Source organism: Psychrobacter sp. M13 (assembly GCF_030718935.1).
Classification (GTDB): domain Bacteria; phylum Pseudomonadota; class Gammaproteobacteria; order Pseudomonadales; family Moraxellaceae; genus Psychrobacter; species Psychrobacter immobilis_G.
The window spans coordinates 2997987-3055657 of sequence record NZ_CP132194.1 but is presented as its reverse complement, the minus strand read 5'-3'; the positions used below and the strand labels follow the sequence as shown (position 1 = coordinate 3055657).

The 57671-nt window shown below is 43.9% G+C and carries 39 protein-coding genes (2 of these 39 cut by a window edge); 25 read left to right on the top strand and 14 right to left on the bottom strand.

Going from position 1 to position 57671, the window contains the following annotated elements; translation table 11 throughout:
• The 6 genes from Q9G97_RS12915 to Q9G97_RS12890 all read left to right on the top strand — a co-directional run.
• Nucleotides 1-16520: the 3' portion of a YadA-like family protein gene (locus Q9G97_RS12915; RefSeq protein WP_305899136.1), read on the top strand. Its footprint begins 697 nt before the window's first position; the window shows 16520 of its 17217 coding nt (coding positions 698-17217); its start codon lies off the left edge, out of view; the stop codon is at nucleotides 16518-16520.
• Between the two features lie 91 nt (nucleotides 16521-16611).
• A complete protein-coding gene (locus Q9G97_RS12910) occupies nucleotides 16612-17502 on the top strand; it encodes an OmpA family protein (RefSeq protein WP_305899135.1) in 891 nt (296 codons plus the stop codon).
• A gap of 242 nt (nucleotides 17503-17744) precedes the next feature.
• Nucleotides 17745-18767: a DUF1852 domain-containing protein gene (locus tag Q9G97_RS12905; protein WP_305900342.1), complete on the top strand. Its 1023-nt coding sequence runs from the start codon at nucleotides 17745-17747 to the stop codon at nucleotides 18765-18767.
• 54 nt (nucleotides 18768-18821) lie between these two features.
• On the top strand, nucleotides 18822-19871 hold the full coding sequence (locus Q9G97_RS12900; protein WP_305899134.1) for a methionine synthase: 1050 nt from the start codon (nucleotides 18822-18824) through the stop codon (nucleotides 19869-19871).
• A 44-nt stretch (nucleotides 19872-19915) separates the two neighbouring features.
• Nucleotides 19916-20407 carry a flavin reductase gene (locus Q9G97_RS12895; RefSeq protein WP_305900341.1) on the top strand — a complete coding sequence of 164 codons (492 nt, stop codon included), beginning with the start codon at nucleotides 19916-19918 and terminating at the stop codon, nucleotides 20405-20407.
• A 94-nt stretch (nucleotides 20408-20501) separates the two neighbouring features.
• Nucleotides 20502-21335 (top strand): sulfite exporter TauE/SafE family protein, encoded by an 834-nt coding sequence (locus tag Q9G97_RS12890; RefSeq protein ID WP_305899133.1) that lies wholly within the window; start codon nucleotides 20502-20504, stop codon nucleotides 21333-21335.
• A 55-nt stretch (nucleotides 21336-21390) separates the two neighbouring features.
• Here Q9G97_RS12890 and Q9G97_RS12885 read toward each other — a convergent pair whose 3' ends face one another.
• Nucleotides 21391-22116: a GntR family transcriptional regulator gene (locus tag Q9G97_RS12885; RefSeq protein ID WP_305899132.1), complete on the bottom strand. Its 726-nt coding sequence runs from the start codon at nucleotides 22114-22116 to the stop codon at nucleotides 21391-21393.
• A gap of 343 nt (nucleotides 22117-22459) precedes the next feature.
• Here Q9G97_RS12885 and Q9G97_RS12880 point away from each other — a divergent pair, with 343 nt between their 5' ends.
• From Q9G97_RS12880 to Q9G97_RS12845, 8 genes are all read left to right on the top strand, one after another.
• Nucleotides 22460-23749 carry an SLC13 family permease gene (locus Q9G97_RS12880; RefSeq protein WP_201570552.1) on the top strand — a complete coding sequence of 430 codons (1290 nt, stop codon included), beginning with the start codon at nucleotides 22460-22462 and terminating at the stop codon, nucleotides 23747-23749.
• Nucleotides 23750-24260: 511 nt separating this feature from the next.
• Nucleotides 24261-25280, top strand: coding sequence for a tripartite tricarboxylate transporter substrate binding protein (locus Q9G97_RS12875; RefSeq protein WP_305899131.1), 1020 nt, complete (start codon nucleotides 24261-24263; stop codon nucleotides 25278-25280).
• A gap of 116 nt (nucleotides 25281-25396) precedes the next feature.
• Complete coding sequence (locus Q9G97_RS12870; RefSeq protein WP_305899130.1) at nucleotides 25397-25852, top strand: tripartite tricarboxylate transporter TctB family protein; 456 nt, start codon at nucleotides 25397-25399, stop codon at nucleotides 25850-25852.
• Between the two features lie 5 nt (nucleotides 25853-25857).
• Nucleotides 25858-27363 (top strand): tripartite tricarboxylate transporter permease, encoded by a 1506-nt coding sequence (locus Q9G97_RS12865; RefSeq protein WP_201570549.1) that lies wholly within the window; start codon nucleotides 25858-25860, stop codon nucleotides 27361-27363.
• A 210-nt stretch (nucleotides 27364-27573) separates the two neighbouring features.
• Nucleotides 27574-28350, top strand: a complete 777-nt coding sequence (locus Q9G97_RS12860; RefSeq protein WP_305899129.1) for a sulfite exporter TauE/SafE family protein — start codon at nucleotides 27574-27576, stop codon at nucleotides 28348-28350.
• A 232-nt stretch (nucleotides 28351-28582) separates the two neighbouring features.
• Nucleotides 28583-29110 (top strand): LysR family substrate-binding domain-containing protein, encoded by a 528-nt coding sequence (locus Q9G97_RS12855; RefSeq protein WP_201570548.1) that lies wholly within the window; start codon nucleotides 28583-28585, stop codon nucleotides 29108-29110.
• A gap of 394 nt (nucleotides 29111-29504) precedes the next feature.
• The gene (locus tag Q9G97_RS12850) at nucleotides 29505-30857 is read left to right on the top strand and encodes an 8-oxoguanine deaminase (protein ID WP_305899128.1); all 1353 of its coding nucleotides are present in this window, start codon (nucleotides 29505-29507) and stop codon (nucleotides 30855-30857) included.
• A gap of 343 nt (nucleotides 30858-31200) precedes the next feature.
• Nucleotides 31201-32592 carry a uracil-xanthine permease family protein gene (locus Q9G97_RS12845; protein ID WP_201570545.1) on the top strand — a complete coding sequence of 464 codons (1392 nt, stop codon included), beginning with the start codon at nucleotides 31201-31203 and terminating at the stop codon, nucleotides 32590-32592.
• A gap of 433 nt (nucleotides 32593-33025) precedes the next feature.
• Here Q9G97_RS12845 and truC read toward each other — a convergent pair whose 3' ends face one another.
• On the bottom strand, nucleotides 33026-33793 hold the full coding sequence (gene truC / locus Q9G97_RS12840) for a tRNA pseudouridine(65) synthase TruC (protein WP_305899127.1): 768 nt from the start codon (nucleotides 33791-33793) through the stop codon (nucleotides 33026-33028).
• A 362-nt stretch (nucleotides 33794-34155) separates the two neighbouring features.
• Between truC and Q9G97_RS12835 the strand changes: the two genes are divergently transcribed.
• Complete coding sequence (locus Q9G97_RS12835; protein ID WP_305899126.1) at nucleotides 34156-34785, top strand: tryptophan-rich sensory protein; 630 nt, start codon at nucleotides 34156-34158, stop codon at nucleotides 34783-34785.
• Nucleotides 34786-34888: 103 nt separating this feature from the next.
• Here Q9G97_RS12835 and glmS read toward each other — a convergent pair whose 3' ends face one another.
• From glmS to hisF, 8 genes are all read right to left on the bottom strand, one after another.
• On the bottom strand, nucleotides 34889-36733 hold the full coding sequence (gene glmS, locus Q9G97_RS12830) for a glutamine--fructose-6-phosphate transaminase (isomerizing) (RefSeq protein ID WP_305899125.1): 1845 nt from the start codon (nucleotides 36731-36733) through the stop codon (nucleotides 34889-34891).
• A gap of 421 nt (nucleotides 36734-37154) precedes the next feature.
• Entirely contained in the window at nucleotides 37155-37526 is a 372-nt protein-coding gene (locus Q9G97_RS12825; protein WP_305899124.1) for a hypothetical protein, read from the bottom strand.
• 53 nt (nucleotides 37527-37579) lie between these two features.
• Complete coding sequence (glmU, locus tag Q9G97_RS12820) at nucleotides 37580-38968, bottom strand: bifunctional UDP-N-acetylglucosamine diphosphorylase/glucosamine-1-phosphate N-acetyltransferase GlmU (RefSeq protein ID WP_305899123.1); 1389 nt, start codon at nucleotides 38966-38968, stop codon at nucleotides 37580-37582.
• 159 nt (nucleotides 38969-39127) lie between these two features.
• A complete protein-coding gene (locus Q9G97_RS12815; RefSeq protein WP_305899122.1) occupies nucleotides 39128-39736 on the bottom strand; it encodes a phosphatidylglycerophosphatase A in 609 nt (202 codons plus the stop codon).
• Nucleotides 39737-39739: 3 nt separating this feature from the next.
• Nucleotides 39740-40777, bottom strand: coding sequence for a thiamine-phosphate kinase (gene thiL, locus Q9G97_RS12810; protein ID WP_305899121.1), 1038 nt, complete (start codon nucleotides 40775-40777; stop codon nucleotides 39740-39742).
• Nucleotides 40778-40779: 2 nt separating this feature from the next.
• The gene (gene nusB, locus Q9G97_RS12805; protein WP_305899120.1) at nucleotides 40780-41889 is read right to left on the bottom strand and encodes a transcription antitermination factor NusB; all 1110 of its coding nucleotides are present in this window, start codon (nucleotides 41887-41889) and stop codon (nucleotides 40780-40782) included.
• 198 nt (nucleotides 41890-42087) lie between these two features.
• Nucleotides 42088-42612 carry a 6,7-dimethyl-8-ribityllumazine synthase gene (gene ribE, locus Q9G97_RS12800; RefSeq protein WP_201570527.1) on the bottom strand — a complete coding sequence of 175 codons (525 nt, stop codon included), beginning with the start codon at nucleotides 42610-42612 and terminating at the stop codon, nucleotides 42088-42090.
• Between the two features lie 126 nt (nucleotides 42613-42738).
• Nucleotides 42739-43521 (bottom strand): imidazole glycerol phosphate synthase subunit HisF, encoded by a 783-nt coding sequence (gene hisF / locus Q9G97_RS12795; RefSeq protein WP_305899119.1) that lies wholly within the window; start codon nucleotides 43519-43521, stop codon nucleotides 42739-42741.
• A gap of 252 nt (nucleotides 43522-43773) precedes the next feature.
• Between hisF and Q9G97_RS12790 the strand changes: the two genes are divergently transcribed.
• From Q9G97_RS12790 to Q9G97_RS12770, 5 genes are all read left to right on the top strand, one after another.
• On the top strand, nucleotides 43774-44622 hold the full coding sequence (locus Q9G97_RS12790; protein WP_305899118.1) for a class II glutamine amidotransferase: 849 nt from the start codon (nucleotides 43774-43776) through the stop codon (nucleotides 44620-44622).
• Nucleotides 44623-44857: 235 nt separating this feature from the next.
• Nucleotides 44858-46087: a homoserine kinase gene (locus Q9G97_RS12785; RefSeq protein ID WP_305899117.1), complete on the top strand. Its 1230-nt coding sequence runs from the start codon at nucleotides 44858-44860 to the stop codon at nucleotides 46085-46087.
• A 138-nt stretch (nucleotides 46088-46225) separates the two neighbouring features.
• Complete coding sequence (locus tag Q9G97_RS12780) at nucleotides 46226-46561, top strand: hypothetical protein (RefSeq protein ID WP_305899116.1); 336 nt, start codon at nucleotides 46226-46228, stop codon at nucleotides 46559-46561.
• Complete coding sequence (locus tag Q9G97_RS12775; RefSeq protein ID WP_305899115.1) at nucleotides 46562-47461, top strand: class II glutamine amidotransferase; 900 nt, start codon at nucleotides 46562-46564, stop codon at nucleotides 47459-47461. It begins immediately after the preceding gene.
• A 9-nt stretch (nucleotides 47462-47470) separates the two neighbouring features.
• Nucleotides 47471-49129, top strand: a complete 1659-nt coding sequence (locus tag Q9G97_RS12770) for an RNA-binding domain-containing protein (protein WP_305899114.1) — start codon at nucleotides 47471-47473, stop codon at nucleotides 49127-49129.
• 165 nt (nucleotides 49130-49294) lie between these two features.
• Here Q9G97_RS12770 and Q9G97_RS12765 read toward each other — a convergent pair whose 3' ends face one another.
• Both Q9G97_RS12765 and Q9G97_RS12760 read right to left on the bottom strand, forming a co-directional pair.
• The gene (locus Q9G97_RS12765) at nucleotides 49295-49846 is read right to left on the bottom strand and encodes a YchJ family protein (RefSeq protein WP_305899113.1); all 552 of its coding nucleotides are present in this window, start codon (nucleotides 49844-49846) and stop codon (nucleotides 49295-49297) included.
• Between the two features lie 177 nt (nucleotides 49847-50023).
• Nucleotides 50024-50740, bottom strand: coding sequence for a metal-dependent hydrolase (locus tag Q9G97_RS12760; RefSeq protein WP_305899112.1), 717 nt, complete (start codon nucleotides 50738-50740; stop codon nucleotides 50024-50026).
• Between the two features lie 117 nt (nucleotides 50741-50857).
• On the opposite strand from Q9G97_RS12760, the gene Q9G97_RS12755 reads away from it, so the two are divergent.
• Nucleotides 50858-51874, top strand: a complete 1017-nt coding sequence (locus Q9G97_RS12755; protein WP_305899111.1) for a DUF3025 domain-containing protein — start codon at nucleotides 50858-50860, stop codon at nucleotides 51872-51874.
• A 269-nt stretch (nucleotides 51875-52143) separates the two neighbouring features.
• Entirely contained in the window at nucleotides 52144-54930 is a 2787-nt protein-coding gene (gene acnA, locus Q9G97_RS12750; RefSeq protein WP_305899110.1) for an aconitate hydratase AcnA, read from the top strand.
• A gap of 131 nt (nucleotides 54931-55061) precedes the next feature.
• On the opposite strand, the gene Q9G97_RS12745 is transcribed toward acnA, so the two are convergent.
• Nucleotides 55062-55538: a hypothetical protein gene (locus tag Q9G97_RS12745; protein ID WP_305899109.1), complete on the bottom strand. Its 477-nt coding sequence runs from the start codon at nucleotides 55536-55538 to the stop codon at nucleotides 55062-55064.
• Nucleotides 55539-55574: 36 nt separating this feature from the next.
• Complete coding sequence (locus Q9G97_RS12740; RefSeq protein ID WP_305899108.1) at nucleotides 55575-56228, bottom strand: LysE family translocator; 654 nt, start codon at nucleotides 56226-56228, stop codon at nucleotides 55575-55577.
• A gap of 175 nt (nucleotides 56229-56403) precedes the next feature.
• On the opposite strand from Q9G97_RS12740, the gene Q9G97_RS12735 reads away from it, so the two are divergent.
• From Q9G97_RS12735 to Q9G97_RS12725, 3 genes are all read left to right on the top strand, one after another.
• On the top strand, nucleotides 56404-56703 hold the full coding sequence (locus tag Q9G97_RS12735; protein ID WP_305899107.1) for a hypothetical protein: 300 nt from the start codon (nucleotides 56404-56406) through the stop codon (nucleotides 56701-56703).
• A 106-nt stretch (nucleotides 56704-56809) separates the two neighbouring features.
• A complete protein-coding gene (locus Q9G97_RS12730; RefSeq protein ID WP_305899106.1) occupies nucleotides 56810-57184 on the top strand; it encodes a DUF2809 domain-containing protein in 375 nt (124 codons plus the stop codon).
• A gap of 247 nt (nucleotides 57185-57431) precedes the next feature.
• Nucleotides 57432-57671, top strand: the beginning of a protein-coding gene (locus Q9G97_RS12725) for a DMT family transporter (protein WP_305899105.1). The gene runs 660 nt beyond the window's last position; only the first 240 of its 900 coding nucleotides appear in the window; the start codon lies at nucleotides 57432-57434; its stop codon lies beyond the right edge, outside the window.

The following is a 57671-nucleotide window of genomic DNA, read 5'->3' as shown; positions in this document are numbered from 1 at the left end:
ATCAGGTATCCTTTGGTAGTGCAGGTAATGAACGTCAACTCAAAAACGTCGCCGCAGGTAATATCAATGCGCACAGCACTGATGCTATCAATGGTAGCCAACTATATTCAGTCGCTCATGAACTATCTTCAGCCACTAAAAAGCCAATTACTTTTGCTGGTGATACTGGCAATAATGTTGATCGCAAATTAGGTCAGACCTTAAAGATTGAAGGTGGTGCTACTAATCTAACCGATAATAATATCGGAGTGGTCGCTGACGGTCATGACACCCTAACCATTAAGCTCTCTAAAAAGATTGACCTTACCAAAGACGGTCATCTTAAGATTGGCAACACCGTCGTTAACAATGCGGGTATTAATATTGCAGGTGGCCCTAATCAAAACGTTAACTTGACTAATAATGGTCTAAATAACGGTGGCAACCAAATCACCAATGTGAAGAGTGGTGGTAATGTAGACACTAATGCCGCAAATATCGGCGATATTAAGTCTTTCACTACAGGTCTTGGCAAAACAGTTGTAAAAGGTGGCACCAATGCAAGCGTCGCCACAAAAGTTGACGGTAATGAGACCACTTATACCGTCAATGCTGATGGTACTAAAGTTAGCTCAGCAAATAATGATGCGATTACCGTTACCGCTGGCACTAAAGATGCTAACAACGTCACCGACTATAAAGTTGACTTAGGTCAAAAGACCAAAGACACCTTAACGCAAGTGGGTACTAACACTACCAACATCAAGAACAACACAACTAACATTAGCAATAACACCAACACTATCGCTAAAGGCTTCAACATCAGCGCTGAGGGCAAAAACTCAGACAACGTCAAGCTTGGCGAGACCGTTGACTTCACTAATGACGACAATAATCTAGTTGTCACTAAAACTGCTAATAACACCATCAACTATGATCTTGCTAAAGACATCAGTGTCAATCAAGTCACCATAGGTAATGCGACCAACAACACGGTCTTAACCAGTACGGCTAATGGTTTGAGTGTCGGTGGCGACAAGATTACCAATGTCGCCAACGGTACTAATGATAAAGATGCGGTCAACTTAAGCCAGCTTAATGCTGCTATTATATCGGGCGGCGGATCAGTTAAATACTTCAGTGTAAACTCTACAGGTGGTGGCAACGCAGATAACAAAGGCGCAACGGGTACGAATGCCATTGCTATAGGTAAAGATACCACTGCTGCTGGAACAAACACCGTTGCTATCGGTGGCGGTGCCACAGGTCAAGGTGTCAACAGCGTAGCTATTGGTAATAACTCTGTAGCCTCAGGCCAACAGTCTATCGCTATCGGTGGTGTTCAGGATAATCTAAGTGACTCAGCACCAACAACCTCTAGTGGTAACCAGTCCATTGCTATTGGTGCCAACACTGTCTCAGCAGGTAATTCATCTATAGCAATAGGTGGCGACGATCTAAACGATGCTTCAAGAACAAATACAAATGGTAGCACCGCGGCAAGCGCCCTGAATGGCGGCACTGTAAACGCTCTATTTAAAGAATACTCTGGTGGCAAAGACTTAGTTGATACCAGTAATCTTTATACACCAGCTAAAGCTTCAGGTGCTGGCGCAATTACTATTGGTGTACAGTCTGCAGCGTCAGGTGCTTTGTCTACGGCTTTTGGTACTCGTGCTGAAGCAAGTGGCGACGCCTCATCTGCATTTGGTGTAGCTTCTAAAGCGACCAAAAAGGGCTCAGTTGCATTAGGTGCAGGTTCAACCACCGATGGCGATGCGACCTCTGAGAAGTCAGTTACTATTAATGGCGTTAAATACAATTTTGCGGGCAGTGTCGAAGACGGTGATACTGGCGCTCAAGTTTCTGTAGGCTCCAAGGGTTCTGAGCGTCAAATCAAAAATGTGGCTAGCGGTAAGATTAGCGCAGATAGCACTGATGCCATTAATGGCAGTCAACTCAACGCCACTAATCAATCAATTACCAATGTTTCTGAAACCGTCAACAAAGGTTTCAACATCACAGCTGAAGGTCAGAACAAAGACAACGTCAAGCTTGGTGAGACCGTCGACTTTACTAATGATGACAACAACTTAGTGGTCACTAAAACCGCTAACAACACCATCAACTATGATCTAGCTAAAGACATCAGTGTCAATCAAGTGACCATAGGCAATGCGACCAACAACACGGTCTTAACCAGCACGGCTAATGGCTTAAGTGTTGGTGGTGACAAGATCACTAACGTCGCAAGCGGTGGCAATGTAGACACCAATGCTGCGAATATTGGCGATATTAAATCCTTTACCGCAGGTCTAGGTAAAACTGTAGTAGAGGGCGGCACCAATGCGAGCGTTGCTACAAAAGTTGATGGCAACAAGACCACTTACACCGTCAATGCCGATGGCACCACAGTAAGCTCAGCGGATAATGACGCCCTTACCGTCACCAAAGGCACCAAAGATGCTAACAACGTTACCGACTATCAAGTAGCCTTAGGTCAAGACACCAAAGACAGCTTAGATAAAGCCGATAGCTCACTACAGTCAGTCGTTACCCAAATTGATGGTCAAAACGTCAAGACCTTAACTAAAGATGACAACACTGCTAACTTCGTCACCGGCGACAACATAGACCTAACTGAGGAGGCAGGTGGCGTTAAGATCTCAGTTAAGCAGAATATCAGCTTAGCTAGCGTCACCACAGGCAATAGCGCATTAAATAACGATGGCCTCACCATCACCGGTGGTCCGACCTTTACCACCAGTAAAGTGGACGTTGCTGGCAACAAAATTACCAATGTAGCAGATGGCGACATCAGCAAAGATTCTAAAGACGCTATTAATGGTAGCCAGCTCAATACTACCAACACCAACGTCACCAACAACACCAAAAACATCACCAAAAACGCAGGTGACATCACAACCTTACAAGGTGGCTTCAACCTTGAGAGTAATGGCACTGATACAGGCGCAATCAAAGCGGGCGACACCGTAGACATCGGCACTGCTAATGGTGAAACCAACATCACCGTCAGCAAAACAGGCAACGTCGTTGACTTTGCACTTAATAAAGACCTCACCGTTGACACCGTCACCGCAAACAGCTTTACTGCTGGTGACAGCATCTTAACTAACACAGGCCTCACCTTAGGCGCAGGCAACCCAAGCATCACCACCAGCGGTATTGATGCCGGTAGCAAAGTTATCACCAATGTCGCCACAGGGGTTGCAGGAACTGATGCAGTCAACGTTGATCAGCTAAAAGGCATCACCGCAGGCATAGGTAAAACAGTCGTTGAAGGCGGCACCAATGCAAGCGTTGTCACAGAAGTTGATGGTAATGAAACCACTTACACCGTCAATGCAGATGGCACCACAGTAAGCTCAGCGGATAATGACGCCCTTACTGTCACCAAAGGCACCAAAGATGCTAACAATGATACCGACTACCAAGTCGCTTTAGGTCAAAAGACTAAAGACACCCTAACGCAAGTAGGTACTAACACTACTGATATTGCTAAAGGTTTCAACATCAGTGCTGAAGGTCAGAACAAAGACAACGTCAAGCTTGGCGAGACTGTTGACTTTACTAATGACGATAATAATTTAGTAGTTACTAAAACCGCTGATAACACTATTAACTACGATCTTGCAAATGACATTACTGTAGGTAGCGTCACCGCAAACAGCTTTACTGCTGGCAACAGCATCTTAACTAACACAGGCCTAACCTTAGGCGCAGGCAACCCAAGCATCACCACAAGTGGTATTGATGCCGGTAGCAAAGTTATCACCAATGTCGCCACAGGGGTTGCAGGAACTGATGCAGTCAACGTTGATCAGCTAAAAGGCATCACCGCAGGCATAGGTAAAACAGTCGTTGAAGGCGGCACCAATGCAAGCGTTGTCACAGAAGTTGATGGTAATGAAACCACTTACACCGTCAATGCAGATGGCACCACAGTAAGCTCAGCGGATAATGACGCCCTTACCGTCACCAAAGGCACCAAAGATGCTAACAATGATACCGACTACCAAGTCGCTTTAGGTCAAAAGACCAAAGACAGCTTAGATAAAGCAGACAACTCAGTACAGTATGACAATGCTGACAAAACCAGCGTAACCCTAGGTGGCACAGGTGCCACTGATACCGTTACCTTAACTAATGTAGCAGATGGCGACATCAGCAAAGATTCTAAAGACGCTATTAATGGTAGCCAGCTCAATACTACCAACACCAACGTCACCAACAACACCAAAAACATCACCAAAAACGCAGGTGACATCACAACCTTACAAGGTGGCTTCAACCTTGAGAGTAATGGTGCTGATACAGGTGCAATCAAAGCGGGCGACACCGTAGACATCGGCACTGCTAATGGTGAAACTAACATCACCGTCAGCAAAACAGGCAACGTCGTTGACTTTGCACTGAATAAAGACCTCACCGTTGACACCGTCACCGCAAACAGCTTTACTGCTGGCAACAGCATCTTAACTAACACAGGCCTAACCTTAGGCGCAGGCAACCCAAGCATCACCACAAGTGGTATTGATGCCGGTAGCAAAGTTATCACCAATGTCGCCACAGGGGTTGCAGGAACTGATGCAGTCAACGTTGATCAGCTAAAAGGCATCACCGCAGGCATAGGTAAAACAGTCGTTGAAGGCGGCACCAATGCAAGCGTTGTCACAGAAGTTGATGGTAATGAAACCACTTACACCGTCAATGCAGATGGCACCACAGTAAGCTCAGCGGATAATGACGCCCTTACTGTCACCAAAGGCACTAAAGATGCTAACAACGATACCGACTACCAAGTCGCTTTAGGTCAAAAGACTAAAGACACCCTAACGCAAGTAGGTACTAATACTACTGATATTGCTAAAGGTATTAAGTTTGGTGATGGCAGCACAGCCAATAAATATGAGCTAGGTGACACCATCAATGTTAAAGGTGACGACAACATCACCTCAACGACGACTAAAGACGGCGTGCAACTAGGCTTAGGCAACATTATCACTGTAGGTCAGGCATCACCAAATGGGAATCCTGTTAAGGTTGATGGTACGACAGGTACTATCTCTGGTTTAACTAATACTGATTTTGATCCTACAAAGAATTACACAGGTGGACAAGCGGCTACTCAAGAGCAGTTAGGTGCACTTAATAATAACCTGAACAAAGGAATAGATTTTGCCGGTGATAATACTAACGTAATTATCAATCGCAAATCTGGTGAGAAAATCACTATAAAAGGTGATGCTGTTGATCTAAGTACTCTAACTACTGGTAATGTTGGTGTTATTGCTAATGATGCAAACAACACTTTAACTGTGCAGTTAGCAAAAAATGTTGATCTTACTGAGTCAGGTAATTTGACTATCGGTAATACTGTTTTAGACAAAAATGGTTTGGTCATTGCAGCGCCTTTCGGTCCAAACCAATCGGTTGGCTTAACTAATACTGGTCTGGATAACGGTAATAATAAAATTATCCGAGTAGCAGATGGTGAAATCAGCGCAGATAGCACTGATGCCATCAATGGCAGCCAGTTATTCGACACAAACCAAGCCGTTAACAAAGGCTTCAATATCACAGCTGAAGGTCAGAACAAAGACAACGTCAAGCTTGGTGAGACTGTCGATTTTACTAATGACGATAATAATTTAGTGGTTACTAAAACCGCTGACAACACTATTAACTATGACTTAGCTGATGACATCACCGTTAAAACCGTCACCGCTAACAGCTTTACTGCTGGTAACAGCATCTTAACTAACACAGGCCTCACCTTAGGTGCAGGCAACCCAAGCATCACCACCAGCGGTATTGATGCCGGTAGCAAAGTTATTTCAAATGTAGCCACAGGGGTCGCAGGAACTGACGCGGTCAACGTTGATCAGCTAAAAGGCATTACCGCAGGCATAGGCAACACAGTAGTAGAGGGCGGCACCAATGCGAGCGTTGCTACAAAAGTTGATGGCAACAAGACCACTTACACCGTCAATGCCGATGGCACAAGTGTCAGCTCAGCGGATAATGGTGCGCTTACCGTCACCAAAGGCACCAAAGATGCTAACAACGTTACCGACTACCAAGTAGCCTTAGGCAAAGACACCAAAGACAGCTTAGATAAAGCCGATAGCTCACTACAGTCAGTCGTCACCCAGATCGATGGTCAAAACGTCAAGACCCTAACTAAAGATGACAACACTGCTAACTTCGTCACCGGCGACAACATAGACCTAATCGATGAAGCAGGTGGCGTTAAGATCTCAGTTAAGCAGAATATCAGCTTAGCTAGCGTCACCACAGGCAACAGCGTACTAAACAACGATGGCCTCACCATCACCGGTGGTCCGACCTTTACCACCAGTAAAGTGGACGTTGCTGGCAACAAAATTACCAATGTAGCAGCAGGCACAGACGACACCGATGCGGTGAACGTCGGCCAGTTGAATGACACTAACACGCAAGTTAACAAAGGCTTTAACATCACTGCCAATGGTAGCCAAATTAATGCAGACAACGTCAAGCTTGGCGAGACCGTTGACTTTTCCAACACTGATGGCAATTTAGTTGCAAGCGTTAGTGACAACAAAATCAACTACAACCTAGCTGATGACATCACCGTCAATAGCGTAGATGCCAACCAAGTAAACGTTGGCAATACCTTAATCAACACTAACGGTCTAAGCATTGCTAATGGTCCTAGTATAACCAAAGATGGCATCAACGCTGGCAACAAAGTTATTACTAACGTCGCTGCAGGTATTGATATCAATGATGCTGTTAACGTCGGTCAGTTAAATGACCTTGCCTCAGGAGTAGGCAGCGCAGTAGTAGAGGGCGGCACCAATGCGAGCGTTGCTACAAAAGTTGATGGCAACAAGACCACTTACACCGTCAATGCAGATGGCACAAGTGTCAGCTCAGCGGATAATGACGCCCTTACCGTCACCAAAGGCACCAAAGATGCTAACAACGTTACCGACTATCAAGTAGCCTTAGGCAAAGACACCAAAGACAGCTTAGATAAAGCCGATAGCTCACTACAGTCAGTCGTTACCCAAATTGATGGTCAAAACGTCAAGACCTTAACTAAAAATGACAACACTGCTAACTTCGTCACCGGCGACAACATAGACCTAACCGAGGAGGCAGGTGGCGTTAAGATCTCAGTTAAGCAGAATATCAGCTTAGCTAGCGTCACCACAGGCAATAGCGTATTAAACAACGATGGCCTCACCATCACCGGTGGTCCGACCTTTACCACCAGTCAAGTGGACGTTGCTGGCAACAAAATTACCAATGTAGCAGATGGCGACATCAGCAAAGATTCTAAAGACGCTATTAACGGTAGCCAGCTCAATACTACCAACACCAACGTCACCAACAACACCAAAAACATCACCAAAAATGCAGGTGACATCACAACCTTACAAGGTGGCTTCAACCTTGAGAGTAATGGCACTGATACAGGTGCAATCAAAGCGGGCGACACCGTAGACATCGGCACTGCTAATGGTGAAACTAACATCACCGTCAGCAAAACGGGCAACGTCGTTGACTTTGCACTGAATAAAGACCTCACCGTTGACACCGTCACCGCAAACAGCTTTACTGCTGGTGACAGCATCTTAACTAACACAGGTCTCACCTTAGGTGCAGGCAACCCAAGCATCACCACCAGCGGTATTGATGCCGGTAGCAAAGTTATCACCAATGTCGCTACAGGGGTTGCAGGAACTGATGCAGTCAACGTTGATCAGCTAACAGCTTCTAATGAAACTATCAACAAAGGCTTTAACATCGCAGGCGCCAATGGCGCTGACGACAACGTCAAACTTGGCGAAACCGTCACCTATGACAGCACCGATGGCAGCATCATCACCACCATCACCGACAACAACGTCGACTTCGCTCTTGGCAACGACCTCACGGTTGGTGGCCCAGGCGCAAATGGACAACCTGGCAAAGATGGCACCATTGGCGTTAATGGCGCAGATGGCATCTCAGGTGTGGTTCTAAATGGTAAAGATGGCTCAATCGGCCTCACGGGCGCTGACGGCACCAACGGCACCATCACCGTCAAAGATGGCACCCCAGGGGTTGACGGCGTTGACGGCATCACCCGCATCGTCATCGACGACACAGAGGTTGCCACCTTAGAGGACGGCCTCAAGTTTGCCGGCAACACCGGCGACACCATCGCCAAACAGCTCAACGAAACCTTGAGCATCGAAGGCGAGCTTGCAGACAGTGCAACCGCCTCTGGCGCCAACCTACGCGTTGACAGCAAAGATGGCAAACTCAACCTAGTCATGGCACGGGATCTCACCGAGCTTGACAGCGTGACCGTTGGTAACAGCGTACTCAACACAGAAGGTCTCACCATCACTGGTGGCCCAACCTTTACCAGTAGTCAAGTGGACGTAGCTGGCAACAAAATCACTAACGTTGCAGCAGGCACAGACGACACCGATGCGGTGAACGTCGGCCAATTAAATGACACCAACACCCAAGTCAACAAAGGCTTTAACATCGCAGGCGCCAATGGCGCTGACGACAACGTCAAACTTGGCGAAACCGTCACCTATGACAGCACCGATGGCAGCATCATCACCACCATCACCGACAACAACGTCGACTTCGCCTTAGGCAGCGACCTCACCGTTGGTGGCCCAGGCGCTAACGGACTTCCTGGCAAAGATGGCACCATTGGCGTTAATGGCGCAGATGGCATCTCAGGTGTGGTTCTAAATGGTAAAGATGGCTCAATCGGCCTCACGGGCGCTGACGGCACCAACGGCACCATCACCGTCAAAGATGGCACCCCAGGGGTTGACGGCGTTGACGGCATCACCCGCATCGTCATCGACGACAAAGAGGTTGCCACCTTAGAGGACGGCCTCAAGTTTGCCGGCAACACCGGCGACACCATCGCCAAGAAACTCAACGAAACCTTGAGCATCGAAGGCGAGCTTGCAGACAGTGCAACCGCCTCTGGCGCCAACCTACGCGTTGACAGCAAAGATGGCAAACTCAACCTAGTCATGGCACGGGATCTCACCGAGCTTGACAGCGTGACCGTTGGTAACAGCGTACTCAACACAGAAGGTCTCACCATCACTGGTGGCCCAACCTTTACCAGTAGTCAAGTGGACGTAGCTGGCAACAAAATCACTAACGTTGCAGCAGGCACAGACGACACCGATGCGGTGAACGTCGGCCAATTAAATGACACCAACACCCAAGTCAACAAAGGCTTTAACATCGCAGGCGCTAACGGCGCTGACGACAACGTCAAACTTGGCGAAACCGTCACCTATGACAGCACCGATGGCAGCATCATCACCACCATCACCGACAACAACGTCGACTTCGCCTTAGGCAGCGACCTCACCGTTGGTGGCCCAGGCGCTAACGGACTTCCTGGCAAAGATGGCACCATTGGCGTTAATGGCGCAGATGGCATCTCAGGTGTGGTTCTAAATGGTAAAGATGGCTCAATCGGCCTCACTGGCAAAGATGGCACCAACGGCACCATCACCGTCAAAGATGGCACCCCAGGGGTTGACGGCGTTGACGGCATCACCCGCATCGTCATCGACGACAAAGAGGTTGCCACCTTAGAGGACGGCCTCAAGTTTGCCGGCAACACCGGCGACACCATCGCCAAACAGCTCAACGAAACCTTGAGCATCGAAGGCGAGCTTGCAGACAGTGCAACCGCCTCTGGCGCCAACCTACGCGTTGACAGCAAAGATGGCAAACTCAACCTAGTCATGGCACGGGATCTCACCGAGCTTGACAGCGTGACCGTTGGTAACAGCGTACTCAACACAGAAGGTCTCACCATCACTGGTGGCCCAACCTTTACCAGTAGTCAAGTGGACGTAGCTGGCAACAAAATCACTAACGTTGCAGCAGGCACAGACGACACCGATGCGGTGAACGTCGGCCAATTAAATGACACCAACACCCAAGTCAACAAAGGCTTTAACATCGCAGGCGCCAATGGCGCTGACGACAACGTCAAACTTGGCGAAACCGTCACCTATGACAGCACCGATGGCAGCATCATCACCACCATCACCGACAACAACGTCGACTTCGCCTTAGGCAGCGACCTCACCGTTGGTGGCCCAGGCGCTAACGGACTTCCTGGCAAAGATGGCACCATTGGCGTTAATGGCGCAGACGGCATCTCAGGTGTGGTTCTAAATGGTAAAGATGGCTCAATCGGCCTCACTGGCAAAGATGGCACCAACGGCACCATCACCGTCAAAGATGGCAGCGCAGGCGTTGATGGCAAAGATGGCATCACCCGCATCGTCATCGACGACAAAGAAGTTGCCACCTTAGCGGATGGCCTCAAGTTTGCTGGTAACACCGGCGACACCATCGCCAAGACACTCAACGAAACCTTGAGTATTGAAGGCGAGCTTGCAGACAGTGCAACCGCCTCTGGCGCCAACCTACGCGTTGACAGCAAAGATGGCAAACTCAACCTAGTCATGGCACGTGATCTCACCGAGCTTGACAGCGTGACCGTTGGTAACAGCGTACTCAACACAGAAGGTCTCACCATCACTGGTGGCCCAACCTTTACCAGTAGTAAAGTAGACGTAGCTGGCAACAAAATCACTAACGTTGCAGCAGGCACAGACGACACCGATGCGGTGAACGTCGGCCAATTAAATGACACCAACACCCAAGTCAACAAAGGCTTTAACATCGCAGGCGCTAATGGCGCCGCGGACAACGTCAAACTTGGCGAAACCGTCACCTATGACAGCACCGATGGCAGCATCATCACCACCATCACCGACAACAACGTCGACTTCGCTCTTGGCAACGACCTCACGGTTGGTGGCCCAGGCGCAAATGGACAACCTGGCAAAGATGGCACCATCGGCGTTAATGGCGCAGACGGCATCTCAGGTGTGGTTCTAAATGGTAAAGATGGCTCAATCGGCCTCACTGGCAAAGATGGCACCAACGGCACCATCACCGTCAAAGATGGCAGCGCAGGCGTTGATGGCAAAGATGGCATCACCCGCATCGTCATCGACGACAAAGAAGTTGCCACCTTAGCGGATGGCCTCAAGTTTGCTGGTAACACCGGCGACACCATCGCCAAGACACTCAACGAAACCTTGAGTATTGAAGGCGAGCTTGCAGACAGTGCAACCGCCTCTGGCGCCAACCTACGCGTTGACAGCAAAGATGGCAAACTCAACCTAGTCATGGCACGTGATCTCACCGAGCTTGACAGCGTGACCGTTGGTAACAGCGTACTCAACACAGAAGGTCTCACCATCACTGGTGGCCCAACCTTTACCAGTAGTAAAGTAGACGTAGCTGGCAACAAAATCACTAACGTTGCAGCAGGCACAGACGACACCGATGCGGTGAACGTCGGCCAATTAAATGACACCAACACCCAAGTCAACAAAGGCTTTAACATCGCAGGCGCTAATGGCGCCGCGGACAACGTCAAACTTGGCGAAACCGTCACCTATGACAGCACCGATGGCAGCATCATCACCACCATCACCGACAACAACGTCGACTTCGCTCTTGGCAACGACCTCACGGTTGGTGGCCCAGGCGCAAATGGACAACCTGGCAAAGATGGCACCATCGGCGTTAATGGCGCAGACGGCATCTCAGGTGTGGTTCTAAATGGTAAAGATGGCTCAATCGGCCTCACTGGCAAAGATGGTACCAACGGCACCATCACCGTCAAAGATGGCAGCGCAGGCGTTGATGGCAAAGATGGCATCACCCGCATCGTCATCGACGACAAAGAAGTTGCCACCTTAGCGGATGGCCTCAAGTTTGCTGGTAACACCGGCGACACCATCGCCAAACAGCTCAACGAAACCTTGAGCATCGAAGGCGAGCTTGCTGATAGTGCAACCGCCTCTGGCGCCAACCTACGCGTTGACAGCAAAGATGGCAAACTCAACCTAGTCATGGCACGGGATCTCACCGAGCTTGACAGCGTGACCGTTGGTAACAGCGTACTCAACACAGAAGGTCTCACCATCACTGGTGGCCCAACCTTTACCAGTAGTAAAGTGGACGTAGCTGGCAACAAAATCACTAACGTTGCAGCAGGCACAGACGACACCGATGCGGTGAACGTCGGCCAGTTGAATGACACCAACACCCAAGTCAACAAAGGCTTTAACATCGCAGGCGCTAACGGCGCCGCGGACAACGTCAAACTTGGCGAAACCGTCACCTATGACAGCACCGATGGCAGCATCATCACCACCATCACCGACAACAACGTCGACTTCGCTCTTGGCAACGACCTCACGGTTGGTGGCCCAGGCGCAAATGGACAACCTGGCAAAGATGGCACCATCGGCGTTAATGGCGCAGACGGCATCTCAGGTGTGGTTCTAAATGGTAAAGATGGCTCAATCGGCCTCACTGGCAAAGATGGCACCAACGGCACCATCACCGTCAAAGATGGCAGCGCAGGCGTTGATGGCAAAGATGGCATCACCCGCATCGTCATCGACGACAAAGAAGTTGCCACCTTAGCGGATGGCCTCAAGTTTGCTGGTAACACCGGCGACACCATCGCCAAGACACTCAACGAAACCTTGAGTATTGAAGGCGAGCTTGCAGACAGTGCAACCGCCTCTGGCGCCAACCTACGCGTTGACAGCAAAGATGGCAAACTCAACCTAGTCATGGCACGTGATCTCACCGAGCTTGACAGCGTGACCGTTGGTAACAGCGTACTCAACACAGAAGGTCTCACCATCACTGGTGGCCCAACCTTTACCAGTAGTAAAGTAGACGTAGCTGGCAACAAAATCACTAACGTTGCAGCAGGCACAGACGACACCGATGCGGTGAACGTCGGCCAATTAAATGACACCAACACCCAAGTCAACAAAGGCTTTAACATCGCAGGCGCTAATGGCGCCGCGGACAACGTCAAACTTGGCGAAACCGTCACCTATGACAGCACCGATGGCAGCATCATCACCACCATCACCGACAACAACGTCGACTTCGCTCTTGGCAACGACCTCACGGTTGGTGGCCCAGGCGCAAATGGACAACCTGGCAAAGATGGCACCATCGGCGTTAATGGCGCAGACGGCATCTCAGGTGTGGTTCTAAATGGTAAAGATGGCTCAATCGGCCTCACTGGCAAAGATGGCACCAACGGCACCATCACCGTCAAAGATGGCAGCGCAGGCGTTGATGGCAAAGATGGCATCACCCGCATCGTCATCGACGACAAAGAAGTTGCCACCTTAGCGGATGGCCTCAAGTTTGCTGGTAACACCGGCGACACCATCGCCAAGACACTCAACGAAACCTTGAGTATTGAAGGCGAGCTTGCAGACAGTGCAACCGCCTCTGGCGCCAACCTACGCGTTGACAGCAAAGATGGCAAACTCAACCTAGTCATGGCACGTGATCTCACCGAGCTTGACAGCGTGACCGTTGGTAACAGCGTACTCAACACAGAAGGTCTCACCATCACTGGTGGCCCAACCTTTACCAGTAGTAAAGTAGACGTAGCTGGCAACAAAATCACTAACGTTGCAGCAGGCACAGACGACACCGATGCGGTGAACGTCGGCCAATTAAATGACACCAACACCCAAGTCAACAAAGGCTTTAACATCGCAGGCGCTAATGGCGCCGCGGACAACGTCAAACTTGGCGAAACCGTCACCTATGACAGCACCGATGGCAGCATCATCACCACCATCACCGACAACAACGTCGACTTCGCTCTTGGCAACGACCTCACGGTTGGTGGCCCAGGCGCAAATGGACAACCTGGCAAAGATGGCACCATCGGCGTTAATGGCGCAGACGGCATCTCAGGTGTGGTTCTAAATGGTAAAGATGGCTCAATCGGCCTCACTGGCAAAGATGGTACCAACGGCACCATCACCGTCAAAGATGGCAGCGCAGGCGTTGATGGCAAAGATGGCATCACCCGCATCGTCATCGACGACAAAGAAGTTGCCACCTTAGCGGATGGCCTCAAGTTTGCTGGTAACACCGGCGACACCATCGCCAAACAGCTCAACGAAACCTTGAGCATCGAAGGCGAGCTTGCTGATAGTGCAACCGCCTCTGGCGCCAACCTACGCGTTGACAGCAAAGATGGCAAACTCAACCTAGTCATGGCACGGGATCTCACCGAGCTTGACAGCGTGACCGTTGGTAACAGCGTACTCAACACAGAAGGTCTCACCATCACTGGTGGCCCAACCTTTACCAGTAGTAAAGTGGACGTAGCTGGCAACAAAATCACTAACGTTGCAGCAGGCACAGACGACACCGATGCGGTGAACGTCGGCCAATTAAATGACACCAACACCCAAGTCAACAAAGGCTTTAACATAGCTGCTGATAATGGTTCTGACGATAACGTTAAACTTGGGGACACTGTCAAATACACGAGTACGGATAAGAGTATTACGACTACTGTCACCGATAACCAAATCGACTTCGCCTTAAACAGCGACCTCACGGTTGGTGGCCCAGGCGCTAACGGCGCACCTGGCAAAGATGGCACCATCGGCGTTAATGGCGCAGACGGCATCTCAGGTGTGGTTCTAAATGGTAAAGATGGCTCAATCGGCCTCACTGGCAAAGATGGTACCAACGGCACCATCACCGTCAAAGATGGCAGCGCAGGCGTTGATGGCAAAGATGGCATCACCCGCATCGTCATCGACGACAAAGAGGTTGCCACCTTAGCGGATGGCCTCAAGTTTGCTGGTAACACCGGCGACACCATCGCCAAACAGCTCAACGAAACCTTGAGCATCGAAGGCGAGCTTGCTGATAGTGCAACCGCCTCTGGCGCCAACCTACGCGTTGACAGTAAAGATGGCAAACTCAACCTAGTCATGGCACGGGATCTCACCGAGCTTGACAGCGTGACCGTTGGTAACAGCGTACTCAACACAGAAGGTCTCACCATCACTGGTGGCCCAACCTTTACCAGTAGTAAAGTGGACGTAGCTGGCAACAAAATCACTAACGTTGCAGCAGGCACAGACGACACCGATGCGGTGAACGTCGGCCAGTTAAATGCTACTAATAATAGTATGAATAAAGGTCTAAATTTTGCAGGTGATAGCGGTACGACTGTCAATAGCAAGCTTGGCGATACGCTCAATATCACAGGTGGCGTAACAGATACTACTAAGCTTACTGGTAATAATATTGGTATCACTGCTAATGGTAACAATGGATTAACCGTACAGCTTGCCAAAGACCTCACTGGTCTTAACAGTGCAACCTTTGGTGATGTCAAAATCTCACAGACAGGTCTTGACAACGGTGGCAACAAAATCATTAACGTTGCTGACGGCACTATCGCTCCTGACAGCAAAGACGCGGTGAACGGTGGTCAGCTCAATGCTACCGCAGGCTCTATTACCAACGTCATTGGCGGTAATGCAACTAACGTAGGCGGTATCGTAACCACTACTGACATTGGCGGTACAGGTAAAGACACCATCGATGACGCTATCAAAGCTGTTAACACCAAAGCCGCTCAAGCCAAATCCACTGTAACCGAAGGTGATAACATCGTTGTCACTAAGTCTACCAATGCAGATGGCTCTACTGACTATAAGGTTGCAACATCAAAAGACCTTAACGTCGACAGTGTAACTGCTGGTGATAACGTGCTAAATGGTGACGGCCTAACCGTAGGTGATACTACAGTCAAGAATGACGGTCTAACCATCACCGGTGGTGACAAAGGTGATGTGACTCTAGGCAATGCAGGTCTTAATAATGGCGGCAATGTCATCACAGGTGTCGGTGCTGGTAAAAATGACACCGATGCCGTTAACGTCGGTCAGCTAAATAATGTCGTTGCAGGCGCTAACAAAGGCTTCAATGTCACCGCTCAAGGGGACAAATCATCAAATGTAGCTAATGGCGGCACCGTTGACTTTAACAATACTGATGGCAACATCACTGTCACTAAGCCTGTTGATAGCAACGACATCAGCTTTAATCTCAATCCTAACCTCGACTTAGGAGATAAAGGTAGTGTTAAGACTGGCAACACAGTCGTTAATAATGATGGTGTGACTATCAAAGACGGTCCAAGCATCACGACGGCTGGCATCAATGCAGGTGGTAAAGTAGTGACTGGTGTGGCTGATGGTGTTATCGCTGATGGCAGCACAGATGCTATAAATGGCGGTCAGTTAAATAACTTTGGTAATGTGATCAATAACAGCATCAACGAGCTTGGCTATAAAATAGGTGAAGTAGGAGATGACGCTAACGCTGGTATCTCAGCTGCTATGGCAATGTCGTCAATACCTCAATCGTTCTTACCAGGTCGCTCCATGATTGGTGGTGGTGTTGCAACCTACAACGGCGAGAGCGCAGTTGCTGTCGGTCTATCGAGAGTCTCTGACAACGGACGTTGGGTGATGAAGTTGAATGGTACAGCAGATACCCAAGGTAATGCTGGCGCTGCGATTGGAGCAGGGTTCCATTTCTAAAAACAGTAAAAACCTGTAGTGTCTTGCATCTTGGCGTTAAACAAGGTGCAAGTCCCTCCTAACCATTTGATCAATTTTAAAAGGAAGTCACATGAAGAATCACATAAGTAAAGTTGCGGGCATTAGCGCACTGAGTTTAGCATTACTGGGCATGAGCGGCTGTCTAGGTACCACCCATCTAAGCAATGGCATCACCGATCAAGGACAAGTGCAGATGCAAGACATCGTCTTTCCAGATCTAGACAAAGCTTGGCAGGATCAAGGCCAGTTTCCTAATAGAGAGAACTTATCAAAGATGCGTCCTGGTGTTGGTAAAGATGATGTCTATCAGCTGCTTGGTCGTCCCCATTTTAGCGAAGGGCAGTATGCCCGCGAATGGGACTATATTATGAAATTCTATATGCCAGATAACTCAGTCAAAATCTGCCAATACAAAATAATCTTTGATAAGCAGTTTAAGGGTCAAGAGTTCTATTGGAGTCCTGCTGATTGTCCGCCGCCAGTGGCAGAGCCGCAAGTGGTGACACAAACCATCATCCAGCAGATGCCTGCTCCTGCCCCAGTTGCAGTTCCAGCTCCGCCAGCGCCTATCAAAGAGCGGATTAACTTAGGCGCTGATGCGCTGTTTAGATTTGATAAGTCAGATACCCAAGATATGCTGGATCAAGGTCGCCGAGAGCTTGACGAGTTGGCTTCAAAGCTCAGACAGTATCAAGACATGGGCGATAGCAGAATCATTGTGACCGGTCATACCGATCGCAAAGGGGATGACGCCTATAACATGAACTTATCAATAAAACGTGCGCAAACGGTACGTAGCTATCTGATCAATCAAGGCGTGAATGCCAATACCATTATTGCAACAGGGGCAGGTGAGACTCAGCCTGTCCAGCAGTGTTCAACCACACTACCTCGCCAACAAGAGATTGACTGCTTGCAGCCAAACCGCCGTGTCACGCTTGATGTGACAGTTATTCAATAAAACACTACTAACCTATTTTTACCAAAAGCTGCTAATTATTGATTGGCAGCTTTTTTGTTGCTCGCGATAAAGACTGCTCATGCTCTAGCTCTCTTAATGGGTCAAGTGCATACATGAATATTATTCAACTTAAATTCAATTTAAGTCGTTTTTATTCATGTTATAGTTCGGGTATGATTCTCTCATAAAGAAATTTGGTCTATCTAAAATAATTAAAGTTGAGAGTCACTATGAGTAACCAATTGAGTAATAAGTTTAGTTGTTCCATCAAGCGTATCCGTTTTGATGAGAGTTATAGTCCTGCAGACAGTACACGTCTGACTACGAACTTTGCCAATCTAGCACGTGGCGAGCATCGTCAAGAGAACCTAAGCAAAACCTTAAGAATGATCAATAACCGTTTTAATGCCTTGGCACATTCTGACAATCCTAGCGCCGACCGTTATTCTGTCGAGGTTGATATTATTTCAGCCAATATGGATATCGAAGGCAAGGGTAATGCATTTCCTATCATTGAGATGCTGCAAACCACGATTGTCGATCACAAAGATAACACCCGTATTAACGGTATGATCGGCAATAGCTTCTCCTCTTACGTGCGTGATTATGATTTTAGCGTCGTACTTTTAGATCACTTCGATAAGAACCCAGGATCTCCGCCACCAGAGAGTTTTGGTGATCTGCATGGCAAATTGTTTCAATATCTTTTGCAGTCAGAGGCCTACCAAGCCAACTTTACCAAAAATCCTGTAATTTGCCTGAGTGTATCAACCAGCAAAACTTATCATCGCACAGCCAATCAGCATCCGGTATTAGGGGTAGAATACAGACAGGATGGCTCATCTTCAAACAAAGGGTCATTAACGGATGATTATTTTGCCAAGATGGGCTTAAGCGTGCGCTATTTCATGCCTGCTGGAAGCGCCGCGCCTTTAGCGTTTTATTTCACTGGTGACTTGTTAAGCGATTATACTGACCTTGAGCTAATCAGCGCCATTGCGACGATGGAGACGTTCCAAAAGATCTATCGTCCTGAGATTTATAATGCCAACTCGACAGCCGCGCAAGTGTATCAACCGAGCTTAAAGTATCAAGATTACTCGCTGACGCAAATAGTATATGACCGCGAAGAGCGTAGCCAAATGGCGGTAACGCAAGGTAAGTTCACCGAAGAAGAGTTTATTAAGCCGTATCAAGGTATTCTTGAGCAATGGGCAGCAAACTATGAAACTCAAAAACCTGTCGTGAAAAAACGCGCTGCTTAATGGACTAAAAATCTGTTTAAATATAAACCATTAAAATATAAAAGATAAATAAATATGACCACAACATCATCACCAAAACAAATATTATTACCGACCTCAACCGCTGGCAGCTTACCCAAACCATCTTGGCTGGCAGAACCTGAGAAAATTTGGTCTCCTTGGGCCTTGGAAGGTGAGCAGTTAATTGATGCCAAGCAAGATGCGCTACGGGTATCCTTGCAAGAGCAAATTCATGCAGGGATCGATATTGTCAGTGATGGCGAGCAGACCCGTCAGCATTTTGTCACTACCTTTATTGAACATCTGGATGGCGTCGATTTTGAGCAGCGTGAGACGGTCAAAATCCGTGATCGTTATGATGCCAGTGTGCCAACCGTGGTGGGTGCGGTAAGCCGTACCAAGCCTGTCTTCGTTGACGATGCCAAGTTTTTACGCGCACAAACCGATCAGCCGATTAAATGGGCATTGCCTGGCCCAATGACCATGATTGATACGCTATATGACAGTCATTATAAAAGCCGTGAAAAATTGGCGTGGGAATTTGCTAAAATCCTTAATGACGAGGCACGCGAATTAGAGGCGGCTGGTGTGGATATTATCCAATTTGATGAGCCCGCCTTTAACGTGTTCTTCGATGATGTTAACGACTGGGGTGTGGCTACTTTAGAGCGCGCTATCGAAGGTCTAAAGTGCGAGACGGCAGTGCATATCTGTTACGGCTATGGTATCGAAGCCAATAATAATTGGAAGAAAACGCTAGGCTCAGAATGGCGTCAATATGAAAAAGCGTTTCCGAAGCTGCAACAGTCAAGCATCGATATTATCTCGCTTGAGTGTCAAAACTCGCACGTGCCGATGGATCTAATCGAACTGATTCGCGGCAAAAAAGTGATGATTGGTGCTATCGATGTAGCGACTAATACTATCGAAACTCCTGAAGAAGTCGCCAATACGCTACTTAAGGCCCTGCAATTTGTCGATGCGGACAAGCTCTATCCTTCGACCAACTGCGGTATGGCACCTTTGTCACGTGAAGTTGCTCGCGGCAAGCTTGCAGCATTAAGTGCAGGCGCAGCCATTGTTCGTAATGAATTGACGGCTTAAACGCAATCTAAAAATAAGTAATAGTCAAAATTAAGAGGCATATGATGATTGAAGCAAGCGACTTTAAAAATGCTATGGCTCTGTTAACAACAGCGGTCAATGTAATCACCACAAGAGGTCACTCTGGTGCTCATGGCTTTACTGCGTCTGCGGTGTGTAGCGTCACTGATACGCCGCCAACTCTGCTGGTCTGTATGAATCAAGCTGCCCGCTCACACGCTCATTTTGTCGATAATGAGACGTTAAGTGTCAATGTATTAGGCGCGCAGCATGAATACCTATCTAACGCCTTTGCCTCTAGATTGAGTTCAAAAGAGCGCTTTGAGCAAGGTTCTTGGACGGAGCTGGTAACAGGTTCGCCTGTCTTGGAAGATGCTTTGGTGAGCTTTGACTGTGAGATTGAGGATATTCAGCAAGTGGGTAGCCACAGTATTTTTATGTGCCGAGTAGTGGCTATCAAACAAAGTCAGCAAGAAGAAAGTTTGGTTTATTTTAATCGCGCTTACCATCAACTGGCTCAAGTAGAGATTGCTTAGATTCGCCATCTAGCTTTTATTTAGCTAAAATAGCACTTTAGCCAATTTTAACTCTTTATTCCTAAAATTAATCCAACTTAAAAGCAGTCATCCCGTGGAAATACTCATTTTTTTAATCATAGGTGCTCTAGCAGGTTTTGCTGCAGGGCTTTTTGGCGTGGGCGGTGGCACTATCATCGTACCCTTGTTATTTATCGTCTTTACGCAAATGGACTATCCTGCTGATAATGTCATGCATCTGGCTCTAGGGACATCGCTTGCGACCATTATTATCACCTCTATCAGCTCGCTCATGGCGCACAATAAAAAAGGCGCGGTCATGTGGCCTGTCTTTAAAAACCTAGCACCAGGTTTAGCGCTCGGCTGCTTTTTTGGGGCAGGGGTTGCAGGGCAGATATCAGGGCTATATCTTCAGCTCATTGTTGGGGTGTTTTTACTTTGGGTCGCCTATAAAATGTTTATGGGTGGCAAAAAGCAGGTGGATAGCAATGCTACTAATGCTAGTGGAACCAGTAATGCCAATACAGATCTGCCGTCAAAACCTAAGCAATTAGCGGCAGGTGGGGTGATTGGTATCGCTTCTGCCATCTTTGGTATCGGCGGCGGCAGCTTAACGGTGCCTTATCTCACTCGTTATGGTGTAGTCATGCAAAAAGCGGTTGGCACCTCAGCAGCGTGTGGTTTGCCTATTGCCATTGCTGGCGCACTTGGCTTTATGATTTTCGGATTGCAAGAAGATGTAAACGTACCTAATACTATTGGCTTTGTGCATATTTATGCCTTTTTAGGCATTGCTAGTATGAGCTTTTTTACCGCTAAAGTAGGTGCAAAAGTCGCTCATATCTTATCGCCAGAGCTATTAAAGAAATGTTTTTCGGTATTGTTATTCGTGGTGGGGCTGTATTTTCTTTATAAAGGGTTGGTTTGAGATTAGATTATAACAATCCAAGATAGATATTCTTTGACTATGACCATCGATGTCACTAAATAATATTAATCTCATAACTGAACTTCTCTGCTAGTCCATATGACTCTCTATACTCGATAGGGTCACCTTCTAAATTTTTGGCAATGCGGCACACTTTGACTAAGTTTTCTTGCTTGCTATTGCCTAAATAAGAATCGCTGTGATCGGTTATAAAAAACAGTGTCTCTACAGCAGACGACACAAACTGACCGCACTTTGTATAATAAAATGGATAAAGAAGATTTTCAAAATCCTCGGAATCTAAAGTTATAAAGGCTTGATAGCGATTCTTAGGCAGCCAGATTCTTTCACTCAATAAGACTCTATCTTCAACCATACGCACACGTTCCATGTAGATTAGAGCTTGGTTTTTACTTATATTCAGCTTTTTATTAATATCATCAATACCGGCTATTACCATAGTTTTTTTGACTATGCCTTTCGGCGTGACATAGCTAGCGTCTTTATCACGGAACTTAAAAAATCTTAATAATGAACTTTCAAAGTTTGGGCGCTTTAGAAAAGTGCCTTTGCCTTGTTGCTTTATTAAGACCCCATCTTCTACTAATTTCTCAACAGCTTTACGTACGGTTCCCACAGATACCTCATACTTATCTGCAAACTCCTGTTCCGTAGGCAAAGGTGTGTTTTCATCCCATTTACTCTCTGTCAATAAAGACTGTATGTGCCATCGCACTTGCTCATAGCGTGGCATTTTAAACTCTTTGAAATTATTTAACATTTTTTTCCACCGTAATAAAAAGTTTCTTATTAATTTTTTAGTCTCGTCAAGCGCTGTTATTGTTCTAAAAGGAGGTGTATGTCTAATCAGGCTAGCTTAAGCCTGGAGTAAATTTTATAAGTGTCACTGCACTGTTAAAACTGAGCGATATATTAGCGGTCAATTTTATCTAAATAATGTGACCTTTTTTGCTATCATTCTACTCAACTAAATACACTTTTGAAGCTCGTATAGATTTTCTAATCTGGAAAGCTATTGGTTGATATCATCGTAATGCTCTTTACTCTGTAAAAACTGATATAGTTTGTTACAGACTTCATATAGTTAAAGTCAAGGGGCAGTCGTGACGCTTTATATTATAGCCGCTATAGTAATATGTATCATTTTGGGCTATACCACCAAAATCAATATTGGTCTATTTGCGATCGCATTTTCATACCTTATCGGTTGTTTTGGTATGGGACTGAAAGCGTATGAGATTATTGAGCTATGGCCCCTCAAAATTTTCTTTGTTATTTTTGCGGTTACTCTTTTCTATAACTTTCCTTTAGCTAACGGCGCTTTAGAGAAGCTATCTAATCATTTAATCTATAAGTGTCGTCACTTCCCCGAATTATTACCTTTAGTTATTTTCTTTGTTGCTACGATTATTGCAGGCTTAGGAGCTGGTTATTATACCGTTCTAGCCACTATGGCACCTATGATCCTACTGTTGTCTAAACGCACTAACTTAAATCTTGTTATTGCAACCTTGTCAGTGAATTACGGTGCCTTAGCTGGTGCTAACTTTATAACCTCACAGAGCGGTGTTATTTTTAGGGAACTAATGCGCGGCGCAGGCGTAGCAAATGATAATACTTTTACTTATGTCTTAAGCATCTTCGCTGCTACTTTTATAATGCCTATAATTCTGTTAGGTATTTATAGCTTTATCACTGCCAAAAATAGCAAAATCGCGATTCAAACGATAGTTCCAGAACCTTTTGATCCTAAACAAAAACAATCTATTATGCTGATTTTTATCATGATGGCCATTGTGCTTGTTGTACCTATTGCAAACCTACTTATGCCGCAGGTAGCTGAGATTCAGTTTTTGAATGATCGAATTGATATTGGTTTTATTGCTATTATTTTTGCTTTAATTAGTTTGTTTCTAAAGCTAGGTGACGAAAAAGCAGTGATTGCACTAATACCTTGGAATACGCTTATTATGATTTGTGGCGTTGGTATGTTAATTAGTTTAGGAGTAGAAATAGGGGTTATTTACGAGCTAACAGAATGGCTAAGTACTAACGTTCCTATTTGGATGATACCGTTTCTAGTCTTCGTTATCAGCGCTATTATGTCGGTATTTGCTAGTACACTCGGCGTAGTTGCCCCTACTTTATTTCCTATGGTACTGCCTCTCGCCGTTGCCTCCGGACTAAACCCTTTATTGCTATTTACCTGTATTGTGGTGGGAGCGCAAAGCTCATCACTTTCCCCTTTCTCATCAGGAGGTAGTCTAATGCTAGGCGCTTCTCAAGTTGTTATAAGCAAAGACAAGCTTTTCAATGCGCTATTATTCAAGGCGGTGCCTTTAGATATTGGCGTTGGAATACTAGCAATTTTAGTTATTCAGTTAATATTCTAACTGCTTATAAGTAAAGTATGTCTTAGTCTCTTTGAATTATTTATATCTGCTTATCTTATTTTAACCACAATATTTTGACCACAATAGATCGGTTCCTCATAATAAATGCATAACTTCTTATAATGTTATTGTAGTCTCTTAGTGATGCTAATATCAATGTGATGCTTAGTACGACTCAATAATCTCTTCTATCAAAAACTAAGTATCCTGTTGTTTTAATTGATAAAAATATTCATTCAGAAATACTAATTTAATATCTTTATCTTTTTTATTAGAGCAGTAAGAGGTAATGAATCAGTCTTTGAGCAAGTATACTACTATAAGATTCATATATACATACATATGTTTCTTGTTATTTTTTAAATAGTCTGTTACTTTTGCACAGTGACAAAAAAACATATTCTGATGAAGTGTAGTAACTTCATTAATCTGATCGTAATTTTGACAATTTGTTATTCTGATTAGAATCCTATTAAATTTTTACTGTAAAAATACACACAAGGAGTGTCGTGTGAAAAAACTTTCCTATTTGGCTCTTGGTCTATCTATCCTATCTCTGACAGCCTGTGACAATGCTAATAAAACTGCTAGCGTAGGCGCAGATGAGTTTGCAGGTCCTTCACGTCCAGAATGTATTGCCCCAGCAAAACCAGGTGGCGGCTTTGACTTGACTTGTAAACTTGCTCAAGCTGGCCTAAGAGATACCGGTTTATTAGAAGATCCGATGCGAGTCACTTATATGCCAGGCGGTGTGGGTGCTGTTGCTTATAACAAAATCGTTGCTAACGATCGCGCTAATAACGATGCAATCATTGCCTTCTCTACTGGCTCTATCCTAAATTTATCGCAAGGAAAATTTGGGAAATTTACTGAAAAAGATGTGAAATGGCTAGCAGCTGTTGGTACTGATTATGGTGCTATCGCTGTCAATGCCGAGTCACCTATCAAAGATTTGGCGGGATTGATCGCTGAACTTAAGTCAAATCCAAAAGCAATTAGTTTTGCGGCTGGTGGTAGTGTTGGTGGTCAAGACTGGATGCAGACGGCGATTTTAGCCAAGGCAGTTGGTGTTAACCCTAGTGACATGACTTATGTTGCAATGGAAGGTGGCGGCGAAGCAATTACAGCGGTAATGGGTAACCATGTTACTGTCGTGAGCGCTGGTATCGCTGAGATCATGCCACAAGCTACTGCTGGCAAATTACGTGTATTGGCTGTATTCGCAGATGAAAGACTGGGCGGCACTATGGCCGATATTCCTACTGCTGTAGAGCAAGGCTATGACGTTACTTGGCCTGTCATGCGTGGTTATTACATGGGTCCAGATGTCAGTCCTGCCGCTTATGACTGGTGGAAAGCAAGCTTTGATAACATGCTTGCGGATCCAAAATTCGCTGAATTACGCGAGCAGCAAGAGCTACTCCCATTCTCTATGACTGGTGATGAGCTAGAAGCATACGTTTATAAACGTACAGATGAGCTACGTGAATTGTCTGCTGAGTACGGTCTTGTTGATGCTGCAGCTAAGTAGCATTACTCAGATCATATCCCCTTAATGATTGAATACTGATTTTTATAGTATTTATCGAAGGTTGACAGATGAGACATCTATCAACCTTCTTATTTTGGAATTTAAGGAATACTTCTATGACAATGGAACGTGCATTTTCTGGATTAATGGGGCTATTTAGCTTATTTTTGGTCTATTTAGCTATTGGTTACGTTGCTCCCATTGCCTATGATCCTATCGGCCCTAGACCCTATCCTATTTTGATTTTCTCCCTTATGGCGCTTTTGACTTTGGTCATTGCCTTTCGTCCAGCGCGATTTACAAAAGTCATCGATTTAGGCTATAACAATGTCGTGCTTAGAAATCTTGTGTTGTGTGTCAGCGCATTATTGATTTATAGCTTAGTTTTTGAGCCTTTAGGTTTTGTTGTTGCTACGACACTGATGTGTTTTGCAGTTGGTTTATTGTTTGCCGGCAATCCTATTAAAAGCCTTATCTTTTCAGTTGTGATCAGTATCGCCCTGTATGTCTTATTTGACATAGCTTTGGATGTGATTCTGCCACTTGGAATATTATCAGGAATTATGGGATAGCTATTATGGAAACTTTTGACTTTTTAATGCAAGGTTTTGGCGTAGCGATGTTGCCCAAAAACTTACTTATTGCGCTTATCGGTGCTTTTATTGGTACTGTTGTGGGTATGTTGCCTGGCCTTGGCCCTATTAATGGTGTGGCAATTCTATTACCTTTTGCCTTTGCCCTTGGTCTGCCACCAGAGAGTGCGCTTATCTTACTAGCAGCTGTTTATCTTGGTTGCGAATATGGCGGTCGTATTTCTGCCATTCTACTTAACGTGCCGGGATCTGCCGCGGCGGTTATGACCTCATTAGATGGTAACCCGCTAGCGATTCAGGGCAAAGCAGGCATCGCCTTATCCATCTCTGCGGTCGCCTCGTTTGTTGGTTCTACGATTGCGACTATTGGTGTGGTCTTATTCGCGCCTCTATTGGCCAAATGGGCGGTGTCTTTTGGACCTGCTGAATACTTCGTATTGATGGTATTCGCGATTTGCTGCTTGAGTGGTTTGGTTGGTGATCAACCTATCAAGACAGCAGTGTCAGCATTGATCGGTTTGGGTCTGGCTACTGTTGGTGTCGATGCAGTCACAGGTATTTATCGCTATACCTTTGATTCAGTCAATTTGTCTGATGGTATTCAGTTCACAACGATCGTTATTGGCTTTTTCAGTGTCAGTGAAATCTTGATTTTGCTCGAAAGAACCAGTACTGGTGGGAAAGTAATAGCGCAAGGTAAGCGTAGCTTGTTCAACCTAAAAGAGTTTCTCTTTACCATTGGCGCTATGGTTCGTAGTGGCATAATGGGCTTCTTCGTTGGTATTTTGCCGGGTGCAGGCGCGACTATCGCGAGTGCTATGACCTACGCTAGTGAGCGCAAAATTGCTGGAGACACTGGCAAATTTGGTGAAGGTGATCTTCGTGGTTTAGCCTCTCCAGAGGCAGCTAACAACGCATCAGCCTGTGGTTCGTTCGTACCAATGTTGACCTTGGGTGTTCCTGGTTCTGGTACGACAGCAGTCATGATGGGTGCGTTGACTTTGTATAATATTACACCAGGTCCACAGCTATTTACTGAGCAGCCAGATATCGTTTGGGGTCTTATTGCCTCGCTATTTATTTGTAACGTTATCTTGTTAGTTATGAATATTCCTTTGGTCGGTGTATTTTCTAAGCTACTTAATGTACCAAACTATATCTTGATACCATCAATTGCTGCTATCAGTTTCGTTGGTGTTTACTCTATCAACAGCACGACTTTTGATATGGTATTCATGGTAGCACTTGGGATATTTGGTTATTTCTTACGTAAGTTACATTTCCCTCTATCAGCCCTTATTCTAGGTTATGTACTAGGAGAGCTAATGGAATCTAACCTCAGACGTGCCTTGTCTATTTCCCAAGGTGAGATGTCTATTCTATGGAGTAGCCCAATCACCGTGTCACTATGGGGTTTGGTAGTTGTCATGATATTCATGCCAATTATTCGCAAAATGTATCGTAAGCGCTTTAAGAAAGCTATTAGATAAATCCTAACTGCTTTATTCTTAAAAAAGATTTCTTACGGCGGTTGTACTCTGGGTATGACCGCCGTTTTTTTAGCAGCTCGTTAAGACTTATATTTCTGACAATACTTTGACGCTCTGACAAGAATAAAGGCTACTAGGATGAGATATCTAATTCATTACGAAAAATGAGTTAATCATTATCAATTAATATCATTTATGGAATAGGATTTTATGATGATACCTATTTTAGATTTATTACAATCCATCCCAATGTGGCATTTAGCAGGTTTTTTTATCGCTGGGATGATAGCTTTTATTATCTCAACTATCTCAGGTGGTGGTGGTGCTATTTTACTAATACCATTCACTTCTTGGATGGTAGGAGCCGCGATTGCGCCACCTGTCATCAACGTAGCTACTTTTATCAGCAACACTTCAAGAATGTACCTATTTTGGAGTGATATTGATTGGTCATTAACTAAGTACTATGTACCAAGTGCTATTATCGGAGCATGGTTAGCGGCATTGGTTTTTAGTCGTTTAGATGCTGGCTGGATTCAACTACTGGTTGGCGCGTTTTTGGTGTCCACTATTTTCCAATATAAGTTCGGTAAAGTCGCTAAAACGTTTGATATGCCGAAAGTAGGATTTATTCCTTTAGGCTTTGTCATTGCTTTTATGAGCACCTTAGTCGGTGGTCTTGGTCCGATACTCAATCCTTTTTATATGAATGCTGGACTAGAAAAAGAAAACCTTATTGCCACCAAAACAGCTAATTCATTTTTTGTAGGTATTGTACAAATTGGTAGTTATACCTTTTTTGGCGTACTCACTGCTAAAATTTGGCTATATGGCCTAGTATTAGGACTAGGTGCTGTCGTAGGCAATATCATTGGCAAACGCTTTTTGGCGGGTATAAGCATCAGTCAGTTTAGAGTCATGCTGCTCATACTTATGGTGGTTAGTGGTCTGATAATGATATTAAGAAACATAGACGTGTTGTTTTAAAAACTCTCAATTAGATGCTGTATTCGCCCACGATAATATTAGGATTGGTTACTTTTTCTTTTAAAGTCTGCTGACCACTTTAAGGCCAGTATTTCGACTCTATTAATAATATTTTTTAAGATGAACCCTAAATTTCAGCACTCTCTACCCAAATAAACGCTTCCAAGACGTTTATCCATTGATCATCTAATCCTACTTTTAGCAACAAGGGCTCGCCAGTAACGGGATGAAGGTGACCGAACAAATAGAAGCGTTCAACAATGACCGTATCAACATTGGTTTTTCAAGGCCATTGTTGAGTGCTATTGCTGATGACTTTGTCAGCCATAATGTTTATATCGATCAGCTTGTTGCTATTGTGAACCAGAGCCATACGCTGGCGAGTCAGAAAACTATTGATTTGACGCAGTTAAAGGAAGAGAAGTTTATTATTTTTAATCGTGATGAAGCTCTTGGTCTATTTGATGAAACCATCATGATATGTAGACAGGCAGGTTTTTCGCCCAATATCGTCAGCCAACCCAAACACGTGCAAACATTAGTGACCGAAGTGGCAGCAGGATTAGGCGTAGCGATAGCTCCGTATTGTGTTCGAAAGCTATATAGCGAAGGCTGTCACTTTATAGCTTTAAACAATGTAAATAAGCAAATCCCGGTACAAATTCAATTTAAAAAAAATGAGGTTAGCGCAACAGTAAGCGCATTCGTAGATATTGCTTTTAGCGCCAAAAATGATATTCAAAGCAGCATGACCATCTGAACATTGTTAACAAATTTCAAAAAAATACTAATGGCGAGAGTAAAATTAAAGATAGATATATCCTGTTGAAAAAAGGGAGCGTAAGCTAAATTTTTATGCCAAGGCTGTGGATAGAGAATAATCTACCTAAACCACTTTATGATACGAGGTATATCGATTTTATATCGAACTAGATATAGCAATGCACAGCAAAACTTATTTAATAATTGACAACGCAGTTATTTTTTGCCAATATATTTATGAACAATGATTTGGAGGCGATCATTAAATAGCCGTGATTTTAAATCAACTACTCTTCACACCTTTCCGGTTTGTGTGCCAGTAGCTCCTACATCCGGGTTTAAGCGATTAAGACTTTTTTAATCTTTCCTAAACCTGATGACTAGGAGTCACTATGCAGGTTAAATCTCAAAAAATTTGGATCAAAAATCCCCTCGACTGTTTAGACCCAGCTTATGCGGGTGGCATTGTTATTCAAGATGATGTTATTGTTGAATTAATCAGTGCTGGCGAACAACCTTTGCAAGTGGTTGACGAAGTAGTCGATGCCCATGAACACGTTCTTATACCCGGCTTAATCAATAGCCACCATCACTTTTATCAGACCTTAACCCGTGCTTTTCCTGCCGCGTTGAACAAAAATCTCTTTCCTTGGTTACAAAGCCTCTATCCCGTTTGGGCGAGACTAACCCCTGAAATGATAGCAACATCTACCCAAATAGCGCTTTGCGAACTACTACTCTCTGGTTGTACTACAGCCAGTGATCATCATTATTTATTTCCTAATGGTTTAGAGCATGCTATTGATATTCAAGTAGAACAGGCAACCAAACTAGGTATTCGTGTTTACCTTACCCGTGGCTCAATGAGCTTAGGTGAAGATCAGGGCGGCTTACCTCCCAGAACCACCATTCAAACAGATCACGAAATCTTAGAGGATAGCCAACGATTGATTAAAGCCTATCATCAACATGAAGATGGCGCGATGACCCGCATAGCACTAGCCCCATGCTCACCATTTTCGGTTAGTGAAGAGCTAATGCGAGCAACGGCTGATTTAGCTCAAGATCTTGATGTTCGCTTGCACACCCATTTGGCCGAAACCCATGATGAAACAGACTTTTGTATAAAGATGTTTGGTGTGCGCCCTGTGGACTATCTTGAGCGCGTTGGTTGGCTAAATAATCGTACGTGGCTTGCACACGGTATTCATTTTAATGATGAAGAAATAGTACGGTTAGGGGCAGCTAACGTAGGGATTGCTCATTGCCCTTCATCAAACATGATATTAGCGTCAGGGCAGTGTCCTACCATTGCACTACAAGAGGCAGGTTGCCCTGTCGGTCTTGGTGTTGATGGCTCAGCATCAAATGACGGTTCGAATATGATTGGTGAAGTTCGTCAAGCTTTACTGTTACAACGTTTACGCTATGGCGCTAAAGAGATTACTCATCAAAAGGCGTTTGATTGGGCCACTAAAGGCTCAGCAGGATGTTTAGGACGTGATGATATTGGGGAGATAGCAGTAGGTAAACAAGCCGATATAGCGCTATTTAAACTTGATGAAATACGCTTTGCAGGTGCAGGATCTCCTGTTGCAGCACTATTACTTTGTGGCGCAACTAAAGCAGATAAGGTAATGGTTGCCGGTAAATGGCGTGTGTTAGAAGGTCAAGTGGTTGATGTTGACATTAATCAATTAATGGCAAAACAAATTACGCTAGCGGCGAATTTGGCACATGCTTAGAAATATGTGAATGTAAATTATATAAACACAATTAGGACGTGTTAAACATTCACCAATAGACACTGTTGATAGCTGCTGCTCTGTAAAAGCTGGGTTCAGACTAGGCAAAAATTGATTCTAATGCTAATGATAATTCTAATGCCTTGGCTAGATTTGCAGCACACTGCTTATAAATAGCTGGGGGCCAGTTTTAGCATCAGCTTCGAGGACGAAATAAGTAAAGGATTACTTTACCTGTTCTCAAGACAGGATTTTTTGCTGCTTCATTGACAAAAATAGTCGCTATCAGTGCCATGATTGAATGTTCAATATGCCTTATTAAATATATTTAATAGAGGTTTCTATGAACGCACCACGAAGAAAATCTGAATTGTTATACGGTCTTCATGATCGTCCTTCTCCACAAAAAGCTTTTTTTGCTGCTTTGCAACATATATTGGCCAGCTTTATTGGCATTATTACCCCTGCTTTAGTTATTGGCGGTACATTAGGATTAGGAAGTGAGTTACCTTATTTAATCTCAATGGCATTAGTAGTCTCCGGTGTTGGTACTTTTATACAAGCTAAACGCATTGGTCCTATAGGCTCTGGTCTACTCTGTGTACAAGGAACAAGCTTCGCCTTTTTAAGTGCTATTTTAGCTGCGGGTTTTATTGTGAAAAACCGGGGTGGTACTCCAGAAGATATTTTAGCGATGATTTTTGGCGTTGCTTTCTTTGCTTCTTTCGTTGAAATAATTTTAAGTCGTTTTATCCATAAACTAAAAAATGTAATAACACCTGTGACCACTGGCATAGTTATTACTACCATTGGTTTATCGTTACTTGAAGTAGGAATGACAGATATCGCTGGTGGTTTTGGTAATGAAGAATTTGGTGCCGCAAAGTTTGTGATTGTCGGCGCGGTGACATTAGTTGCCGTTATTTTCATGAATCGCTTTAATAATCCAATATTACGCCTTTCTGGTATTATGATCGGTATGGTAATTGGCTATATTACTGCCTACTTTATGGGAATGGTTACCTTTGCAATTCCTGATACAGCACTAATATCTGTTCCTATGCCCTTTAAATATGGTTTTAACTTTGACTTAGCGGCATTTATTCCCATAGCTATTATCTCAGTAGTAACTGCTATTGAGACCACAGGTGATTTAACGGCAAACTCTGTCGTTTCGAATGAGCCTACACAAGGGCCTGTATACGTTGATCGCATTAGAAGTGGTGTATTAAGTGATGGGGTTAATTCTTGTATAGCCGCTATCTTCGGCAGTTTTCCAATGTCGACTTTTAGTCAAAATAATGGGGTTATTCAGTTAACGGGTGTGGCAAGTCGCTATGTTGCCTTTTATGTTGCGGGTTTACTTGTTTTGCTTGGGTTATTTCCGATTATTGGTGCCGTATTACAAACCATACCAAAACCAGTTTTAGGAGGAGCAACCTTAGTGATATTTGGTACGGTTGCTGCCGCAGGTATTCGTATTTTAGCGACTGCTGAGTTAGACCGTCGTGACTTACTCATTATGGCTGTCTCTTTTGGTTTAGGGCTCGGTGTGGTTGCAGTGCCTGAAATAACTAATTCATTTCCACCATTAATGAAAAGTATTTTTAGCTCATCTGTTACTGTTGCCGGTATTTCTGCTATTTTGATGAGCTTGATTATGCCTAAGGAAAAGAATAATGACGTTGAGCAAGAAGAGCTATCAGGAGAGAATCCAGAGATCAACGTGGCTTAGTGATTGCCTTAAAGCCGATCATTAAATTATTGTGGTCTATCATCAACTAATAATACACCTTTCCGATATGTGTATTATTAGTTTCAATAGCCAAAACATCAGGCTGCGGCTCAGTATGATACTTAAAGCGCTCGACTGAAATATTAGGTTTTTAAGTTAATTAGTCGCTAGCAAATAGCCTTTCATTTTGTGCGACTATGTCCGCTCAACCCGCAGCATCATATATACCCAATGAGCATATTTTAATTTAACCCGAAACTCAGGATGCATACAGTTGCGACTGCGCTCATAGCCAATTAAGTGGATACCTGTCTCAAGCGTACTGATCACGAATAGAATATATAGGGTAAGCACACTATGAAGTACACTGTGATCATTCCAATAAATTAAAACACTGATACCATTAACCTACAGCCTAATATTCGAGTCCTCACTAGAGACTTGAAACTTCAACACTCTCTGCCCAATCAAACTCCTCTAAAACACGCATCCATTGATCGTCCAATCCTGCTTTTAGCAACAATGGCTCGCCAGTGACGGGATGACTAAGTGCTAAAGTCTGGGCATGTAGCAACATGCGTGAGCAATCATATTGACTACGAAAAAACCGATTGTGCCGTCCGTCACCATGGCTAGTATCACCCACTATATGATGAAATAAATGTCTCATGTGCCGACGCAGTTGATGCTTACGTCCTGTCTCGGGTGTTAAGCGCACTAGACTATAACGGCTGGTCTCATGCTTCTTTGACACCGCAAAGGGCAACTCAATTTGGGCTAGACTCTGCCAATGGGTTACCGCCTCTTGAGCGGGTTTATCCAAGTCGGCAAACTTATCGGCGATAGCATCAGGCTTAAAGCTCAACGCATAGTCGACGACTCCTTGCTCTGGCATATAGCCGCGCACCACAGCTAAATATTGCTTAGTCACTTTGTGCTCAGTAAAGGCCTCGTTAAGGCTACGCGCCACGGCTGAGCTCTTAGCAAAGAGCAACACGCCTGATGTCGGCTTATCTAACCTATGTACTGGAAAGACATGGCAACCTACCGCATCACGGGTAAGCTGCATGGCAAAGCGCGTCTCGCCTGTATCCAGCCAACTGCGATGCACCAATAGACCAGCCTCTTTATTAATCGCTACCAAAAATTCATCTTCATAGATAATGTCTATTGGGCTTGCGATGTCGCTCTCAATTTCCATATGTTCAGTGCCTATATTTTAAATGTTATTATTTTAGATACTAATGCTTCAAATTCTATAATTATATAGCCGCTATCTTTTATAACTATGCTTTTATTACACTTATAGTGACTTTTATTTATAAAGTTCACTATAATTTTAGATAAGGTTGTAAAGATAACCATATAAAGGGAATCGTAAATAATGAATGAGTTAAATTCCAAACGGTCGACTGTGTGGACGGTTATAAATTTACTGGTTTTTTTCGCCACTTTAGGCGTCAATTATCTAGGCGCATCTGGATTTTTTAATGGTATGGGACAGGCTGCGGTGTCAAAGAAATACCAGACACTACTGATGCCTAATAATTTTGCGTTCTCGATTTGGGGCGTCATTTATACGCTTGCTTTGCAACGCTCGTCACTCTTTTTATAAAGAGCAAAGATCCTGCCGTTGCTAGGCTCATTGGATTGATATCCGCGCCATTCGTGGTCAGTAGCTTATTTAACATGGCATGGATCGTGGCTTTTTCTTACGAAAGAGTAGGGCTGTCAACGCTCTTTATAATCGGTATGTTAGCCTCGTTAGTGGCTATTGTGCATAGAATCTACAACGGACGAGACGAGTTCCCGTCTACTTTAGCAGGCATAGCTTTTAGCCTTTACGCGTCTTGGGTGTTTGTTGCCACTATCTTGAATACAGCTATCTTATCTATTCAACAAGGATGGCAAGGGTTTGGTATTCCAGGCTCAGTTTGGACGATTATCGTATTATTACTGATAGTTGCTCTGGTAGTAGGCTATGTGCTGCGCTATCGAAATGCGGCCTTTCCTATCGCAGTGGCATGGGCATATTTTGGTATTTATAGCGCCTACGCGAATGGTTTAGTTGCTCCCTCATTAGCCTCGATAATTCAGCTAGTCTTACTGCTTGGCATCGCTGTATTTATAACGTTAACGGGTTATACTTTTTATAAAAATCGCTATGCTATCTTCCCGCCTTCTGAAGTATGATAACTTTTTGTTGGTTACACAGTCTATGTTTCCCAATAAAAAATCCCCACTACTATCAAGACAGTAGCGGGGATTTTTTACACTCAGTTTTTACGCTTCAAACCTACTCAACCGTAACACTCTTAGCTAGATTGCGTGGCTGGTCAACATCGGTACCACGCATGACTGCCACATGATAAGACAATAACTGTATTGGCACACTATAAACGATAGGCGCTAGAGTCTCACAGACATCAGGTACATAGACCACATGTAATCGATCCTCAGCGACCATTTTGCTGGCTTCACTAGCGAATACAAACAGCTCACCGTGGCGCGCGTGCACCTCTTGCATATTGGCTTTGAGCTTATCGAACATACTGTCTTTTGGCGCGAGTACGACGATAGGCATGTCTTTATCAACGAGTGCCAGCGGCCCATGTTTTAGCTCGCCTGCCGCATAGCCTTCAGCGTGAATATAGGAGATTTCTTTTAGCTTAAGTGCACCTTCTAAGGCGATTGGGAACTGAAGACCGCGCCCTAAAAATAGGCAGCTTTTCTTATCTTCAAAGTTTTCGCTCATGATTTGAATATCGCCGTCTAGCTTGAGGCTAGCAAACAGCTGACCAGGGAGCTTGTGTAGCTCACTGAGTAAATCCGTTAGGCGTTCATTATCAATACGTGATTGAGTAGCGCCAATCTTCAATACTAACAGCATTAAAGCGGCAAGCTGGGTGGTAAAGGCCTTGGTAGAGGCAACACCAATCTCAGGGCCTGCTAGCGTTGGTAGATAGATGTCTGTTTCGCGCACTAGCGACGAGGTTGGCACGTTACATAAGGCTAAACTGACTAAACCTGTAGGGTTCTGTTTTTGCGTATCGCGTAGCGCGGATAAAGTATCAGCAGTTTCACCTGATTGGGAGATACAGATAACCAGCGAGTTGTCGACGACGACTGGATTGCGGTAGCGAAATTCACTAGCAACTTCGACTGAGCAGGGTAGGCGAGTCAAGTTCTCAAACCAGTATTTAGCGACCATACCCGCATGATAGCTAGTGCCACAAGCAATCACTTGTATGTTACGAATGCCAGCAAGCTGTGGCTCATGGCGCTGTAAGAAGTCGCTACGTAAGGTAGGAGTATCGGCATTATCTACTGCCATCTCAATAGTACGGGCGACTGCATCAGGCTGCTCGTAAATCTCTTTAAGCATATAATGCTTGAACTCGCCTTTATCTGCATTATGTTGCTGCGCATCAATCTCATTGATTTTGCGACTCACCTCAATGCCATCAGCAAAGATCTGAATGCTATTACGAGTTAACTTGGCGATATCACCTTCTTCTAAGTAAATGAAGCGGTTGGTCACAGGCAATAGTGCCAGCTGATCTGAGGCGATAAAGTTCTCACCAATACCCACGCCAATAACTAGCGGTGAGCCTAAGCGTACGGTTATCAGCTCATCAGGATTATCGACATGGACGATTCCTAAAGCAAATGCACCGTGCAATAGTGGAATAACGGCACGTACCGCCTCTAATAAATCAGGGCTTTGGCTGTATAGATCATTGATTAAATGGGCGACCACTTCGGTATCGGTTTGTGAGGTGAACTCATAGCCTTTGGCGATTAGCTCTTCTTTGAGCTCAGCATAGTTCTCAACGATACCATTATGCACAACGGCGATTTTGCCGGATACGTGCGGATGAGCATTACGCTGTGCAGGCTCGCCATGAGTCGCCCAGCGCGTATGAGCAATACCAATATGACCATCAAAAAACTCAGGATTGACAGCGACCGCATCGACTAGCGCTTGTACTTTGCCGACTTGGCGTTCGCGATGTAGCGCGCCATCACGAATCACGGTGAGACCCGCAGAATCGTACCCTCGATACTCTAAGCGCTTAAGACCTTCAAGCAAGATATTAGCGATATTACGCTCAGCAACTGCGCCTACGATTCCACACATAATAAGTCCTTAAATTAAATTTATTTTGTTATTTATAAATAAGTAGTGATATTAGGGTCTGTTGAACATTCGACCGTGGCACTGACAGTGACTATTTTTTAGGCGATTCTAGATTAAAAATATCTAGTTTAGTCACTCTAAGCGGATCTTTTTAATGACGAATCGGCAAAAAAGAGTCCTGTCCTTGCAGGCTGATGCTAAAATCGCCCTATTCGTTGTAAAAATCTAGCCAAGGCATCTGCATTACCTGCGATTTTTACCTAGACTAGAACCATTTTAGCTATCAGCAGTGCCTACTTGTGAATGTTCAACAGACCCTAAGGTCTAGATAAATACTAATAAGCAGCACCACAAATATTGCCGCGCTGCTTATAGATAATATAGTGATACTTTTGAATGGCTAAACTTAAACATTCAAGCGTTATTCTGACCCTTGAGTAAATTCAAATACTTCACCTTCAGTAGTCATCACTTTTCTATACCCTTTTTCCGCTTCTAATGACACCGCTGTGATGTCATTGACACTAGCAGAACCGTTCGCGTTTATATATATCCAAACTTCATTACCATTAGGGTAGGTCATTATATAACGCTCGTAAGAAGCGTTATCGGGATCAGGCAGCATACCCACACCCCAGTTAAAATGACAGTTACCTGAGTACTTTGATACTTTTTTAGCATCAGAGTAGTTGCACTCTCCATCATATTCTAAAGTAGTGCTCGCTGAGGCTATTGAAAATGACAGAACGGTAGTTGAAAAAATAAAAATAACCGATAAAAATTTTCTCATCATACATTCCTTACGCTGTTATTTTTAGATAAAAAACGTTTACGTTGCTGTGCTATTTATTTTTTAGTCGGCCGAACAAAATCAGCTTTTTGTACTTGACGACCGCGACCCAACGCTAAGGCATTAGCATCGACATCGCTGGTAATGACAGAACCTGCACCAACCGTAGCATTCTCACCGATAGTCACTGGCGCCACTAAGCTTGAGTTTGAACCAATAAAGGCATTATCTTCGATGATCGTTTGTGATTTATTGACCCCATCATAATTACAGGTAATGGTTCCCGCACCGATATTGGCACCAGTGCCGACTGTGGCATCGCCAATATAGCTTAAGTGATTAACCTTGCTGCCATGACCAATTGTTGATTTTTTAATCTCAACAAAATTACCAACTTTGCTGTTATCCGCCAACACCGTATCAGGACGTAGATTGGCAAAAGGTCCAATATCGACGCCTGCACCAACTTGAGTACGATCAATGACACAATAGGGTTTTAGATGACAAGCATTACCAATCTGTGCATTCTTAATAATACAGCCAGCTTCAATATAAACATTATCACCAAGGACACAATCCCCTTCAAACACGACATTGACATCGACGAACACATCTTGTCCAGCGCTCAAGCTACCACGAATATCAACGCGAGTTGGATCAGCAAATTGCACACCAGCCACTTGCAAATCAGCAACCATCTTATTCTGCCAAGCGCGCTCTAAGCTGGCAAGCTGTTGACGATTATTAACGCCTTCAATCTCAAACGCATGCTCAGGCTCAATCGCTGCGATAGTAACGCCATCTGCTACTGCCATTTTTACAATATCGGTCAAATAATACTCTTGCTGCGCATTATCATTAGAAAGCTTTGGCAAATATTTATGTAGTAAGGCATTATCTACACAATAAATACCGCTATTAATCTCAGCAATGAGTCGCTCGTCATCATTAGCGTCTTTTTGCTCAACGATAGCCTCGATATGCCCATTGCTATTACGCTTGATACGACCAAGACCAAAGGGATTGGCTACGGTCAGTGTTAACATCGACATACCGTCAGTATTAGCGCTCTTTAGACTGGTTAAAGTCTGATTGCTAACCAGTGGCACATCACCATAAAGTATTAGACTTTGTCCCTCTTTTGGCAACTTATCAAGAGCGACTTTTACCGCGTGTCCTGTGCCTAGTTGTTCCGTCTGCGCGACCCAAGTAATAGGCAGATGCGCATATTGATTGTCGATAGTCGTCTTAACTTGATCACCGCCAAAACCATAAACGATGATAGTGTCATCCACATCAAGCTGATAGCAAGTATCTAATACGTGACCTAGCAAGGTTTTCCCCGCTAGAGTCTGCAGTACTTTTGGCTTAGCGGACTGCATGCGCGTGCCTTTGCCAGCAGCGAGAATAACGACAGATAAAGATGAAGACGCAGATAAGGACATATTATTTCCAAAAGTGTAACAAGATATAGTTTAAAATTATAACCTAAATATCCGATAATACATATAGGTAGTAAATATCGATTTATGTTGGCATTAATTTATATTGGAATAGTTAACAGGTGGTAATAGAGCGCTATTCTCTATTACCAATGCTGCTGGCTATAGCATTATACCTACGATAAAAATAATCCAAACGATTGCGGCCATGACCCCTGCGATAATATCATCAAGCATAATACCGAGACCGCCTGCGACTTTTTCGTCCGCCCAGCCGATAGGGGGCGGTTTTATAATATCAAAAAAGCGAAATAGGATAAAAGCGACTGCTAACGAGAGAATAGATAGCGCCTGAGTAATGTCTTGCCAAAAGTTGGCGATACTTACGTTCAAATAGGAAAAAGGCAGTAGGGTAATCCAAATACCCGACCATTCATCCCAAACAATATGCGGATCGTCGTGCATCTGCATTAGCTCAGCGGTACGCCCACATATCCAAACGCCAATCACACAAGATAATATTGTGATAATCAAAAAAGGTATAAAGCCTAAGCTCATCAGCGGAATAGCGATAATGAGTCCACCAACGGTTCCCCAAGTGCCAGGCGCGCGACGTGGCAGCCCGCTACCCAAACCAATACCTAGCCAATAAACTATGGTATCAAGTGTGCTGGCATTAGCAGGCAGGGGCGGGCAGTCATTGGCCTTACTGATATCAGGCTTATGGCTATTATCAGGCTTATGCTCGTTGTTAGAGGCGTCATTAGTCATAGATTAACCTGCAAAGTGTTGATAACCCGTCAAAGTGGGAAGCATGGTAAAAGGTGCTGGGTTTGCCTGAGTGACGGCTTGATTTTGATAAAATAACTGTGGATGTAATGGGGTGGTAGTGTTCGTATCAGCGGTAGCGATAACTTCACCAACGCAAGTGACTTGAGTATTACTGATAGGTAGCTCGATATTAGTAGGCAAAGTAAAAGCTAGCTCGTAATCATCGCCCCCGGTCAATTGACACAATAGACGCTGGGCCAAATCGACTTTTGCTAACGGCTCACTAACCGGTAACTGCTCAAGATTGACGCGCATCGCAACGCCACTCTGCTGACAGATATGACCTAAGTCCTGATACAGCCCGTCAGAGATATCTATCATGGCGGTCGCGCCAATTTTTGCTAACGCAGCACCTAATGTGATACGCGGCGTTGGCATATGTAAGCGATGGACAAGCTCTTGAGCACTAGTATTATGGGCATTATCTAGGTTTCTCAAAGCATAAGCGGCATCACCAAGCGTACCCGATACATAGACCTTGTCACCCACTTGCGCACCTGAGCGATAGACTGCTGGGGTGTTTTTCTCTAATAGCCCTTGAGCGCTAACACTCAATATTAAGCTATCACTACGAGTCGTATCACCACCGATCAGCGCCACATTGAATAGCTTGCAGGCATGAAATAAGCCCTTAGCAAATTCAGTTAGCCATAGCTCATTAGCTAAGCGCTCAGGCAAAGCTAATGCTAGTAAGATGCTGTGCGGCGCGGCGCCCATAGCGGCTAAATCTGAGATATTGACGGCAACTGCTTTATAGCCAATAGAGAATGCTAACGCGTTAACCTCGTCCCAATCTGCGCTAAAGTGTCGGCCTTGCACGAGCGTATCGATGCAACTCACCAGCCGCACGTCAGCTGGCAAGCTCATTACGGCAGCGTCATCACCGATGCCTTTATTGATGCCTTGACTGATATCAGTAGGCAAAGATAAATCAGCTTGCAGCTTAAGAAATATGCGCTCAATTAGCTCAAATTCAGTCATGACTAGTCGTTATCTTTATTAACAGTGTTTTCTGGATGAGCAGTATCATCATCGATACTACCATCATGTGCCTCTGCTATTGACTCACTTACACTGGCAGCAACGATACTAGCCGTATCTAAAGTTTCTGTACCAGTTTTTATATCAGTTTCCGTATTAGTCTCTATATTTTGAGTATTAACGGTTTCGTTGATAGTAATTGTGCTGGTCTCTTCAACGATAGCAGCTGGTGTTACATTATCTGTTTTCGTGGTGTCTGTTTTTGTATTGATGGATTGAGCCTTTGCATTAGCAATCGCAGCTTTGGTACTAGTGCCAGCGGTAGCTTTGCTTGGGCGCTTACGCTTAATGCCTGCTTTATTAGCGCTAATTCGGGGCTTAGTAGAGGCATCAGCTGTCTCAGTTTCGGCAGCTAGCGCTGTTTCGTTGACTGGCGTTGGTGCTGATATTTTTGTAACCGCAGGCTTTTGTGAGTTGCGCTTATTGGCTTTGGTGTCAGCTTCTACTTCAAGACTACGCAATTCAATGGCTATTCTATCCAGTACCGCATTGATTAATTTATGCGCGTCGGTCGCTCCAAAGTGATTATTCAGCTTCATCGCTTCGTCCATCACGACTTTATAAGGAATCTCTAAGCGGTTTTGTAGCTCATAAGCACCAATCAATAAAATAGCGTGCTCAACGGTATCGAGCTGATCCACTTCACGGTCTAGATGCTGGCTAATCAGCGCATCTAAAGCATCAATTTGCTCTGGGATATCATGCATCATCTCATGATAATAGCCAATATGTACTGTATGCATCGCATTAGTGGCACGCGTACGCGCTGCGATATCATGTGGGGCATTGTCTTTCCAGCCCATCTTACCTGAGGTATCAAAGCGACGATCGGTAACTAGCCACTCATACAAGCCTTGCATAGCAAAGCGACGCGCCTTTCGTACCGCCGTGTGGCTAGTCTTATAAGTCGACTCACTCATATCGAAGCTCTGCTCACCAGCACTACTGCTTGCCAGACGAATCGCTTCGGCTTGTTCGGACTTCAAATCCATGTCGGTATGGTTTTGAGCGGTTTTTGCAGCGTTAATAGCTTGCTTGAGTTGGTCAGTCATAAGGGTCAGTACCTAGGTGTTGATATGTTAAATAGGGTCGTTAATAAATGGTTTTGGAGCGTATTATTAATAAGAAACAATGCTGTTAAATAGTAGTCGACTGGTAAATTTTGCCAGTCCGTTTTAGAGCATGAGCGCTATGATAGTGGCATAGCGCTCATTAATTTTTTAAAATGATTAAACTACGAGCGCTTCAAATTAAGCGTCGTCTTCATCGCTGTCATCGATATCCAGCTGTGACAGTACTGCGATCATCTCAAGCACCACCATCGCCGCCTCTGAGCCTTTGTTACCGGCTTTAGTGCCCGCACGTTCAATCGCTTGCTCGATGCTATCGGTGGTCAATACGCCATTAGCGACAGGGATATTATAATCGGTAGCAACACTACTTAAGCCTTTAGCGGATTCGCTGGCCACAAAGTCGAAATGTGGGGTGCTACCACGGATAATAGCGCCCAAAGCGACAATAGCGTCAAAACGATCTGATTCAGCAGCGCGCTGGGCAACTAGCGGTAACTCAAAAGCGCCAGGTACTCGGACGACAGTGATATTGCTACCCAATACGCCATGACGTAATAGCGCATCGATAGCGCCATCTACTAGTGACTCAACCACAAAACCATTAAAACGGGCGACCACGATACCGACACGAACGTCAGCATTTTGGTGCAAGTTACCATCGATATGAGTGACGGCATCGCGCTGTTGTTGTAAATTTGACATAGAGTTATCCTTTATTATGAATCGTTTTTATCGTAAATGTGCTGAGATGAATTATCATCAATAAATAGGTAGCGCTATGATAGCATTTTTCTAGATAAAATTGTGTTTTACACAGCCACTACTGTCTTATAGGCGCATCGGTATACCTTGTGCTGCCATATAGCGCTTTGCCTCTAAAACAGTGTGCTCACCGAAGTGAAAGATACTAGCAGCAAGTACCGCATCGACGCCACCTTGTAATACGCCATCGGCTAAATGCTGCAAATTACCGACACCACCTGAAGCGATTACTGGTACGTTGACATGGCTAGTAATCTGCTTCATTAAGGCTAAATCGTAGCCCTTTTTGGTACCATCCCCATCCATTGAAGTGACTAATAATTCACCAGCGCCCAGCTCTGCCATTTTAGACGCCCAAGCAACCGCATCTATGCCTGTCGACTTACGACCGCCATGGGTAAAGATTTCCCAACGTGGTTGCAGGATACCATCGATCATAATATCAGCGACTTGCTTAGCATCGATAGCCACGACGATACATTGGTTGCCAAATTTTTGTGCCGCTTCCCCTACGAATTCAGGAGTAAAAACAGCTGCTGAGTTGATCGCCACTTTATCTGCGCCTGCATTAAGCAGGTTACGGATATCAGCGACCTTACGTACGCCGCCACCGACAGTTAGCGGTACAAAGACGCTTTCTGCCATACGCTCAACCGTATGATAGGTAGTATCACGCGCGTCGCTGGTCGCCGTAATATCTAAAAAAGTAATCTCATCAGCGCCTTGTTCGTTATAGCGTCTAGCGACTTCGACAGGATCGCCTGCATCGATAATATCGACGAACTGCACACCTTTGACCACGCGACCATTATCTACATCCAAACATGGAATAATACGTTTTGCTAGCATAGGGTCTCACTTATTAATTTAAAACCATAAAGGTATTTATCGATGCATTTTACCAAAATTAGCAAGCTGATATCATGGTAATCGACATTTAAGCTATCTATTTTATAACTACTTTAATTTTCTTAAAACTACAAAGCTAACAAAACTTTTAACTATCATTTATTTGAATTTATATATAATAAAGTTATTGTTTAACCTCTCAAAGTTCAAAAATTTGATAATTGAAATTTTAAAAAAATATTAAGGCTCCTTATGTGTCAATTGTTCGCTATGAACAGCAAAAACCCTGCCGATATTAGCTTTTCCTTTACAGGCTTTCGTTGTCGTGGCGGCTTGACTGATGATCATACTGAGGGCTTTGGCGTGGCTTATTTTGAGCCGACAGGGCTACGACTGTATTGTGATGATCGCGCGGCTATGGACTCGCCAATTGCTGAACTGGTGAGCCTCACTAAAGTTAAAGCTTTAACCACTATCGTGCATCTGCGTAAGTCAGATGATAGTCTGTTGCGTAATGCTCATCCCTTTATTCGTGAGATATGGGGCGAGTCTTGGGTGTTTTCTCATAATGGTAAAATGACTATTAAGCAGGCGAGTGATAACGATGCTATCAAGCAAGGAGTGTCGCGCTATTATTGCCCAGTAGGCGATACGGATTCCGAGTTTGCCTTTTGCTATTTGCTTAACCAGCTAAAAGAGCGTTTTGAGCATAAGCCTGATGATAAGACGATGTTTGACTTTTTGACAAAGCAGTGTCGATTTTTGGCTGGTTATGGTCTTTTTAACTGTCTATTATCTAATGGCGATTGGCTACTGAGTTATGCGACAACTTTACTGTTTTACGTCACTCGGCAAGCGCCGTTTGGCTCAGCGACTCTCATAGACGCTGATATCACTATCGATTTCGCTCAAGTTAACAAGTCTGACGATGTGATTACTATACTTGCGACTACGCCATTAACCAGTGATGAGAATTGGCAGCAGCTGGCTATTAATGAGTGCGTGATATTTGCTGAGGGCGAGATTATTTATCAAGATATTCCAGAGTCGCCTGAGTATTTATCGATTGAAAAAGGTTTAGAGATTGCTAAGAATAAGTAGTTTGTACGCAGTCGTTTTTATAATAAAAAGTAAAAACCATAATGGAAATGTTGTTAAGGCTTATTCTAAACTGTGATGGAGTAATGGTGACGATATCAACCTTAAAAGCCAAATAACTTTGAATAATAAAGGTAGTTGCCGCATCAAGGTGTAAGCTTAACAATTTTAGGTATAATAGCCTTATTCTAAATTATTCAATATCTCCATTCATTCATTAATTTTTACGAGAGCGCCCATGTCCGTCTATACTCAACTTACTAATGAGCAATTTGCTGCATTTTGTCAAAACTTTGGCGTATCTTTTGCCCGTGCTATTCCTATTACCCAAGGTATCAAAAACTCAAACTGGTTTATTCAAACCACGGATGATAACGATGGCGATCACTCTTATGTCTTCACCTTGTTTGAAGAGCGTCCACCAAGTGATATCGAAAAAATGGCGGTTATTCTTAATCAATTGCAAGGTAAACTGCCCGTTGCTGCGCCATTGGCTCTAGTCAATGATAAAGCAGATGATAATACGAACCAAAAAAGCTACGTCATCCATTACGATAATAAAGCCATTACCTTAGTGCCTTGCTTAGCTGGCGCACATCCCAAGCAAACTACCCAAGCGATGTGTCACGAGATTGGCGCAGCGTTAGCCCTGCTGCATGAAACCTTGCAGGCGCTGCAACCAAGCGAGGATTATGGCGTAGCGCTTTATCCCTGGAGTGAGGTTCGTGATCGCGAAATTCAATTTATGCCTGGTGATGAAGCCAAACTGATGGGTGATATTTGGCAGTCTTATACGGATTTGCCACTTGATACCTTGCCAAAAGGTCTGTGTCATCTTGATATGTTTGCTGATAATACCTTGTGGGACTTACCATCACAAAACCTGCCAGCACAGAATTTGCCCTCTAACAATGGTCAACAAGCCAATGCAAAACTGACGGGCTTACTTGATTTTACTGAGGTCAGTGTCGATCATTATGTGATGGATATTGCCATCACTATCAATGACTTTTGTACGACTTGGGGCGATGCTGAGCAAGGCGAGACGGTAAATTTTGACCGTAGTAAAATGAGCGCTTTTTTAAAGGGATATGAGTCTAAGCGCGTGCTTAACTTTGATGAGAAACAGGCGCTACCGGTGATGCTTGTCAAAGCGGCGGTGATATTCTGGCTACTGCGCCTTAATGTGATTCATTACAATCGCACCGAGGGCCGTACGGGCGACAATATCATGGTAAAAAACCCTGATTTGATGAAACGTCTTGCTGCTTATCACTTCTCACATGTCGAAAAAACAAAAGACTGCGTTTACGTTGTTATCGATAGTGAACAGGATAATAAGATAAAAGGTGTTTTTAGCACGGTAATACAAGCTGAGCAGGCACGCGATCGCTTAAATAAATCGTTAAATGTGGATGCTACTCACACAGTAGTAGTCAAAGAATATACAATGAATCAATTGGTTTAATTTTATTCTCATCCTTTTGTATAGGCCTATTCTGAATTGACCTTATCTATTCTTAAAGTCTTAGCCACTTACAGATTTCCAAGTCTTGCAATGGCTAAGCACGCAGAACCCAATCTTGCAGAATCTAAGGATACCCTTATGACTAATGAAGCTGACAATTGGCACCAGCTGGCGCGCTACGACACCAATATGCAAGGCGAGCTACATGCTAACCTATTACGCAATAATGGCGTTACGGTTTCGTTGCAACCGCTGAGCGCTATACCAGGCATGAACTCTGGCATTGTATTGTGGGTTGAAAAAACCGATCTAGCACAAGCTCAGCACATCCTACAAAGCGTCAATAATGATGGTGCTGATGGCGCAAGCCTGCTCGCTCAGATGAGTGATGCCGAATTAGGTATCAGTAACGACACTTCATCAAGCCAAGCGATAAGCGATAGCAGCACAATGAATAAAGGCGGTACTCTGTAAATGTGTCAACTCTTAGGTATGAACTGTAATGTCCCAACCGATATCGGCTTTAGCTTTGCAGGGTTTCGTCGGCGCGGCGGCGTGACGGACAGCCACGAAGATGGTTTTGGTATTGCGTTTTTTGAGCGTAGTGACTGCGCTGACAATAATAACGCTTCAACGGGGCTGCGTCTGTTCCATGATAATCGCCCTAGCCATGAGTCGCCTGTCGCAGATTTGGTCAATAACTATCCGATCAAGGCGATAAATGTCATCGCTCATATCCGTAAGGCCACTCAAGGTCAAAACTGCTTGGCTAACACCCATCCCTTTGTCCGTGAAGTATGGGGCGAGCAGTGGGTATTTGCGCATAATGGACAGATGAATAAGTCTTTTATTCAGCGCTGTCAGCGTTTGCAAGACAATGGCAATGCTGAATACTGCCAGCCTGTCGGTACTACTGATTCTGAAATGGCATTTTGCTACTTAATCAATCGCCTTAAGAGCAGCTTTAAATCGCGTCCTGATGATCGGACTCTATTCAACTTTCTGACCACTCAATGCCGTTATCTATCGGCCAATGGGCTGTTTAATTGCCTGATATCTAATGGCAATTGGCAACTGGCTTATGCGGGTAGCTTATTGTTTTATCTCACCCGTCAAGCGCCATTTGGCAAGGCGGAGTTGGCTGATGATGAGCTGGCGATTAACTTTGGTGATGTGACCACTGATACTGATAAAGTCACTATCTTAGTCACCGTACCCTTGACCAAAAATGAAAAATGGCAACAGCTGGCCGTCAACGAATGCATCATCTTTCGAGATGGCGATATTCTATTTAAAGACAGTCCAAGCCAGCGTAAGTTTTTAACGATTGACGAAGGGATAGCTATTGCACGATCGGTTGGGGCGAGTGTTTAGGGGTGAATGATGAATCATGATGATCTGTTGGCGATATTAGATACCCTCATTAAAGACTGGGAAAGCGAAGTCGTTGAATTTAAGCGAGGTAAAAAAGAGTTCTCTTTATCAGATATTGGAAAATATTTTTCAGCGATAGCTAATGAAGCTAATTTGCGCGCGCAAAAATTTGGCTGGTTGGTATTTGGTATTGATGATAAAACTAGACAAGTTATTGGCACAGATTACAAAGCTAATAACTCTGAACGTATACAAGCAGTGAGTCAGCAAATTTCTCAAGAGATGCAACCAACAGTCACTTTTAGAAATATTTTTGAGTTGAAACATCACAAGGGTAATGTTGTTATGTTTCAAGTTCCAGCAGCGCCTAAAGGTTCGCCAATATCTTACAACGGACATCATTACGCTAGAGCTGGTGAGAGCTTAGTAGCGCTAGGATTAGATAAGTTAAATGAGATTAATCAACAAGAGAAATGGATAGATTGGTCAGCACAAGTAGTATTAGAAGCGACGATGGACGATTTAGATCCAGATGCTCTAATTAAGGCTAAACAAGGTTTTTCTAGAAAAACGGGTCAAAGATTTGAAAGCAAGATGTTACTTGAGCTTAGCGATGAAGATTTTTTGAACAAAGCTAGATTAATTGAAAACGGTAAAATTACTAGAGCTACACTCTTACTTCTTGGAAAACCAGAGTCAGTTCGCCTCCTTTCTCCTCATCCAGCAACAATGGTATGGAGCCTAGAAGCAGAAGAGCGAGCTTATGAACATTTCTATCCACCTTTCCTACTAACATCAACACAGCTCTATCAAAAAATACGTAATTTTCAGATACGAATTTTACCTGACAATGAATTGATTCCCGTCGAGATTGATAAATACAATCAACGTGTTGTGTTAGAGGCATTACATAATTGTATTGCTCATCAAGACTATACCAAGCATTCTAGGATTATTGTGTCTGAGAAAACAGATCGTTTAATCTTTGAAAGTGAAGGAAGCTTTTTTGATGGTAAGCCTGTGGATTATATATCAGGAGATAGAAGGCCAAAAAAATATCGTAACTTTAAGCTCGCGCAATCTATGGTTCAACTTAATATGATTGATACAATGGGCTATGGTGTTCATGAAATGTATGAGAAACAGGCAAAGCGCTATTTACCTTTACCTGACTATGATTTGACTATGCCTCAAACAGTAAGATTGGTTATATATGGAGATGTTGTTGATCCTGCTTATAGTAAATTATTGATTAAAAATACAGACCTATCATTAATGGAAATTATAGCATTAGATAGGGTTCAAAAGAGTCAGGATATTTCTAAAGAAATGGCTAAAGAGTTACAACGAAAGAATCTCATAGAGGGACGGAGACCTAATTACTATGTGTCTTCATCAGTGGCAGAAGCTACCAACAAAAAAGCTAAATATATACGTAATAGAATTCAAGATGATACTTTCTATATGCAACTTATCTTAGATTTTATAGGTAAGTACAGTCAAGCTACAAGACCTGAAATTGATAACTTATTATTGCCTAAGCTTAGTGAGATTCTTGATGAAAAACAGAAAGTTACTAAAGTAGGTCATCTATTGACAAAACTCAGAAAAATGGAAAAAATTAAAAATATTGGAGCAGGTAAACATTCAAAATGGGTTATGAGATGAGAGAAGCACCTCAAATGAGAGAACTTTGAGAGAGAAAGAGCTTGATTAAGAGAGAGGTAAAATATTACTTATTTATAAGTATATGATATAAATAGATATTTTGTAAAAATATTGATGTAGCGTATGTATAATTTGAGAGAGAAGTATCAAATTGTGAGAGAAGAATCAACCCAAATAAACCCCACAACAGCGCTTAAACTTCTCCCCAGACCCACAAATACACGGCTGTTTTTGACTAACACTCATATCAACAGTCGGATCTAAAAAGTACCAGCGCTCGCTTGTTTTATCTTTTACCTTTACGAAACTAGATAATTCATGATGCGCAGCTTGCTGACCATCAGGCTGCCCTTTTGACTGGGTATAAAACGCTTTAAACTCAACTTGTGCATGACGCTTACCTAGCTTTGCAGTATGACTGACAATCTCTAATCCTGCCCAATTGGTCTCACGTGCCCATGATTCTATAGACTTAGTATCAAGTAATGCTTGCTGCGCAGGTAAAGTAGTCTTGACGATATATTCTGGCTTCACCAACACAAAAGCACTATAACGCGTACGCATGAGACGCTCAGCACTTTCGGCTTTGATACCATCAGCTTTATCACTACTGTTATCAAGTAAACTATCGTGATACGGCTGACAGCAGTCGCTATAAGCTATGGGCTGTATTAAGAAATCTAACTTTGGCGAGACTTGGCAAGGGCATAGTTGCATAATAACTCTGACTTGATGTAGTTTATCGTAGGGTGCATTCCATGCACCATTTAGAATGAAATTTTAATAATAGAAATATTTACTTAAAGGGTTTTATTTGAAAGTTGAATAAAGTAATTTTTACACCAATAGCTTTCTGGTGCTTAAAAAGCACCCTACAAATAATAGTAATTTCTCTTAACGAAAATAGTCTTCTAGGATATTCGGTAACATACCTACTCTAAGCTGAGCCCATGGCGCTGGGTCGTGCACTTGTTCCCAAAACGGCTCAAAAGGTGGGGCAAAATATACTAGCAGTGCAAGCACAGCATATAACAATAAATACCACCATTTGTCCCGATGCTGATAGAACTTCATCGCGGTACCTGAAGAGCGCTTCATTTTCATGCCTGATAAATTAACGCTATATAGCTCATCAAGGCTTAGATGTACCAGTGCGCCACCAAACAGAAATAGCCCATAAAACCAGCTGGTAGTCAGAGCATTATCCATGACAAAATAACTCAAGCAAGTCAGCCCTAGACCTAGGATTGCCATATAAGGCACCGAATGAATGACCCCGCGATGCACCGTCATGGTGGTAAAGATATAAAACACTACGTAGCGCATAAAACCATAGCCCGCCAGCCATAACGCCATAAGTGCTAATAGGCTTAACTCATCACGCCAGTGCATCACTAGCCCAAAAGCAAACATAAAGGAAGCTAGATTAAAGCCAAGCTTGATCGGTGTCGAGTTGTCCGAATCCAAATCAGGTAAGAGTCCACCTATCGTGCCGAGCGCTACGCACATCAAAAACCCCGAATCATCTATCAACCCAGTTTTATAAATGGTCAAAGCGGCGATACCACTCACGGCAAATGCGCCATTAAGATGGGTGTTGAAATTGGCCATAAAAAGGGTCTCGAGTAGTGCTCTAAATAAGAGGTCAGCTGCTATTAAAAAAGCGCCCTATGATACCATAGGCCAATCTACTACAGACTCTAAGATACTTATTTTGAGATTCTAATTATGACTATTGCTAACTCGATTAATAACGATTTCTCAAGCTCTTATTCTTATAATCAACTTGATGCAAGCTTTGCTCCTATCGACTGGCAAGCGCCTTGGTTGGCTCACATAAATCAATTAAGCTATCTAAGTGCCACTATAAAGCAGCTGAGTGATGCTAACGCTAATGTTAATAAAGCCGATAAGCAACTAGCTAATACTGCTAGCTTAGATACTCAAATAGATGTCATTGCCAAAGTATTAAATACAGCTTTAAAGTGGCAAAGTGAAGACTGCCAAACTCCATTGCCGACCACTCAACCTATAGAAGACAATCAAGATTATCGTTTAAAGTTTGTCTCGCAAAACGCTTTACCAGAGGGTATAGGTTATGAGCAGTTTATTGGTAGCACAGGCAAAATTCCAACGCGAGATAATTTGCATGATTTATTTAGCGGTAGCATTTGGCTAACTTTTCCTAAAACTAAAGCGCTACTAAATTATTATCATATGCTAGAGATTGCAGCGTGTCATGAGGATGGTAAAGGTGCAAGACGCGGGCGAGTACGCGATACTATCACTGTCTTTGACGAAAATGGTGCGATACTCGTGACCGCTGACCCTAATATAGGTGAGGCATTGATTAATTTTGACTGGCAGGCAAGTTTAGTTGTACCGCGTGATAAGTGGGATAATCCCAAAAAACGTGATACACATTCTCAAGCTGCCGTTTATATTTTTGGTCATGCCTTGCTCGAACAGTTAATACAACCGCGCAAACCTTTGTGTGCGCATAGCGTGGTTATTAATGTAGCGGCTGATTTCTTTGCATTATCTTTGCCTGAGCGCATCTCTTATTTGGATGACCAGCTTGTCATATACATGGATAAATTATTATCAAAGCATGATATAACCCCGCGTCAACTTGCACCATTACCTATTTTGGGCGTGCCACACTTTTGGTCAGAGAACGCTGATCCTAGATTTTATGATGATAGCTATGTATTTCGTAGCGGACGGCGAAAACCAAGCAAGTGAGTTGACGTCAAAACCGTTAAATAGCTGTTTTTTCTCGTAATTAGTTACCATTCACTAACTAGATAAGGTTAACAAGTATAGGGTTAATTGTTATAGTAAAAGGGTAGCGGCATTAATTATTAAGATTTCAATAAAAAGTCTCGTTAGATATTTACAACGAGATAAGTAAAGCGCAATGACTAAAATTTAGATAAATAGAATTTAGAAGTATAGCCACCTGTCATAAAAATAAATTCATAACATTCTACTTAGTAGATAAGGAAGCTACCATGAGTGATATCTTCAATGTAAAAAACACTTTGAGTGTTGACGGCAAGGATCATGCCTATTACAGCTTGCCAAAATTAACTGAAACTTACGAAAATATTAGTAAGTTACCCTTTTGCATGAAAGTTGTTTTAGAAAACTTATTACGTAATGAGGATGACGGTCAGTCTGTTGGCAAAGACCATATCGAAGCGGTCGCTAATTGGGACGCAGGCGCAGAAGCGTCAAAAGAGATCGCCTTTATGCCAGCCCGTGTCGTGCTGCAAGATTTCACAGGCGTGCCCTCAGTAGTCGATCTCGCAGCCATGCGTGATGCTGTTGTTGAATTAGGCGGTAAAGCCGAACAGATTAATCCCTTTATCCCAAGTGAGTTGGTCGTCGATCACTCGGTACAAGTTGACGCTTACGGCCGCGAAGATGCGCTAGATTTGAATGAAAAGATCGAATTTAAGCGCAATAATGAGCGCTATGAGTTTTTGCATTGGGGCAAGAATGCCTTTAAAAACTTCGTTGTTGTACCACCAGCCACCGGTATTGTGCATCAGGTTAACTTAGAGTACCTAGCACGCGTGGTGATGGCTGCTGATGTCGACGGCGAGCTGACCGCTTATCCTGACACGGTGTTCGGTACGGATAGTCACACAACGATGATTAATGGTATCGGCGTGCTTGGTTGGGGTGTCGGCGGTATTGAAGCGGAAGCGGCAATGCTTGGTCAACCGTCCTCAATGCTTATTCCACAAGTGGTCGGTTTTGAGCTAAAAGGTAAGCTTAACGAAGGCGTTACCGCAACGGATTTGGTATTGCGCGTGGTTGAAATGCTACGAGCCCATGGTGTCGTGGGTAAGTTCGTTGAATTCTTTGGCGAAGGTCTGCATAGTATGCCGCTGGCTGATCGTGCCACCATTGCCAATATGTCACCAGAGTATGGTGCGACTTGTGGTATCTTCCCGATTGACCAAATGGCGATTGATTATCTGCGTCTATCAGGTCGCGAAGAGAGCCAAATTAAGCTCGTTGAGCAGTATGCCAAGGCGCAAGGCTTATGGCATGATGCTGATACGCCAGCTGCGACTTATTCAAGTAAGTTAGAGCTAGATTTATCATCGGTACAGCCTGCACTTGCAGGTCCTAACTTACCACAGCAGCGTATCAATTTATCTGATATGCACGAAAAATTTGGCGAAACGCTAGAAAAAATGACCAAAGATCGCAAATCGGAAATCAAAGGTAAAGAGCGTTTTGATGAAGAAGGCGGCGAGCAAGAGCAAGCCGATAGACTCTATGCTAAGCCTAACGTCTACTCTGATGTCAATATCGATGATAAAAGCCATAAGCTGCGTGATGGTTCGGTCGTTATCGCCGCTATCACCTCGTGTACTAACACCTCAAACCCTGCGGTTATGATTGGGGCAGGGTTGGTGGCGAAAAAAGCCGCTGCAAAAGGTCTAAAAGCCAAGCCTTGGGTTAAAACCTCGTTGGCACCTGGTTCGAAGGTGGTGACTGATTATCTTGAAAAGTCTAAGTTAATGGACGAGCTTGAAAAAACAGGCTTTTACTTAGTCGGCTATGGTTGTACCACTTGTATTGGTAACTCAGGACCGCTCTTAGAGTCGATCGAAAAAGGCATTGAAGAAAAAGATTTGGTCGCCGCTGCTGTACTCTCAGGTAACCGTAACTTTGAAGGTCGTATTCACTCACATGTAAAAGCAAGCTACTTGGCATCGCCGCCATTGGTTGTCGCTTATGCGCTGGCAGGTACGGTCGATATCGATTTGACGACGCAGCCACTAGGACAAGATCAAGACGGCAATGAGGTGTTCTTAAAAGACATCTGGCCGACCTCAGAAGAGATTAACGAGCTGATCGCTAATAATATCGATGCGGATATGTTCCGTAAAAACTACGGTGAAGTGTTCGACGGTAGTGCCGCATGGAACGCCATTAGCTCAGCCGATAGCCAACTGTACCCATGGAGCGAAGCGTCTACGTATATCAAGAACCCACCGTTCTTTGATGGTATGACTATGGAGCCAGAAGGTATTCCTGATATCGAAGGCGCGCGTATTTTAGGTCTATTCGGCGACTCGATCACCACAGATCATATCTCGCCTGCTGGTAATATCGATGCTGACTCTCCTGCGGGCAAGTACTTGCAAGAGCGCGGCGTAATGGAAGCGGATTTTAATAGTTATGGCTCACGCCGTGGTAACGATGCGGTGATGACACGCGGCACCTTTGCTAATATCCGTATCAAAAACACGATGATGGGTGGCAAAGAGGGCGGTTATACGTATTACTTCAACGGTGATAGCGCCACGTTACAAGATGGTCAAGAAATGGCTATCTATGATGCGGCGATGAAGTATAAAGAAGACAAGCGTCCGCTCGTAGTACTAGGCGGTAGCGAGTATGGCTCTGGCTCAAGTCGTGACTGGGCAGCCAAAGGTACTATTTTGCTCGGAGTAAAAGCGGTATTGACCAGCTCATTCGAGCGTATTCACCGTTCAAACTTAGTGGGTATGGGTGTGTTGCCATTGACCTTTAAAGAAGGTGAAAACGCAGAGACCTATAAGCTTGATGGTTCAGAAGTCATGAGTATCACAGGTCTTGATAATGGTGAAAGTAAAACAGCAAAAGTCACTGCTACCCGTGCTGATGGCTCAACTGAAAGCTTCGATGTCAACGTCATGCTACAGACACCAAAAGAGCGCGAATACGTGCGTCATGGCGGGGTATTGCACTATGTATTGCGTCAACTCGCTGCTGAGAGCAAAGACGCTGCGTAGTGATTAATTAGACTCGATATAATTAAACTAAGTATGACTAAAAAGGCCCAATCCCAATAAAAATCAGGGATCGGGTCTTTTTTATTAGTTGAGAAACAGGAAGCAATTATCTGAGGATATATTTCCTTGAATTATCTGAAGTTCTCATTCCAGTTCTCCTTAAATATTTTATTTAGGAATTGCTCTTTATCGATGCTACCATCATTTTTCAAGCAAGTCTTATCGACAAAAAGATAACTTGTCCAGCTGATATCAGGAGACAGTTCATTAATTGCATTGACGATATCAACTTCATTAATTTCAGAAAAATCTTTGATAACAAGTTTTTGTGCCAGCTCTAAAATGCGACTCTTTGTTTTATACTCATTAGAATTTGGATACTCAGCAATTTTATCAAAAAATTTCTCGTAATTGATACTTAAGTCTTCGTTTATACTTAAGTCTTCGTTTACATACTCATCACTCCAGAAGATATAATCACTCCAAAAAGGGTCGGGAGACAGTTTATTTAGTTCAAGGCTTATTTCTATTTCCCTTGATTCTGAGCATGTGGTTTTAAGTAACTCTTCAAGTAAAAAAGTAAATTTTTCTTTAACGTCATCGTTCATTATTATTTCCTTCCTCTATCATTGATTACAGTTATCTCAACTCTTCTCAGTCAACAGCTTAATCCCCATCCCAATAAACACCACACCGCCGATCTTATTTAATATCGACTCAATAGCTGGATTCTCGCGTAGATTCTTACTGAATATCGATGCCAAAAACGCCAAGCACGAGCACCACAAAAAGCCAGTAATCGCAAAGCTAATGCCTAACATCAAAAATGATACCGTCACATAAGCGTAGCTTGCGTCGATAAAATGCGGGAAAAAAGCGATAAAAAATAGCGCAACTTTTGGATTAAAGACGTTGGTTAATACGCCTTGCTGGTATATCTTCCAACGATCTAACGGTTTTGAGCGAGTAGGCTGTTCACCCTCCAGCAAGCTATCGCTGAGCAGCGACTCACCTTTATTCATTATCATCTTATAGCCCAAATAACATAAGTAGATAGCGCCAATATATTTGACGATTATAAAGGTAAAGGGAGAGTTAGCCAGCAGGATGGATAACCCTAGCGCTGCTAGAACCGTATGTACCAAAATCCCTGAAGTGATGCCCAATACAGAATAAAATCCCGCTCTGCTACCCTGAGAGATACTGCGCGTAATGATATACATGCTATCGGTGCCAGGAGTGACATTTAGCAAAACGCTGGCAGCAATAAATCCTAAGTAGTTTTCGATACCGAACATGGACAGGACTCTTTTTAATGTATTTACACAAGCTCAAGTAACTGTATTTTAAATTAGCTTAAGCGCTTCAAAATCAATTGCTTTCAAAACTTTAAGTTAACTTTTACTACTGTTTAACTCAATAGCTGATAATATATTGCAATAAATAAGACATTTGTTGTTAAAAGGATTCTATATGAAAAGGTTAGCTTGTACATTACTATTATCAGTTTTTACCATTGTCGCTGGGATGAGTGCTGCTCATGCTGAGAGAGTCTGTAAAGTAACGGATCCAACTGGGACGCCACTCAATATACGTGCTGAGCCTAACGGTAAGGTTATAAATAAGCTGCGTAACGATCGAGAAGTTTATATCACCAAAACTACCTACGACTCCAAAGATCGTCCTTGGGTCTATTTGGAAGGTTATTATCAAGGAGAGTATAGATATTGGGGCTGGGCCATTAGAGAGTTTGTCTCCTGCTATAATCAATAAGCAGTTATAAGTTTTAGCTTAAATAATCCTTTAATACTTCATAATAAATAGACTGTTTCTTTGCTACGCTGATGTTCTGTTAATTGTCATAAGCGTAGGATAAGCCTTGTCAAAAATAACTAAATTTCGCTTTCACTTCGGCTATCTCTTATTAGCTATTTTACTTTTCTTAGTTGAGATAGCGATTGCCAAATATATGGGTGGCTGGATAAGGCATTACTTCGGCGATGTATTGGTCGTTATATTGATATATAGCGCCTTGATGACAATCGTTAATTTTAATAGAAAGGCAGTGATCCTATTTACGCTGATATTCGCTTTTGCTATCGAATTTAGCCAATATTTTAAATTGGCGGAGCGTTTGGGATTTGAGCAGGGTAGTGTGCCTTATATTGTCTTGGGTAATACTTTTAGTGTAGAGGATTTAGTCTGTTATGCCGTAGGCTGTCTGCTTATTTTGCTAGTTGAAAGGGTTTTTTAAAAAGTTTACTTTAAATGATTTAGGTAAATTTGCTGGGGTAAAAATCTAGCCTATATCAAAATAGCTATTTTAATGAAACCTATATCTCAATAAATCTTAATTCTCAAAATCCATTTCCTCTACATTGACTATCAGTACACAAATACACCACCTTTTGTGCGTTTAAAACGCTATCATCGTGGCTTTATGAGATTAGCAGTTTCAAGCCATGTCAGGCAAAAAGATAAATATCACTATTGAGTAAACGATGAGCAGACGCGACCTGATTATATTTATTACGCTGTCCTTTATGTGGTCGATATCTTTTGTATTTTATCGAATAGGCGTTCCTGAATTTGGCTCATTAGCCTTTGCCAGTTTGCGAGTGATTTTTGCAGGTCTGACTATGATTATCTTTTTAATAGTCAGCTCAAAAGATCACGCAGGTATCAAAGAGCGATGGAAGATACTCACTATCGTAGGCTTATTCTCTGCCGCGATTCCATTT

Excerpts from the sequence above, each read along its gene's own strand:
- Q9G97_RS12815 (WP_305899122.1), bottom strand. The coding sequence starts at position 39,736 with ATGACTAATGACGCCTCTAACAACGAGCATAAGCCTGATAATAGCCAT.
- Q9G97_RS12745 (WP_305899109.1), bottom strand. The coding sequence starts at position 55,538 with ATGAACGATGACGTTAAAGAAAAATTTACTTTTTTACTTGAAGAGTTA.
- Q9G97_RS12895 (WP_305900341.1), top strand. The coding sequence starts at position 19,916 with ATGATTGAAGCAAGCGACTTTAAAAATGCTATGGCTCTGTTAACAACA.
- Q9G97_RS12760 (WP_305899112.1), bottom strand. The coding sequence starts at position 50,740 with ATGGCCAATTTCAACACCCATCTTAATGGCGCATTTGCCGTGAGTGGT.
- Q9G97_RS12825 (WP_305899124.1), bottom strand. The coding sequence starts at position 37,526 with ATGATGAGAAAATTTTTATCGGTTATTTTTATTTTTTCAACTACCGTT.
- Q9G97_RS12870 (WP_305899130.1), top strand. The coding sequence starts at position 25,397 with ATGACAATGGAACGTGCATTTTCTGGATTAATGGGGCTATTTAGCTTA.
- Q9G97_RS12775 (WP_305899115.1), top strand. The coding sequence starts at position 46,562 with ATGTGTCAACTCTTAGGTATGAACTGTAATGTCCCAACCGATATCGGC.
- Q9G97_RS12765 (WP_305899113.1), bottom strand. The coding sequence starts at position 49,846 with ATGCAACTATGCCCTTGCCAAGTCTCGCCAAAGTTAGATTTCTTAATA.
- Q9G97_RS12735 (WP_305899107.1), top strand. The coding sequence starts at position 56,404 with ATGAAAAGGTTAGCTTGTACATTACTATTATCAGTTTTTACCATTGTC.
- Q9G97_RS12770 (WP_305899114.1), top strand. The coding sequence starts at position 47,471 with ATGAATCATGATGATCTGTTGGCGATATTAGATACCCTCATTAAAGAC.
- Q9G97_RS12885 (WP_305899132.1), bottom strand. The coding sequence starts at position 22,116 with ATGTTAAATAATTTCAAAGAGTTTAAAATGCCACGCTATGAGCAAGTG.
- Q9G97_RS12755 (WP_305899111.1), top strand. The coding sequence starts at position 50,858 with ATGACTATTGCTAACTCGATTAATAACGATTTCTCAAGCTCTTATTCT.
- nusB (WP_305899120.1), bottom strand. The coding sequence starts at position 41,889 with ATGACTGACCAACTCAAGCAAGCTATTAACGCTGCAAAAACCGCTCAA.
- Q9G97_RS12845 (WP_201570545.1), top strand. The coding sequence starts at position 31,201 with ATGAACGCACCACGAAGAAAATCTGAATTGTTATACGGTCTTCATGAT.
- Q9G97_RS12860 (WP_305899129.1), top strand. The coding sequence starts at position 27,574 with ATGATGATACCTATTTTAGATTTATTACAATCCATCCCAATGTGGCAT.
- glmU (WP_305899123.1), bottom strand. The coding sequence starts at position 38,968 with ATGTCCTTATCTGCGTCTTCATCTTTATCTGTCGTTATTCTCGCTGCT.
- Q9G97_RS12785 (WP_305899117.1), top strand. The coding sequence starts at position 44,858 with ATGTCCGTCTATACTCAACTTACTAATGAGCAATTTGCTGCATTTTGT.
- Q9G97_RS12850 (WP_305899128.1), top strand. The coding sequence starts at position 29,505 with ATGCAGGTTAAATCTCAAAAAATTTGGATCAAAAATCCCCTCGACTGT.
- truC (WP_305899127.1), bottom strand. The coding sequence starts at position 33,793 with ATGGAAATTGAGAGCGACATCGCAAGCCCAATAGACATTATCTATGAA.
- glmS (WP_305899125.1), bottom strand. The coding sequence starts at position 36,733 with ATGTGTGGAATCGTAGGCGCAGTTGCTGAGCGTAATATCGCTAATATC.
- ribE (WP_201570527.1), bottom strand. The coding sequence starts at position 42,612 with ATGTCAAATTTACAACAACAGCGCGATGCCGTCACTCATATCGATGGT.
- Q9G97_RS12780 (WP_305899116.1), top strand. The coding sequence starts at position 46,226 with ATGACTAATGAAGCTGACAATTGGCACCAGCTGGCGCGCTACGACACC.
- thiL (WP_305899121.1), bottom strand. The coding sequence starts at position 40,777 with ATGACTGAATTTGAGCTAATTGAGCGCATATTTCTTAAGCTGCAAGCT.
- Q9G97_RS12900 (WP_305899134.1), top strand. The coding sequence starts at position 18,822 with ATGACCACAACATCATCACCAAAACAAATATTATTACCGACCTCAACC.
- hisF (WP_305899119.1), bottom strand. The coding sequence starts at position 43,521 with ATGCTAGCAAAACGTATTATTCCATGTTTGGATGTAGATAATGGTCGC.
- Q9G97_RS12740 (WP_305899108.1), bottom strand. The coding sequence starts at position 56,228 with ATGTTCGGTATCGAAAACTACTTAGGATTTATTGCTGCCAGCGTTTTG.
- Q9G97_RS12865 (WP_201570549.1), top strand. The coding sequence starts at position 25,858 with ATGGAAACTTTTGACTTTTTAATGCAAGGTTTTGGCGTAGCGATGTTG.
- Q9G97_RS12910 (WP_305899135.1), top strand. The coding sequence starts at position 16,612 with ATGAAGAATCACATAAGTAAAGTTGCGGGCATTAGCGCACTGAGTTTA.
- Q9G97_RS12790 (WP_305899118.1), top strand. The coding sequence starts at position 43,774 with ATGTGTCAATTGTTCGCTATGAACAGCAAAAACCCTGCCGATATTAGC.
- acnA (WP_305899110.1), top strand. The coding sequence starts at position 52,144 with ATGAGTGATATCTTCAATGTAAAAAACACTTTGAGTGTTGACGGCAAG.